The 40,784-nt window shown below is 69.9% G+C and carries 32 protein-coding genes and 2 pseudogenes; 22 read left to right on the forward strand and 12 right to left on the reverse strand.

What is annotated here, in order from left to right; genetic code table 11:
• The 3 genes from Q5762_RS34835 to eccE form a co-directional block, all read right to left on the reverse strand.
• On the reverse strand, positions 1-3,047 hold a 3,047-nt coding region (locus Q5762_RS34835), incomplete at its 3' end, for an SCO5717 family growth-regulating ATPase (protein WP_315896324.1).
• A 225-nt stretch (positions 3,048-3,272) separates the two neighbouring features.
• The gene (locus Q5762_RS34840; protein ID WP_315896325.1) at positions 3,273-4,085 is read right to left on the reverse strand and encodes a hypothetical protein; all 813 of its coding nucleotides are present in this window, start codon (positions 4,083-4,085) and stop codon (positions 3,273-3,275) included.
• Complete coding sequence (eccE, locus tag Q5762_RS34845) at positions 4,085-5,497, reverse strand: type VII secretion protein EccE (protein WP_315896326.1); 1,413 nt, start codon at positions 5,495-5,497, stop codon at positions 4,085-4,087. The genes Q5762_RS34840 and eccE overlap by 1 nt, the downstream gene beginning before the upstream one ends.
• Positions 5,498-5,686: 189 nt before the next feature.
• On the opposite strand from eccE, the gene eccB reads away from it, so the two are divergent.
• The 7 genes from eccB to Q5762_RS34880 all read left to right on the forward strand — a co-directional run bounded on the left by eccB (position 5,687) and on the right by Q5762_RS34880 (position 12,374).
• Positions 5,687-7,243: a type VII secretion protein EccB gene (eccB, locus tag Q5762_RS34850; protein ID WP_315896327.1), complete on the forward strand. Its 1,557-nt coding sequence runs from the start codon at positions 5,687-5,689 to the stop codon at positions 7,241-7,243.
• A 13-nt stretch (positions 7,244-7,256) separates the two neighbouring features.
• Positions 7,257-8,525, forward strand: coding sequence for a type VII secretion-associated serine protease mycosin (gene mycP / locus Q5762_RS34855; RefSeq protein ID WP_315896328.1), 1,269 nt, complete (start codon positions 7,257-7,259; stop codon positions 8,523-8,525).
• Positions 8,526-8,666: 141 nt separating this feature from the next.
• Positions 8,667-9,089, forward strand: a complete 423-nt coding sequence (locus tag Q5762_RS34860) for a hypothetical protein (protein WP_315896329.1) — start codon at positions 8,667-8,669, stop codon at positions 9,087-9,089.
• A 15-nt stretch (positions 9,090-9,104) separates the two neighbouring features.
• A complete protein-coding gene (locus Q5762_RS34865) occupies positions 9,105-10,427 on the forward strand; it encodes a hypothetical protein (protein WP_315896330.1) in 1,323 nt (440 codons plus the stop codon).
• Positions 10,428-10,440: 13 nt separating this feature from the next.
• Complete coding sequence (locus Q5762_RS34870) at positions 10,441-11,670, forward strand: S8 family serine peptidase (RefSeq protein ID WP_315896331.1); 1,230 nt, start codon at positions 10,441-10,443, stop codon at positions 11,668-11,670.
• Positions 11,671-11,722: 52 nt separating this feature from the next.
• The gene (locus Q5762_RS34875) at positions 11,723-12,049 is read left to right on the forward strand and encodes a WXG100 family type VII secretion target (protein WP_315896332.1); all 327 of its coding nucleotides are present in this window, start codon (positions 11,723-11,725) and stop codon (positions 12,047-12,049) included.
• 16 nt (positions 12,050-12,065) lie between these two features.
• A complete protein-coding gene (locus tag Q5762_RS34880) occupies positions 12,066-12,374 on the forward strand; it encodes a WXG100 family type VII secretion target (RefSeq protein WP_315896333.1) in 309 nt (102 codons plus the stop codon).
• 58 nt (positions 12,375-12,432) lie between these two features.
• Here the strand turns inward: Q5762_RS34880 and Q5762_RS34885 are convergent, their stop codons facing one another.
• On the reverse strand, positions 12,433-12,666 hold the full coding sequence (locus Q5762_RS34885) for a DUF397 domain-containing protein (RefSeq protein WP_315896334.1): 234 nt from the start codon (positions 12,664-12,666) through the stop codon (positions 12,433-12,435).
• 228 nt (positions 12,667-12,894) lie between these two features.
• On the opposite strand from Q5762_RS34885, the gene Q5762_RS34890 reads away from it, so the two are divergent.
• The 6 genes and pseudogenes from Q5762_RS34890 (at position 12,895) to Q5762_RS34915 (ending at position 18,113) form a co-directional block, all read left to right on the forward strand.
• The gene (locus Q5762_RS34890) at positions 12,895-13,803 is read left to right on the forward strand and encodes a serine/threonine protein kinase (protein WP_315896335.1); all 909 of its coding nucleotides are present in this window, start codon (positions 12,895-12,897) and stop codon (positions 13,801-13,803) included.
• 6 nt (positions 13,804-13,809) lie between these two features.
• Positions 13,810-15,207 (forward strand): protein kinase domain-containing protein, encoded by a 1,398-nt coding sequence (locus Q5762_RS34895; protein ID WP_315896336.1) that lies wholly within the window; start codon positions 13,810-13,812, stop codon positions 15,205-15,207.
• Between the two features lie 146 nt (positions 15,208-15,353).
• Positions 15,354-15,656: pseudogene (locus Q5762_RS34900) on the forward strand (hypothetical protein); the annotation flags it as partial.
• An 85-nt stretch (positions 15,657-15,741) separates the two neighbouring features.
• Complete coding sequence (locus Q5762_RS34905; RefSeq protein WP_315896355.1) at positions 15,742-15,990, forward strand: hypothetical protein; 249 nt, start codon at positions 15,742-15,744, stop codon at positions 15,988-15,990.
• Positions 15,991-16,067: 77 nt separating this feature from the next.
• A pseudogene (locus Q5762_RS34910) lies at positions 16,068-16,547 on the forward strand (serine/threonine-protein kinase); the annotation flags it as partial.
• Between the two features lie 123 nt (positions 16,548-16,670).
• Positions 16,671-18,113 carry a PQQ-binding-like beta-propeller repeat protein gene (locus Q5762_RS34915; protein ID WP_315896337.1) on the forward strand — a complete coding sequence of 481 codons (1,443 nt, stop codon included), beginning with the start codon at positions 16,671-16,673 and terminating at the stop codon, positions 18,111-18,113.
• A 607-nt stretch (positions 18,114-18,720) separates the two neighbouring features.
• Here Q5762_RS34915 and Q5762_RS34920 read toward each other — a convergent pair.
• The 6 genes from Q5762_RS34920 to eccCa all read right to left on the reverse strand — a co-directional run bounded on the left by Q5762_RS34920 (position 18,721) and on the right by eccCa (position 28,782).
• Positions 18,721-19,791, reverse strand: a complete 1,071-nt coding sequence (locus Q5762_RS34920) for a hypothetical protein (RefSeq protein ID WP_315896338.1) — start codon at positions 19,789-19,791, stop codon at positions 18,721-18,723.
• 250 nt (positions 19,792-20,041) lie between these two features.
• A complete protein-coding gene (locus Q5762_RS34925; protein WP_315896339.1) occupies positions 20,042-21,025 on the reverse strand; it encodes a hypothetical protein in 984 nt (327 codons plus the stop codon).
• A gap of 32 nt (positions 21,026-21,057) precedes the next feature.
• Positions 21,058-23,379 carry a DUF6571 family protein gene (locus tag Q5762_RS34930; RefSeq protein ID WP_315896340.1) on the reverse strand — a complete coding sequence of 774 codons (2,322 nt, stop codon included), beginning with the start codon at positions 23,377-23,379 and terminating at the stop codon, positions 21,058-21,060.
• Positions 23,380-23,445: 66 nt separating this feature from the next.
• Positions 23,446-23,901, reverse strand: a complete 456-nt coding sequence (locus Q5762_RS34935) for a hypothetical protein (protein WP_315896341.1) — start codon at positions 23,899-23,901, stop codon at positions 23,446-23,448.
• 124 nt (positions 23,902-24,025) lie between these two features.
• Positions 24,026-24,742: a hypothetical protein gene (locus tag Q5762_RS34940; protein WP_315896342.1), complete on the reverse strand. Its 717-nt coding sequence runs from the start codon at positions 24,740-24,742 to the stop codon at positions 24,026-24,028.
• A gap of 86 nt (positions 24,743-24,828) precedes the next feature.
• Positions 24,829-28,782, reverse strand: coding sequence for a type VII secretion protein EccCa (gene eccCa / locus Q5762_RS34945; RefSeq protein WP_315896343.1), 3,954 nt, complete (start codon positions 28,780-28,782; stop codon positions 24,829-24,831).
• A 171-nt stretch (positions 28,783-28,953) separates the two neighbouring features.
• Here eccCa and eccD point away from each other — a divergent pair, with 171 nt between their 5' ends.
• From eccD to Q5762_RS34975, 6 genes are all read left to right on the forward strand, one after another.
• A complete protein-coding gene (gene eccD / locus Q5762_RS34950) occupies positions 28,954-30,429 on the forward strand; it encodes a type VII secretion integral membrane protein EccD (RefSeq protein ID WP_315896344.1) in 1,476 nt (491 codons plus the stop codon).
• Positions 30,430-30,651: 222 nt separating this feature from the next.
• Positions 30,652-30,942 carry a 30S ribosomal protein S15 gene (rpsO, locus tag Q5762_RS34955; protein ID WP_147979976.1) on the forward strand — a complete coding sequence of 97 codons (291 nt, stop codon included), beginning with the start codon at positions 30,652-30,654 and terminating at the stop codon, positions 30,940-30,942.
• A 280-nt stretch (positions 30,943-31,222) separates the two neighbouring features.
• Positions 31,223-33,445, forward strand: coding sequence for a polyribonucleotide nucleotidyltransferase (locus Q5762_RS34960; RefSeq protein WP_315896345.1), 2,223 nt, complete (start codon positions 31,223-31,225; stop codon positions 33,443-33,445).
• Positions 33,442-34,821 carry a pitrilysin family protein gene (locus Q5762_RS34965; RefSeq protein ID WP_315896346.1) on the forward strand — a complete coding sequence of 460 codons (1,380 nt, stop codon included), beginning with the start codon at positions 33,442-33,444 and terminating at the stop codon, positions 34,819-34,821. Before Q5762_RS34960 ends, Q5762_RS34965 begins: the two co-directional genes overlap by 4 nt.
• A gap of 17 nt (positions 34,822-34,838) precedes the next feature.
• Complete coding sequence (dapB, locus tag Q5762_RS34970) at positions 34,839-35,591, forward strand: 4-hydroxy-tetrahydrodipicolinate reductase (RefSeq protein ID WP_315896347.1); 753 nt, start codon at positions 34,839-34,841, stop codon at positions 35,589-35,591.
• A 10-nt stretch (positions 35,592-35,601) separates the two neighbouring features.
• On the forward strand, positions 35,602-36,054 hold the full coding sequence (locus Q5762_RS34975; RefSeq protein WP_315896348.1) for a hypothetical protein: 453 nt from the start codon (positions 35,602-35,604) through the stop codon (positions 36,052-36,054).
• A gap of 3 nt (positions 36,055-36,057) precedes the next feature.
• Here Q5762_RS34975 and Q5762_RS34980 read toward each other — a convergent pair whose 3' ends face one another.
• Positions 36,058-36,621 carry a hypothetical protein gene (locus tag Q5762_RS34980; protein WP_315896349.1) on the reverse strand — a complete coding sequence of 188 codons (564 nt, stop codon included), beginning with the start codon at positions 36,619-36,621 and terminating at the stop codon, positions 36,058-36,060.
• Between the two features lie 95 nt (positions 36,622-36,716).
• Entirely contained in the window at positions 36,717-36,956 is a 240-nt protein-coding gene (locus tag Q5762_RS34985) for a hypothetical protein (protein WP_315896350.1), read from the reverse strand.
• Between the two features lie 188 nt (positions 36,957-37,144).
• On the opposite strand from Q5762_RS34985, the gene thyX reads away from it, so the two are divergent.
• The 3 genes from thyX (at position 37,145) to Q5762_RS35000 (ending at position 40,769) form a co-directional block, all read left to right on the forward strand.
• Positions 37,145-37,885 (forward strand): FAD-dependent thymidylate synthase, encoded by a 741-nt coding sequence (gene thyX / locus Q5762_RS34990; protein ID WP_315896351.1) that lies wholly within the window; start codon positions 37,145-37,147, stop codon positions 37,883-37,885.
• 178 nt (positions 37,886-38,063) lie between these two features.
• On the forward strand, positions 38,064-38,963 hold the full coding sequence (dapA, locus tag Q5762_RS34995; protein WP_315896352.1) for a 4-hydroxy-tetrahydrodipicolinate synthase: 900 nt from the start codon (positions 38,064-38,066) through the stop codon (positions 38,961-38,963).
• A 120-nt stretch (positions 38,964-39,083) separates the two neighbouring features.
• Complete coding sequence (locus Q5762_RS35000; protein WP_315896353.1) at positions 39,084-40,769, forward strand: ribonuclease J; 1,686 nt, start codon at positions 39,084-39,086, stop codon at positions 40,767-40,769.
• Positions 40,770-40,784: the final 15 nt, after the last annotated feature.

Below are 40,784 nucleotides of genomic sequence, written 5' to 3' on the forward strand. Positions count from 1 at the left end.
GGCATCTGCTGACCGGGCATCTGCTGACCGGGAATCGGCTGCCCGGGCATCGGCTGCCCCGGCATCTGCTGACCGGGAATCGGCGGAGCCATGTTCGGGGGCATTCCGCCGCCCCCCTGGCCGCCGTCACCGGTCCACAGCCCCTGCACCTGCTGCGCCCGGGCGAAGTCCTCGGCCACCATCGCCGACAGGTGGAAGTACGCCTCGCGCGTCTTCGGCCGCATCATGTCGAGGTCGACCTCGGCGCCGGCCGACAGGTGCTCGTCGAAGGGCACGACGACGACGCCCCGGCAACGCGTCTGGAAGTGCTGCACGATGTCGTCGACCTTGATCATCTTGCCGGTCTCGCGAACCCCGGAGATGACCGTGATCGAGCGCTGCACCAGATCGGCGTACCCGTGCGCGGAGAGCCAGTCGAGCGTGGTCGACGCGCTGGAGGCGCCGTCGACGGACGGCGTGGAGATGATGATCAGCTGGTCGGCGAGGTCGAGCACCCCGCGCATGGCGCTGTAGAGCAGACCGGTACCGGAGTCGGTGAGGATGATCGGGTACTGCTTGCCCAGGACGTCGATCGCCCGCCGGTAGTCCTCGTCGTTGAACGTCGTCGAGACGGCCGGGTCCACGTCGTTGGCGAGGATCTCCAGACCTGACGGCGCCTGCGAGGTGAAGCGGCGGATGTCCATGTACGAGTGGAGGTACGGGATCGCCTGCACGAGGTCACGGATGGTGGCCCCGGTCTCGCGGCGCACCCGGCGGCCGAGCCTACCGGCGTCGGGGTTGGCGTCGATGGCGAGGATCTTGTCCTGCCGCTCGGTGGCCAGGGTCGCGCCGAGCGCGGTGGTCGTGGTGGTCTTGCCGACACCGCCCTTGAGGGAGATGACCGCGATCCGGTAGCAGGACAGGACGGGCGTACGGATCAGGTCCAGCTTCCGCTGCCGCTCGGCCTCCTCGCGCTTGCCGCCGAGCTTGAAGCGGGCGGAGGCGCCGGGGTTCCGGCTCGACTTGGCCTTCTGCTTGTTGTTGCGCAGCAGGCGGTCGGAGGAGAGCTCGACGGCGGCGGTGTACCCGAGCGGAGCGCCCGGCACGGACCGCTCGCGCTGGTCGTGCGCGACGGGCGTGGGCCACGCGGCACCGGTCCGGGGATCGACGGGCGTCTGCGGCGGAAGCTGCTGGTCGGGTACGGGAGCGGGCATGCCCGGGTGGGGTGCCTGCGGCTGCGGCTGCGGCTGCGGCTGCGGCTGCTGCGGGGCGGCCTGCGCTCCCGGCTGCGGGAAGCCGTAGCCACCCTGCGGCGCGGGAGCGTCACCCTGCTGCGGGAAGCCGTAACCGCCCTGGCCCTGTGCCTGCGGGGGCACGGGAGCGGGCTGCGGCTGCGGCTGTGCCTGGCCGGGCTGCGGGAAGCCGTAACCGCCCTGCGGCGCGGCCGGGTTGGGCGCCTGCGGGGCGGGGGGCTGGGGCTGTCCGGGCTGGGGGAAGCCGTAACCACCCTGCGGTGCCGGGGCGCCGGCCGTCTGCGGCTGTCCGGGGTGGCCGGAGCCGTACTCGCCCTGCGCCTGCGGGGGCACGGGGACGGGCTGCGCCTGGCCGGGCTGCGGGAAGCCGTAACCGCCCTGCGGCGCGGGCGGGTTGGGCGCCTGCGGGGCGGGGGGCTGGGGCTGTCCGGGCTGGGCGGGGCTGTACTCGCCCTGCGCCTGCGGGGGCACGGGGACGGGCTGCGGCTGGCCCGGCTGCGGGAAGCCGTAGCCGCCCTGCGGCGCAGGGGCGTCGGGCGTCTGCGGTGTGGCGGGCTGCGGCTGGCCCGGCTGCGGGAAGCCGTAGCCGCCCTGCGGCGGTACGGGAGTCGGCGGGGCCGACCAGGCTGTTGCGGGCGGCTGCGCGCCCTGCGGCGCGGGCTGGTCGCCCGCCGGCGCCTGGGCGGGCCACTGCGGCATCGCGCCGGGAGCCGCGGGCTGGAACGACGGCGGCAGCGGAGGGAGCCCGGTCTCGCCCTGCGGCGGGGCGGGGATCACCGGCGCGGCGGGGACGGACGGGGCGGCGGGCGGCAGCGCGGCCGGCGGCAGAGCCGCCGGGGGAGCGTCCTGCGGCTCACCGGAGGAGGCCGCCGAAGCGTCGACGCCGGGCACGGCGGGCGGCGCGGGGGCGTCACTCGGCCGGGCGTCCTGGACCGGCGGCACCGCGGCCGCGGCGGCAGCACCGTCGACCGGCTGGGAAGCCTCATCCGCCGGGGCGGCCGGGGCGGCCGGGGCAGCCGGGGCGGCCGGGGCAGCCGGAGAAGTCGGAGCAGCCGGGGTCGTGGGGAGTGCGAGCGCGTAGCCGCTGTCCGGCTCAGGAGTCCGGTCGGCCTGTTCCTCGGACGCGGCGCTCGCGACGGGCTCGGCCGCATCGGGCATGGCGTTCGAGACGTCCGCCGCAGGTGACTCCGGGGGACCGGCGGTCGCGCCGGGCGCACCCGCTTCAGGCGTACCCGCGCCGGACGCACCCGCGGCCGCCGCCGCGGCCGCCGCGCGCTCGGAGATGTCCTCCATCTCGCGCCGCAGCGCGGCCGGGGAGAAGCGCATCGTCGCCCCGCTCTCCAGGTCGCCGTTGCCGAACGGCTCACCGGCGGCCGGAACCGCGCCCGGGGCAACAGGCGCACCAGGCACGACCGCGCCCGGCGGAACAGGCGCACCAGGCGCGACGGCGCCTGGCGCACCAGGCGGAACAGGCGCACCAGGCACGACCGGGCCAGGGGCCGGCGCCGGAACCGCCGCACCCGGCACGACCGGGCCAGGAGCCGGAAGCGGACCCGGCAGCGGAGCCGGCGGCGGCACGTTGGGCTCGAAGCCGCTGCCCTCCGGAAGCCCCGGGACGGCAACGGGCGCACCGCTCGGCGGCGGTGGCGGCGGGGTGACGTCCGCACCACCCGTTCCCCCCGCGTTCTGCGTGTACCAGGCCGGAGGGGTGTAGTCGATGGTGAACTGACCCGTCATCTCGGCGGGATCCGCGTCGGACTGATCATCGGCGGGTGGATTCCAACCCCCGTGGATCTCGTCCCGATCGCCGTTCACTTTGCCTCCTGGTGTGGTCGCGCACCCTTGTGCTGTCGTGGGCGGGCCCTCCCACCCTAATCGCCATTCGTGTCGGTGGGGCAGGCCCGGCCGCCCGTACGCGCCTGTCCCGTAGGTCACGTATCGCCCCCAAGTGACCTACGCACGCCGCAGAGTGAGCTCCAGGACGTCACGAGGCATTCCAAAACCGTACATAAACGGACCGACTTGATGACGGCTCGCCGGTCAGTCCATCCGGCGCGCGCTGCCCAACAATCCGGTCTCGGCCTCTGTGGCCTGCGTCATGACGAACTGGCGGTCACCCGGCGTACACCACAGGGTCACCCCGTCGGCCAGCGTCGACAACGCCTCCGACTCCGCGCCCGGCAGACCCATGATCCGGCCGATCTGCGCTGCCTCGTCCGGCGAGACCCGCTGGATACCCACCAGGGAGGACTTCTCCAGCAGACGCGGCGCCACCGGGCTCAGATACGGCAGCAGCGTCACGACCGACTGCCAGGGCCCGGACACGACCCGGCCGCGCGGCGGACGCATTCCGCAGTCCCGCACCACGACCACCGGGCTGCCGGCCGAAGCGCCCTGCGGCGGAACGCGGCCGACGTCGTGCAGCGTGATGCACGGCTGGCCCCCGCCCGCGGCCTGCGCGAGCGTCGCCCAGGCCTGCGCCCGGCCGGTCTCCACCGCGACCCGCGCGCCTGTCGCGGCCGCCCGCAGCGCGATCACCTGGGCCGTCCACAGACCGCCGATCAGCGTCACGTCGTACGGAGTCGGCCGGTTGATGCCCAGGACAGCGGGGCGCGCCTCGGCGTCCACGCCGATGACCATCCCGTCGTCGCCGACGGGCACGCTCAGCGCACCGAGCTGCTCCAGCGGTACGGAGTGCCGGTCGCGGCGCGGCCCGACGAGCCCGAAGCCGAACCGGGGCCGTGAGCCCCGCCGCGTACCGCGGTCCGCACGCCGTGCGGCACGCGCGCCGCCGGCACCACCGGCGGGCGCCATCCCCTGACCGGTCGGAGAGGTCGGATCGGAGTAGGACATCAGCGCGCACCCCCGAGCGGCAGCGAAGCCAGCATTCCCGGCACCTGTTCGCGGTCGAGCCGCACCAGACCCGTCTTCACCCCACGCGCCGCACGCTCCAGTTCGTGCCGCGCCGCCACCAGCTCCTCGTCGCTGCGCCCGGTGATCCGTACGTGCCCGGTCACCGCCACCTCCTGGCGGTCGCCGCCGCTCAGCGTCAGGCTGAACGTCGTCGCGAGCGCCGGAAGCGAGGTCAGCAGCGCGATCAGCTGCGGCATCGACGCGCCCGGACCACGGGAACCGCCCGGACCACCGGAACCGCCCGGACCACCGGAACCGCCCGGACCACGGGAACCGCCCGGTCCGCCGTGGCTCCCCGTACCGCCCGCCCCGCGCGCGCCCCCGAGCTGGGGCCAGCGCCCCACCCAGTACGTCGTGTGCCGGCGGTCGTCGACCCGCCAGGTGCGCGCGGTCTCCTCGCTCCGCCGGGGCTGCGCCTGGCCGCGTCCCGCCTGCGCGATGGCCATCGGGCTCGCGCAGGTCGAGGTGGCGAGCGCCGCGATCAGCTCCTGCTCCGTGAGCACGGTCGCCCGGAACCCGGCGCCGGCGAGCCGGCTCGCCAACTGGTCCGCGGCCCGCACCACACACTTCTGCGCGCCGTCCAGACCGCCACCGCGCGCGGCCACGGCCTCCGGGCAGAGCTCCGGGTCGAGCTTCAGGGCGACCCAGGTGAGCCGTACCGCCGGGGAACCCGTCTGCGCCTGCAGCGGGGCGTAGTTGCGCGCGGCCATCGACTGCGCGGGCAGGTGCGGGGCGGGCGCGGGCTGGGTGTGCTGCACGATCTGCGCGGACTCCAGCCGGATCCCGTCCACTTCGAGCACCTCACGGACCAGCCCGACCGGCAGCGGCCGCGCCGAGCGGTCCGGGCGCAGCGCGGTGGCCTCCGACTCGACCCGTACGACGACCGTGAGGAACGTACCGTCGCCGATCATCCCGACCGGACGGCGGTCCCGGTCGCTGTACGCGTACGTGCGCAGCGCCGGATCGCACTCGACGACCGGGGCGAGCCCCGGCTCCGTACTGTCCGGGACGGCGAAGGAGGCGGCGCGGCGCTTACGGGCGCGGAGGGTGAGGAACGTACCGAGCCACTCCGGCAGCGAACGGCGGTGCCGGCGCACCACCGCGAGCAGTACGAGCACCGCCGCGAGGAGACCCGCGGGGACCAGGAGCATCGGCTCGACGACCCACGCCACGAGCAGCAGCGCGGCCGCCAGCTCGATCAGTACGAGCTGTTGCAATCGGAACGATCCGAAGTGTCCCGGACGAGCCTGAAGGCGGGGCGACACGGTCGAGGGCCCACCGGCCGAAGGGCGGTCAGGGGCGGCGGAGGAGGGCGCGGCGGCCGCGGACCGCGTCCGCGTCGCGGATGCCATCATGGAGAATCCCCCGCTTCGTCCCGATCACCCTGGCCCGCCAGGGCTTTGGCGGCGCGATCACCCTACCCGGCACCCAGGTGCTGCCGGACAGCAGGCATAGTAGGGGGCCGGTCCGACAACCGGAGCCCGGGTGCCATGCCCCCCGGAGTCCTCGGTGGCGACTGTGCCTGACGAAAATGGGGACTCATGGCATCACGGCGGGATGAGCTCAACGCGTACACCTTCGCGAAGAAGCGCACGGTGGCCGCATTCCTCCAACCTTCTCCCTCCGGTACGGAGGAGGGGGCGCCGAGGCCGCTGCGCGCGGTCGTGCCCGGGCTGATCGTCGGCGCGCTGGTGCTTGCCGGCTTCGGCGCCTGGGGCATGTTCAGCCCCAAGGCGCCCAAGGACTGGGACAAGCCCGGCACCAAGGTGATCGTCGGCAAGCAGTCCACCACCCGCTACGTCGTGCTCACCACCGGCAAGGGCAAGGACAGCAAGACCCTGCTCCACCCCGTCCTGAACCTCGCGAGCGCACGTCTTCTCCTGACCCCCCAGTCCTTCTCGGTCATCCAGGTCGCCGACGAGGTCCTCGACGGCGGGAAGCCGCCCCGCGGTCCGATCCTCGGCATCCCCTACGCCCCCGACCGCCTCCCGACCCCGGCCGAGGCGGGCACCGCCAAGCGCTGGGCCGTGTGCGAACAGCCCGGCGGCGGCAAGGGGAGCAGCGTCCAGAAGGCCACCTTCGTCTTCGCCCAGCGGGACTTCACCCGCACCGAGGGCACCGGGCAGCTCAAGGACGGCCAGGTCATGTACGTCAAGGGGCAGAAGGGCGGCGCCCGCTACCTCGTCGACCACCGCGGTACGAAGTACCTGATCCCCGGAGCCCCCGACGAGTCCGCCGGACTCACCAACGCCCTCGTCGGCCTCAACAAGGAGCCGCAGCAGGTCACCGACGACTGGCTGGCCACCCTGCACACCGGCAGCCCGATCGCGTTCCCGCAGATCCCGGGCCAGGTCGGCACGGCCGCGGGCGTCGGCGGCGGGCTCAGCCAGACCGAGGACCGGGTCGGCATGGTGCTGCTCGCCCAGACCGGTTCCGGACCGCAGCACTACGTCGTCCTGCCCGGCAAGGTGCAGCCGGTCTCCGAGTTCACGGCCTGGCTGCTCATCAACTCGCCGCAGACCGACCCCCTCGACATGGACGGCCGGGTGAACACCGTCGACGCGGCCTCGTTCACCCCGGACGCCACCACCTTCGGCACCCAGTACCGCTGGCCCACCCGTAAGTCCGAGCAGGTCAACACCACGACCGGCGCCGGCGCCCGGGACACCGTCTGCTCCGTCCTGAACAGTGTCGACGACAAGGGCCGCACCACCCTCACCACCTGGGCCGGTACGAAGTACCCGGCCGAGATCACGGCCGGCGGCACCAGTACGTACGTCACGCCTGGCAGCGGCCTGCTCTACACCCAGGTCCAGGGCAAGCAGTCCAGGCCCGACGGCTCGCTCTTCCTCGTCACCGACACCGGACTGCGGTACGCGGTCCAGGCGAACGGGGACAGCGACGCCGCCCGCTCCGACATCGGCACGGGTGACGGGACCAAGCAGCAGACGGACGGCCGCCCGGAACCGAGCGAGGCACAGACACGTCTCGGCTACGAGAAGGTCACACCGGTCCTCGTACCGATGGAGTGGTCGGAGTTCCTGTCCAAGGGCCCGAGGCTCGACACCAACAGCGCGCGCCAGCCGCAGGGTTCGTAGGGCGGTGACACAGGTGACGTACACGTATCGGAAGGCGACGGCCTTGCTGGCGGCGACGACACTGACGGCCCTGCTGACGGGACTGCTGACGGCGTCGAACGCCCATGGGGCGGATGTCGGCCTGGACGGCAGCGGCGAGTGCACGTTCCCGATGAAGAAGCAGATCGAGGGCATCCCCTGGTCGCTCCAGCGGGTCCTGCTTGACGAGCTCTGGCAGGACACCAAGGGCAAGGGGGTCCGGGTCGCGGTCATCGACACGGGCGTGGACGACGTCAACCCCCAGCTGAAGACGGCGGTGGACGCCAAGGCCGGCAAGGACTACCTCAAGCCGGACAAGGACAACCCGGGCGCGGGCGACGACGAGCGCGGCAAGACGGACGGCACGGTGGACGAGGTCGGCCACGGCACGAAGGTGGCGGGCATCATCGCGGCCCGCCCGCGGGCCGGCACGGGCTTCGTCGGTCTCGCCCCGGAGGCGACGATCATCCCGATCCGCCAGAACGACGAGAAGAACAGCGGCAAGTCCGACACGATGGCCCTGGCGATCGACCACGCGGTCGCACGGGGCGCCGACGTCATCAACATCTCGCAGGACACCACACAGCCGCTGAGCCCCGACTCCGCCATGGGCAAGGCCGTGGCCCGCGCCCTGGCGCAGGACATCGTCGTGGTCGCCTCGGCGGGCAACGACGGCATGGACGGCAAGCTGAAGAACACCTACCCGGCGGCCTTCCCGGGTGTCCTCGCGGTCGCGTCGTCGGACCGCAACAACGAACGGGCTGAGTTCTCCCAATCGGGAGAATTCGTAGGCGTAGCGGCACCCGGGATAGACATGGTTTCCACCGTCCCGGGCGGCGGCCAGTGCGTCGACAACGGCACCAGCTTCTCGGCCCCGTACGTCTCGGGCGTCGCCGCGCTCCTGAAGGCCAAGCACCCCAAGTGGACCCCGGCCCAGATCGTGGCCCGTATCGAACAGACGGCGGTACGGTCCGTCAACGGCCGCGACAACCACGTGGGCTGGGGCGTGGTGGACCCGGTCCGGGCCCTCTCCGACGCCCCGGAACCGGCCCCGACGGAGCCCACCCCGGACCCGGCCCCACCCAAGCCCGCGGCCCCCGAACCGGCCCACCTGGCGCTCACGGAGACGTCCCAGGAACGCGCCGAACGCATCGGCACGTACGCACTGGGCATCGGCGTCGTCCTGGTGGCCGTGGTCGCGGGCGTGGCCACGGTGATCCGCGACAGCCGCCGCCGGGGACGGGGCCGCGGGGTGGCCGGGTGAGCCGTGTCTCGGATCGGACTTTGCAATTGGAACTGTCGTACCAAATGGCTAGAGTGGTGTACCAGTTCAAGAGCCTGACGAGGGGGCACTGAGGTGGAAGGGCCGGCCGGGGGCGGCAAGCAGGGGCTGGAAGTCGGAGAAGTGACTCTCCAGAGCTTCTACTCCCGCATGCAGAAGCTCGTCGAGGAACTGAAGGGCTCGCCTGCCGAGCACACGAAGATCGGCGAGCAGAAGGTCACGGCCGCTTCGTACGGCACAGGCTTCGCCGCCGCGACGGAACTCCACAGCGCGTACGAAAAGGTACGCACCCGCCTCGAAGAGCTGACGAGGACGTTCGGCGAGACGATCGAGGGCATGGGCCTGGCGGCGACGATCGCCGACAAGGGCTACACGGGCGTGGACGAGGAGGAGCGCGAGCGGTACGCGGCGATCCAGAAGCGCACGCAGCAGGAGTACCGCGAGCGCCAAGGCGAAGGCGGCCAGGGGGCGGACGGCGGCAAGGGCAAGCCCGAGCAGCCCACCAAGGACACGGGCGACACCGGCGATTCCGGCGGATTCAGCTAACGGGGGTAGGAAGAGATGGCAGGAGAGTTCGAGGGAAAGTCCCTGGACGCCCTGTACGCGATGATCGCGTCCGCCAAGCCGGAGGAAATCACCACCACCGGCTCGGGGCTGGCGGCGGCGGTGCCGAAGATCCTGGAGATCGCCGCCGATCTCCGGCTGTACGTCAGCCGCGTCCAGTGGGAGGGCGAGGGCGGCAACGCCTTCCGCACCTGGGGCGCGGGCATGGTCTCCGAGACCCTGGTCATGGGCGACTTCACCAAGGTCGTCGCGGACGAGATGCAACGCGCGGGCCAGGCCCTCTCCGAGGCAAAGGCCGCCGTCCCGAAGCCGGCGGGCATGTGCTTCGCGGACCCGGAGAAGGAAAAGGCCCGCATCGAGTCGGAGACGGGCCCGAAGCTCCAGGAAGCCATCCACCAGATGGAGCGGCTGTCGTCGTACTACGACTCGACGCGGGAGCGGATGGGGGCGGAGCGGGAGCCGGAGTTCAAGCCGCTGAGGGGTGACTTCTACGCGGGTGAAACTGCGTATGGGACGGGGGGATCCGGAAGCGGGACAACGTCTGCGGCTTCCTCCGGAGTTGGCCCCGTCCATACTGATCGATCGTCTACCCGTACGCCGGATGTGGCGACTCCGAGCCGACCAACCCCTGACGTGACGCTGCCTCCGGCTGCGACGAGGCCGCCGGAGAACGAGGTGAACACGAACCTCGATTCCGTGACCATCACGCCGGAGACTCCGACCCGTCCCACCGCGCAGCCGCCGACGCCGCCGGTGACGACGGCCAGCCCGCCGACTCCTCCGCTGCCGCCCCTCGCCCCGCCGGTCGGTCCTCAGCCGACGGCTGGTCCGCCTCGCGCGAACCCGGGGCTCCCGGGCCCCGCGACCGGCGGCCTGAAGGGCCCCAGCCCTCTTGGCACGCCGCCTCGCGCGGAGGGCATCACCGGCGGCCGCCAGGTACCTGGCCGGCCGGGCCTGCCTGGCCAGGGGCCCAGGCTGCCCATGGGTCAGGTGATCGGGGAGGAACGCGCGGGCCAGCTCGGCCGCGGTGCTGCCGGGATGCATGGGCCTGGCGCCGGTATGCACGGTGCGCCGGGCGGTAACACGGGCGGTGCGGCGGGCCGACGGCTGGCCATGCAGCCGGGCGGAACCGTAGGAAACCCCACGGGGTCCGCTGGACGTGCGTTCACCCCTGGCGGCACCGGCCTGGTCCGTCCGGCCTCGACCGAGCGGAACGAGGACGAGCGTCGTACGAACCGTTCCCGCCCTGACTATCTGACCGAGGACGAGGAGACCTGGGCTTCCGGCCAGCGTCAGATCGTCCCGCCCGTCATCGACTAGGAGTCCCTCGCTCATGTCCCCGCTTGCCCGTGTCCTTCGCCGCCGTGCGGTCGGCCTGCTCGGCGCCATGACCGCCGTTGTAGCGACGTGGACCGTCGCGGCTCCGGCCGCGCAGGCGGAAGACATGCGCGGGCGTCAGTGGTACCTCGACGCGATGAGAGCGGACGAGCTGTGGAAGGTGGCCACGGGCAAGGGGGTCACCGTCGCCGTGCTCGACAGCGGTGTGGACTCGACGGTGTCGGAGCTCCGGGGCAAGGTGCTGCCTGGTTACAACTTCTACGACGCGGCAGAAGGGCCCGGTCGCATCGACAACCGGGACGACGATCGACACGGCACCAACATGGCTATCGCGATTGCCGGCAGCGGGGTCAACGGTGGCGTAAAGGGGATCGCTCCCGACGCGAAGATCCTCCCGGTCAGGACTGGCGACTTTGCGTTCTTCGGAAACGGAGCGACGTTGAAAGGGATCCGCTACGCCGCAGACAATGGCGCGCGCGTGATCAACATTTCACAGGGTGGCCCAGCCGATGAGGCCGAGGACCGAGAATGGCTGGCCGCCGTGGAGTACGCGCAGAAGAAGGGTGCCTTGATCTTCGCAGCGTCAGGTAACGAAGGACTTGATCTGCGGGCGTACCCTGCGGCGATCCCCGGAGTCGTAGCCGTCGGCGCACTCGACACCAAGGGCAAGGTCGCTAAGTTCTCCAACTATGGCTCCCACTTGGCCCTCGCCGCTCCCGGTGTCGAGTTGCCGGGTCGCTGCACCAACGACAAGACGAAGTACTGCTCGTTCCAGGGAACCAGTGGCGCGAGCGCCATCGCCTCCGGCACCGCCGCCCTCATCTGGTCCGCGCACCCCGACTGGACCGCCAACCAGGTCCTCCGCGTCATGATGGAGACCGCCGGCCACGTCGGTGAAGTACCGAGCAAGTACATCGGCTACGGCTCCATCCGGCCCGCCCAGATCCTCCTGGAGGGCAAGGGCGACCCGGGCGACCCGAACGTCAACCCGCTGCTCGCCGCGCAGCGGAGCCAGTCGCCCACACCTCAGACTTCCCCCTCTCCTGACAGCACGGGGGCAAGCGGCACCAACGGGCCGACCCAGGAACCGAAGCAGCCTGAGTCCGCGGCCCGGCCCGACGAGGGCGGATTCCCGCTCTGGGGCATCGCCGTGAGTGCCGTCGCGGTCGTCGCCGTCATCGGCGTCGTCGTCGTGGCGGCAGGCAGACGCAACAGGAGAGCGTAGCCAGGGGCTACGCGTACGAGCACGAGCACTTCCCGACAACGAGGAGCGTCACATGACAGGCCCCGCAGGTGGGTTCGGACTTGCCGAGGATCCGGTAACCCAGGCCAAGAACAAGATCATGCAGACCGGTGAAGAGGTCTCCAAGCAGGCCCGCGAGATGGCCAACATCCTGGAGACGGTCCACGCGGGCTGGACGGGTGCCGGTGCGGCGGGCTTCAAGACGGCGCAGTCGCTCCTCAACGAGGACCACGACACGATCCGTCGGCTGCTCAACGTGCTGCTCACCGCGGTGAACGAGACCAAGAACCTCAGCACCGCGAACGACTACGAGGTGTTCCAGACCCTCAAGGCCAACAACTCCGCGCTGAACAACCTCTGAGTCCGAGGAGAGCACGATGTCCGGCATCGATCAGAACACCAGGGTCAAGTACGAGAGCGTCCAGGAGATGGCCACCCGCCTCCGGGTCGTCTCCTCGAACATCATCAAGGACCTCGAAGAGATGAACGCCGCCCTCCGGGTCGTCACCGACACCTGGGACGGCGAGGCCCACCAGGAGTACGTGATCCTCCAGGGCAAGTACAAGAAGCGTGCCGAGGACATGAAGAACCGCCTCGAGCTCGTCGCCAAGCAGATCGAGCAGGGCAAGGACAGCTACCGCGCCACGGACGTCAAGGCGTCGCGCCTGTTCACCGAGGGCTTCTGAACCCCCACCGCGCAGCGAAAGGGCCCGTTCCGCCAGGAACGGGCCCTTCCGGCGTATCTCACTTGAGGTCGAACTCGCCGTCCCTGGCGCCCAGTACGAAGGCTTCCCACTCGGCCTTCGTGTACCGAAGCACGGTCGCCCTGTCGAGCGAGGACCGCATGGCCACCGCCCCCTCGGGCAGACGGGCGATCTCCACCCGCTCCTCGTCAGGGCTCGTGCCGGGGGCGCCTTCCCACTCGACGTCGCTGATGTCGAGCGCGTACAGCTCGTCCTTCTCCTGCTGAGTGCCCATCTGGCTGTGCTCCTTCACAAGGCGCCGGAACGTGGAACGTTGTTGCAGGTCAATGATCCGTGCCGACGGGGTCTCCTGTCACCTGAACCCATCGGAATCACCTGTGAACCCTTCGGACTCACCTGCCGGGCTCCAGAGAGCTCTTCCCGGCGGCACCTCCCCCTGCCCGCCAACCAGCGCTCGAGTAGGCTCGTCCAGGCTCGATACAGACTGCGGGGGACTGCGCGCATGACACGGCTAGGCCATGACGAACCTCCATGGACCGGGCCCTTCATCACCCTGGCCGAGCTCGACACGGAGTCCGGGCAGCCCGTTCCCGCACGCCGTTTCATCGTCCGCAGCGTCGACGGCGACCGCACGTTCCTCGCCTGCCGCCCGCGCGCCGACGTCGACCCGCACCGCTGGGCGATCGAGGCGGAGGGTGCCCGTCGGCTCTCGATACCGGGTTTCCTCCCGGTCGAGGAGACCGGCGGCACGGCGGAGCTTCCCTGGTGCACGACGCCGTACGTCCCGGCTCTCCCGCTGCCCGCCGCCCTGCAGGCGCACGGCGGGCCACTGCCCGAGCCGGCCGTAAGGGCCCTGGGCTCAGCCCTCGCCCAGTCGCTGGCAGCCGCCCACGCCCAAGGCGTGACGCATGCCGGACTGTCCCCTGCAGCCGTCCTGATCACCACGGAGGGCCCGCGCCTGAGCTGCTTCGGGGCGGTACGGGCCGCGGCGCCGGACGGTGAGTCACGCGACGGCCTGCCGGGGCTGGACTCCGGCTGTCTCGCTCCGGAACAGGCGGCCGGCGGTCGGCCGCGCCCGCTGGGCGACGTCTACGCCCTGGGTGCGGTGCTCGCCTACGCGAGCACCGGTCACACCGTTCCCGAACGCCAGGAACTACCCGCCTTTCTCCGTACCTTGATTCCGACATGCCTCTCCCGCGATCCCGTGAGACGCCCCCAGGCACACGAGATCCTCACCCACTTGACACCAGGCGGGAGTACGGCGGCGTACGTGTCGACGGCGGCGCATCCGCACACCGTCCTGGACGCGACCGTCCAGACGCCACTGCCGGCAGCCCTGGTCGCCGCGCTCGCACGCCAGTCGGCGCAGGTCCTCGCCGCTGAACTCCCGCCCGCTGCTGATCTGGACTGACGGCTGATGTTCTCCCCGCTCACTCACGACGACCCGCCCGGTCTCGGCGCGTACCGCCTCATCGCCCGCCTGGGCAGTGGCGGCATGGGTACGGTCTACCTCGCCCGCTCGGCCACCGGCCGTACGGCGGCGCTGAAGACGATGCATGCCCGCATCGCCACCGACCCCGCCTCCCGGGCCCGCTTCCGGCTGGAAGTGGACGCGGCCCGCGTCATCGGCCCCGTCCACGGCGCCCGGGTGTTCGACGCCGACCCGCTCGCGGAAACCCCCTGGCTGGCCACCGAGTACGTACTCGGCCCGCCTCTCGACGACGCCGTAACCCTCACGGGTCCGCTCCCCGAGCCCGCGGTGCGGGCGCTGGGGGCCCTGCTCTGTACGGCGCTGGCCCAGCTCCACGCCTCGGACGTCGTTCACCGGGATCTCAAGCCCTCCAACATCATGATCACCGCGGACGGCCCCAAGGTCATCGACTTCGGCATCGCCCGGGCCATCGGCGACGACCGCCTCACCCGCACAGGTGTCGCCGCGGGCACGCCCGCCTTCATGTCCCCCGAGCAGGCGACCGGCCAGGAACACACCGCCGCGGGTGATGTCTTCGCCCTCGCCGGGGTCCTCACCTACGCGGCAATAGGCCGCGGACCCTTCGGCAGCGGACAGCACGCCGACCTCCTCTACCGCGTCCGCTACGCCGACCCCGACCTCACCGCGGTCCCGCCGAGGCTGATCCCGATCCTGGCCCGCTGCCTCAGCAAGAACCCCGCCGACCGCCCCACCACCACCGACCTCGGCGCCCAACTGCACGACGGGCAGGGCGGCTTCGCCGACCATCTCCCTGAGCCGCTGCTCATGGAGATCGCCCGTCGTGTCGGCGGCGTATGGCACGCCCGGCCTCACCGCCTCCCGGCCCCACCGGAACACGCCCTCGCCGAAACCGTCCCGCACACCAAGCCGACGGCCCCGTCCCCCCTCTCCCGTCGCAAACTCCTCACCCTCGGCGGGAGTTCCGCGCTCGGAGCGGCGGCGGTGGGATCCGGTGCGTGGGCCTGGCTCGGGCGTCAGGACAACACCGCCCCCGAGCGTCCCGCCGCGTCGCCGCAAGAGCCCAAATGGGACCTGCTCTGGCAGGTGAAGGCCAGTTACACCGACCCTCTCGTTCTCCCCGTTCCGCTCGTCCTGGACGGACTGCTTCTCGTGGGGGAGTACGGCATGCAGGGCCTGGATCCCACCACAGGAGAGGCGAAGTGGTCGGACCCGAGGTCTACTTCATGCGCCGGACGGCCACGGACGGCAAGGAGATATATGCCGCCGACTACACCCTCCAAGAGACCGATCCGCTCACCGTTTCCACGGTCGATCCGGCCACCGGAAGGCTCAACGACCCGTTCAGTGAAATCAAGGACCTAAGAGCGATCCTCTACGGGACGCAACTGCTCTGCGCGACGGGCGACGCCGTCTATCTGGCAGGAGGCCGAGGCCCCCATACGAAGACCGGCTTCCACAAGGACCAGACGTGGTTCCTGCTGGCCGTAGAGACCCGTTCGGGCAAGAAGCTGTGGGAGGCCCCGCTCCCGGCTCGACCCGACAAGTCCGAGCGCCTGCACTTTCTGTCCGCCCAGGCCGTGGGCGAGCACCTGGTCCTCGTCCAGCAGTCCGCGGCCGGAGAACCCCGCCTTGTCGTACACAACGCGCTGACGGGCGAAGCGCTGTGGAACCGTCCGCTCGACGGCGAGCAGCCGGCTCTCGACCGGGCCCATCTCGCCGTGGACGACCGGCACGTGTACCCGGCGGCGGGTGAACTGGTCGCGCTCCGCCTGGACGACGGCAGTTCGGCCTGGCGCTTCGAAGGACGGACGCCGGGAGCGCGGTTCAGCCCCGCGGCCGTCAAGGACGGTGTGGTGTACGCGGTGGAGGAGGGCCGCGGCGGTCGCGCTCGACGCCGTGAGCGGCACACGGCGGTGGGCGGAGAAGAGTCGCGCGGTCGCGGCCGGGGACCTCGGTACCCCGCCCGTGGTCGGGATCTCCCACGTGTACAGCAGGGCTTCGTCCGGTGTTGTGGCCGCGGACGTTCGAACCGGCGCCGTCTCCCGTCCCGTCAAGGCCGCCAGGGCACGGTATTTCGCCCACACCTCCGCCAAGCGGCTCATCGCCATCGGCCGCGAGTACGCCGCCGCGTACCCGCTCGCCTGAGCTCACAGAAAGCCTCACACACAATGAAGCCGCTGGAGTCCGGAGACCCGATCCGACTTGGCCCGTACCGCATCCTCGCTGTCCTGGGTGAAGGAGGCATGGGCAAGGTCTACGTCGGTCAGGACGGCGAGGGGCACGCAGCCGCCGTGAAGGTGCTGCACCCCCACCTGGCGTACGACGAGAACCTCACACGTCGATTCGTCCGCGAGGCCCAGATGGCCAGGGCGGTCGTGAGCGGGTCCGTGGCCCGCGTCCTGGACGCCCAGACGGAGGGCGGGCGTCCGTGGATCGCCACCGAGTTCCTGACCGGTCCGACACTCGCGGACGCCGTTCAGGCCCACGGGCCACTGGACGAGCCGACGGTACGGACCCTGGCGGCAGCGCTGGCCCACGCACTCCGGGACATCCACGCCGCCGGCCTGGTCCACCGCGACCTGAAGCCCGCCAACATCGTGATGACCGCAACGGGCCCCCGCGTCATCGACTTCGGTATCGCCCGCCCCGAACACGGCCTCACTCTCACGACGACCGGCCAGGTCCCGGTCACCCCCGGCTAGGGCGCGCCCGAGCAGGTCCTCGGCCGACGCGTCGGTCCACCGGCCGATGTCTTCTCCCTGGGTGCGGTCCTGGTCTATGCGGCGAGCGGACAGCACGCGTACGAAGGCTCACACGTCGCCGCCGTGCAGTACGAGGTCGTCCACGGCACGCCCCGCCTGGACCGTGTTCCGCCCGCGCTTCAGCCGCTGATCGGTCCGTGCCTCGCCCCGGACCCGGCGTCCCGGCCACTGCCGGACCAGATCATCCACTCGTTCGCCCCGCCGCCAGGCGCCGAACGCGCCTGGCGGCATGGACCGATCGCACTCGACATCACGACCCGTGAGCACGGTCTCCATCAGCTGACCACGGTGCCGGGCGGGGTCGCACCACGATCCGTCTCCCGTCGTCGCCTGCTGACCGGCCTGGCTGTCGGCGGGTCCGTGCTCGCCGTCGGTGGCGGCACCGCCGCGTGGTGGAACCGGAGGACGGGCCGTACCGGCCCCTTCGACATCCCGCCGGCCGTGCAGTCACCGAAGGCCCGCGTCCTGGATGCGAAGAAGGGCGACTACGTCCTCGGCGAGACCCCCGAGCCTCTCTGGAGCATCCCTTCGGCGCTCGGAGACGACTCGCCCGCGCCGTTCCCCGTACGCGACGTCGTCATCGTCGGGGCACCGAAGGGCGGCATCGCCGCGCGCAGCGTCGTCGACGGCAGCCTCCGGTGGTCGGCACCGGAGACCGTGGCCGCGCAGCGATACCTGTCACTCTCCGACCAACTGGTGGCGGCCACCGACCGGAACGGCACCCTCGTGACCTTCGTCGCCTCGACGGGCGAGGCGAAGTGGACCTCTCCCGCGGAAGCCTCCTCCCTCCTCGCCGCGGACGACGACGCCGTCTATCTGATCACCAAGGACAGGCGTGTGCGCAGCATCGGCCGGTCCGATGCCAAGATCCGCTGGACGGTCGACGTCAGCGCGGATCTCGGCACGAAGGCCGCGTCACGTGGATTGACGGCGCACGGCCGGCTGGTGATCGCCGCGGCGGACGGGGACGTCGTCGCCCTCGCCACGAACGACGGCCGCAAGGTATGGGGCCTACGTGACCAGGCCGAGGGCGGCCGGGCCTCCCTCGCCTGTTCGGGGCGCTCCCTCTGCGTGACCGGAAGGAACCTCTCCGCTTTCGATGTCGTCGGTGGAAAGGAACTCTGGACGGCCCAGAATCCCAAACCGCCGAACGCCGACGCGGTCTTCTGGGGCCCGCCGACGATCCATGGCAACCACGTGTACGCGTCGGCCCTCCAATATCCCCTCCGCTACGACCTCCAGAGCGGGAAGACCACCGACTGGGCATGGGGCGGCCTCGTCACGTGCGATCCGCCCAGCCCCCTCGTGCTGCAGGGAAGCGGCCTCTGGTCGGTGTCGGTCAACGACAAACAAGGAGGCATCAACGTCATCGACCTCTCGGCAGAGGCTCGTCCGCCGTGGGTGTTCCGCATCATCAGGACCCCCGACCGCTACTGGATCGCGGGCGACGCGAATCGCGTGCTCCTCATGGACGGCACATCACTCAGCGCCCTGCCGGTGTTCTGAATGATCGCGTGAGCCTTCGGGTCGGTTGTGCCCCACGTCAGTTGGAGCTGACGGTCACGCTTCTCGAATTCGATGACGAGAGTGGGGCCGGTCTGGCTGGACCGGCTCCACTCACGCGTAGCCGCTTGTCTAACAGCTCACGGACCCGACGTCAGCCGGGTTGTAGCCGAACGTGACACCCACTTTCGCGACGAAGTTCCTGAACGTGTCCGCGGAGGGAAGACGTGCCTCGGACCAAAGGATCCTGGGCGACGGAGAAGGTGACGTAGTCGGAGCCCTTCGGGATCTCCGGGGACCGCTCCAGAAGGGTGAGCGCACACGACCACACGCCGACGGGAGCCACTGCTTCGCGGGTGTTCGTGTCCTACTTCCTTGTGCGTGGTGCCGTGCACGCTTCCTCGCGCCCGGTTCGAGGGCGAGCTGTCCTCGACGTTGGTGGTGCAGAGTGCCGTTGCTTCAGCGTCTTCATCCGTACCGCTCGGCGGAGGATCTCCCGCTGCCAAGCGTTCCCTCTTCATGGCATCTGCCGGAGCCTTCATCCAATGGCCAAACTGCCCCTCCTGAGGCCGACGCCGCGCTGGTCGAACCTGTCTCGGTGGACCAGGGTTCAAGGGGCCGGAAGCGGTACTGCCGGGCATGCGTAGTTCGTGCGTGCCGAATCGATGAAGGACTGGAGCATCTCGTGGGACAGTGCGGCGCTCGGTTCGTTGACCGCGCCCCAGTATTCGTCGCTCCAACGCATCGTGAAGTACACGGTCTTGTCGCCGCAGATAAGGGCGTGGGCATTCCTCAGCGTGTCCACCTTCCCGGCGCCACCAGGGAGGTCTCGGAACCGGTCGTCGTTGAGCAGCGTCGAACTGACGATTCGTGGGTCAGAGCTCGCAGAGAACCAGATCGTGCCTTCCGCGTTCCCGGAAAGGTCCAGGCCGCATGACCAGGTGCCCGGCATACTTCCGCTGATCCGCTCTGTGTTGAGTGCTGCCTCGCCTTCGATGAGTGCCTGTCGGGGAAGCGTGAAACCGGGCAGACCGCAAACCGCCGCCGCGTCTGTGGGTGCCGTCTTCCTTGCCTGGAGTTGTGGCTCCTCGGCCTGACCGCTCGTAACGCAGCCTGCTTGCGCGGCGATGCGGTGAGCGGCCGCGACGAGCATTCTCGCCAGCGCCGACCGATCGGTTGCGCCACCCTTGATGACGGCGTCTACGGTGACGACCTCGTCTACTTCCGGCATTTGCCTGCCGCCCGGAGTGGCCATGCCCACCTTTCCTCGGCATGCTTCCGGGAGAAGTACCCAACCTCTTTGATCAGAAACGGCTCCCGTGCTTCCGTTCGAGAAGAAGGACATATCGGACGGATTCTTCCAGGTATGCGTCTGGAACTGGAAGTCCGGTTCGTGTACCTCGGTGCTGATCTCGAATTCCATGGATTCCTTACCGAGGAACCTACTCGTGCGCTCGGTCCGGCAGGAGAGTGCGGTAACGGGCTTCCCGAGCGACCGAACTTCCGAGATTCGCCCTGCGGAGTCCAGTACGGAACTCATCTCCGTCGGGCTGACGATGTCATCGCAGAAGGTCTCCTCGCCGAGCACGTTGGTGTTCCACAGGAGGAACAGGCCGGCCGCGGCCGAGAGGGCGGCGAACCCTGTGAGGGCGATCCATCGGTGCCTGGACGAGGTAGGCATCGGAGACTCCTTGTGATTCTGAGTAAGGTGCACCTGTTCATCGTCAACTTCGGCCCCGCAATTCCTCGAACGTGATCCGGCAGGCTCCGTTGTAACTCTGCCTGGCCTCACCCTGGGCACTTCCGAAGGTAAACGGCCCACCCATGCCGTCCTCGCGCCGGCCCGGCGACGGATCAACGTTCTGTGGCCCCTGATCCGTGACGGAGGGTGCCATCAACATGACCGGTCACGGCAGCGGCTTGACAACTCGTCAGGGAGCGACTTCGCGAGAGCCGCCGAGCGCGCTGTTTGCCACCTCGGCCAGCACCCCCTGCTGTGTTGCCTCGTCCGTGTTCCTGCTCTCCAGCCAGATGCGGGCGAGGTCGACGCCCTGAGTACTCAGGTGGTCGAAGCGCTCCTCCACGCGGGTGCTCTCGAAAACCCCGAGCCAGACTGTCGTGAGGCTGTCACCCGGGCCGTTCTCCCCTTCACCCGGGGCGGCCAGGCCGCGCGCGACCCCTTCCACGACTGCCGCACGCCAGGCCCGCGCCTCGTCCTTATCCAGGCGGTCCATGACCACGGAGGCAATACCGTCGAGAACGCCGAGGACGCGCGCGCTTTTCCTCGGGGGCAGCGACAAGGCGAGGTCCTTCGCGTCACTGGGGACAGCGGCCAGTTCCTGTGCCACATGACGGCTCTCGGCTGTACGCAGCAACGTGTAGGCGCGGGGGTCCTCGGAGATCGCGCGCACGATGTCCCGGAAGAACGTGTTGAACACCGAGACGTGGTACGTGCCTCCCGATTCCCACGGCGGGTCGGATCGGCCATCCCTGTCCATGTACTCGGAGTCGAGGGCGGCGAGCATCTCGTGGACGTCGGGCGCGTAGTCCGCCAGCGCGGTCGCGAGTGGGAGCCGCAGCGCGGGATCGAGGGTGAAGTCGTCGGGCTGTGTGAATCCGAGGGCGAAGAGCACGTCCTTCAGAACCTGGGCCTGCTGCTGGCTGTGGACACCGGGCTCGGCCCCCACGGTCGCCTTGACCACGGCATCGCCGAAAGCGGCACAACTCATACCCGGCTGCACGGCCGCGCCCAGCGACTTCCGCACTGTCTCGTCCTCGGGCAGGCCGTTGCAGGGTGCGGCCGTGTCCCGTCCGAGGACGAGCCACGCTGCGATGCCGCCCAGCAGGGCCACACATAGCCCGACAGCGACCAGTACCTTGAATTGCATTGCTGAGCGCTTGGTTCTCACCGTCATGTCATCTTGTTCCTGTGCGTCGGCATCTGGGCTTAGTTGGTCGTGTCCGTCAGGTATTCGCGTGCCGTCCCGGTGCCGCGATCACGGCCGTCAAGCGCGTTCTCGGTGTAGCCCTGGATGTCGGCCTCGGCGATGTTGCCCCTGTCGTTGGCCCATTCGCGAACCAAGATGGGCAACTCCTTGTTGACGCGGAGGAAGTTGTCTGCGATCTCCGGGTTTGCCTTGGCGTCGACTGCGGCCTTCATCTCGTTGCCCCATTGCCACGCCCAGGTGTCGACGCCGCGCTGAATGGAGTCGCCGAAGGCGATGGAGATGCCACCTGCAGTCGTGAAATAGAGAGGGGTCACGGCCCCGCCGATGATGTGGTAAGCCATCTTGGCTTTCCAGTCCGCTTCGCTGTAGCCGGCCATCCGGCCGTCGTTGATGACGTCTTCCCTGATGGAAGCCATCGCACCCAGGGCCGTACCGGCCTTGTTGAGCGGGTTGGTCAGCTCCGCGCCCTTGGCGCCTTCTGGGATTTGCTCCAGCGATAGACCGATGTATCGGGACTCTGCCTTGTGGAGCGTGCCATAGGCTTCTGGATCCTCCGAGAGCCCACGCATGAACTGCACGAGGTCCTTCTGGGACACGGCCAAGTGGGTATCGCCGTCTCTCTCGAAGTACCCCGTTCCCGCCTCGGTGATGTACCTGGAGTCCAAGCCTGCCAGCATCTCGTGCGTGTCCTCGGTATAGGAGGCCAGCGATCGCGCCAGCGGCTCGCGCAGGTTCTCGTGGACACTCTGGTCCGGGCCGAGCGTGCCGATGACGTCGTGCATGATCCGCGCCTGTGCCTCGGTGTGCGGCGTCGCGGGCCATGGGTCCTGGCCGGGCCCGAGCGGTGTGTGTCCCGTCGTGGCGGCTTCCAGGGCGAGGCCGAGTCCTGTGCGGACGTCCTTGTCGAAGGTGTCCTTGCCCGTGGTCTCGATGTTGCCGCGCCAGTCCGTCGTGTTGACGGTGTCCCAGTCGCGGTCCTTGAGGAGGTATTCCAGGCGGTTCTTGTCGCCGTCGGCGTTCGGGTCGAGGTATCCGGTCGCCGCCTCCGGGTCCCGGCTCATGACGTTGAGGACGCCGTCGACGGGATCGTTCTTGAACCAGCCGTCTTCCTTGCCGTCGAAGGACCCGTGCAGGTCCCAGATGTTCTCGTCCTTCTTCTCCGCGGCGATCATGTCGTCCGTCAGATCGCCCAGGAACTGAGGGGAGTAGCCGCTGCCCTGCTGCATCAGCGTGGCCAAGCCGTGGTAGCCGCGGATCTCCTGCCCGTGTCCGGTGCCCACGGAAATCTTGTCGCCGGCCACGTCCAGGTCGTACTTGGCGACGCCCGCCGTCTTCAGGTCGCCCATGAAGTCGTTGTAGAACTTCGCGTCCGAGGTCTTGGCCCACTCGGCGAAGGCATCCTGGTGCGCCTTCGTCCCGTACACGAGCTTCTTGCCGTCGGCGTCCTTGAAGTCCGGCACCTTCGTGGCTCCCGCCAGCGTGTCGGCGAGCCCCTTGTTCACGTCGCGGTACAGGCCGCGCTGGGACTGGTCACCGGAGTGCGCCCCGTCGTTGAGCCTGTTGGCGAGCTTGATGGTGCCGTCGGCGCCGATTCCGCCGACGAAGGTCTGGCTGAAGGCCTTGTTGTCGGAGTTGTCGCGGAAGGAGCGGTTGAGTTCGGCGTAGTCGGCCGCGGAGACCTTCTCGCCACTGTTGATCCGGGTAGCGATGTCCTCGGCGTTACGGGCTTCGTAGACCTCGACGTCGCCCTGGGCGCCGACGTTGAAGCCGTTGAGTTGGGCGTCGTTGCCCTTGCCGAAGGCGTCCTTGTTGCTGTCGACGACGACGGCTTCGAGGGCGATCTTGACGCCTTCGTCGGCGTCCGAGACGACCTTCACACGGTCGTCGATGTGCTTCTGCCACTTGGCGACGGACTCACGGATCACTGTCTGACCGTCGGGGTCGTTCCGGTACGCGCGCCGCTCGGAATCCGTCAGCCGGGCGTAGTCGAACGTGACATGGCCCTGCGCCGAGACGTTCATGCCGGCCTCGATGGCTTCGGCCCGTGCGGATTCGAGCTTCTTCTTGAGGTCGACGAACTGTGTGTGCGCGTCGCGGAGCAGCGAGGCTATCGCCTTGGCCTGGATCTGTGCCGCGCTGTACTCGTAGCGGGTGCCGGCGAAGTTGATACCTGCGACGCCCGCACTGACGCCGGTCCAGCTCGGGCCGATGACTATCTTCTGGACCGAGTCCTTGTATCGGTCCTCGACCTTCTTGATCTCGCCGGCCATGGAGTCCCACTTCTCCGCGGCCGTGGTGAGCTTGCCGAAGTCGGTCGTCATGACTTCGTGATACGTCAGCATGCGTCCTGCTTCCCCGTCGAGAACGGTCCAACGAAATCCCGGAACCTACACACGGCCCTGCCACGACGGCGGGAGCGGGTCATGCGGGGCGAGCGGCCCGAACTGGGAACGGATGTCGAGGTCGTTGCCCTCGATGAACCCGTTCGCGCCCCGCAGCGCGTACTTCTCCCCGTTGAGCCGGCCCATCAGGACCCTGACCTGCTGGTCCCACGTCTCCTGGACCTTCTTCAGGCCCGCGGCCGTGTCCCAGCCGTCGAAGGCCGTGATCGCGCTGTTCGACGCCACGTCGGCCCACTCGGTGGCCCGCTTGGTGGCCCCCTCCAGCTCGTTCTCGATCGTGTTCGCCGCGGCCTTCTTCTGCCCGGGCGTCGAACCGAAGGTTCCCGAATCGCCGCCTGTCGGTCCCGACGCGTCGGCGGGCAGCTGATTCAACTGCATGCTCGTCGCCTGTCGTTCCGCGGCCTGGCTGCGGAACGCACTCCACTCTTCGTCGAATCCCATGCTGAACTCCCCGTTCGTGACCCGTGAGGTCCACGTCCGCCGACTTCCCTGCGGCAAATCGCGCACCGATCCGCCGTCGGCCTACTCACTCGAAGATGTTTGCTATGTGAACATGCCGACGCTACTACACGTCATGAGACGTGTGAGGCCCCATGTCCTCTGCTTGTCCGCTGCTCGAAACCTGGCTGCGGAACTCGTCCATCGACATGGTCCTGTGCTCCGCCGGCATCGTGATCGATACCTTCTCCCCAACGGCGTCGTAGTCCGTGGTGCTGGTCCGGCCGTCCCGTTCCGCCACGAGCCGTACGAGGCGTGCCGTCTCGTTCTCCAGGTAGTACGTGTCGGAAGCGCCCCCGGCCGAGACGGTGAACGCGGTCGCGGGCCGGCCGTCGACGGTCTTGCCGCTCTCGGACGCCTCTTCCGCGTTCTCCGAGATCGTGAAGTAGACGTCGCAGCCCTGGCCGGACTCGGTGGTGACGAAGACGTCGTTCAGCCGGTCGGGGACGGTGATCGGCTGTGCCCTCTGCGCCAGCGTGTCGGCGAACAGGACGGCGCTGAAGTACGTCTTGCCGTCCCTGCAGTACATCTCGCCGGACTTGCCGTCGCCGGAGGCCTTGAGGCGGAGACCCTGCTCGGGGTTCCACCAGATCTCCTGAGTCCCACCCGAGAACGCGGTCGTCCCGCCGGAGGCGTGGAACGACGTCGACCGCAGGTCGTCGTCGCCTTCTCGACCGACGGCCCGCCCGAGGAACAGCAGGTGAGGACAGCAGCGCCGACCGCCAGGACAGCGAGGGAACGGAGGGTGGAGCGGAAGCGGGAGCCACACGTACGTCGTTGTCATCGGTATTCGTTCGTTGAGATGCGCCACGCTCGGCCTCGGCGCCGTGCGGCGGTGCCCGACGGACGGCCGACCACCGTTCCGAGCTCTCATCGCTCCGGCATCCGCCCCGTCTGCACCAGCGACGACCCGCCCCGCCGCCCCACGAAGAAGCCCCGACCCGCCGGCATCGGCCGCGGCCGGGCGTTGCCCAGGAGGTCGCCCTCCTGGGGGTCGCCGGACAGGACCACGCCCTGCGCGCCGAGTTCCTTGATGCGCTGCATGAAGGCCTCGTACATCGAACGGGAGGCACCCGCGCTGTTGCGCGCGATGATGAAGCGGACGCCCGTGTCCCGGGCGAAGGGCAGGTACTCCGCGAGCGCCGCCAGCGGGTTGCCGCCGCTCGTCGCCACCAGGTCGTAGTCGTCGACGATGATGAAGACCTGCGGCCCCGACCACCAGCTGCGGTCCCGCAGCTGCTGCGGCGTCACGTCCTGCGGCGGCTGGCGCCGCGCGAAGACGCCGGCCAGCGCCTCCATGTGCATCTGCATCGAGCTCGCCATCGGCGCGTACTCGAGCAGGTGCTCCTCGGGCAGGCTGCCGAGCAGCGCCCGCCGGTAGTCGCCCACCACGAGCTTCGCCTCGTCGGGGGAGTACCGCTCCGCGATCTGCTTGGCGATCAGCCGCAGCAGGTTCGTCTTGCCGGACTCGCTCTCGCCGAAGATCAGGAAGAACGGATCGGTGTCGAAGTTGACGAAGACCGGCTCCAGCCGCGTCTCGTCGATGCCGATCGCGATGCCGTGCTGCGGGAACTCGAAGCCCTTCGGCAGCCGGTCCGCCGGCAGCTTGTGCGGCAGCAGCCGGACGGCCGGCGCCACCGGGCCCGTCCAGGCACCCCGTACGGCCGCCACGAAGCTCTCCGTACCCGTCGACAGGTCGTCCGACGAGCCGGACCCGTCGATCCGCGGCAGCGCGCCCATGAAGTGCAGCTTCTCCGGCACCTGGCCGCGTCCGGGCACCCCGGTCGGGACGTTCGCCGCCACCTTCCGGTCGAACTCGGAGTCCATGACGTCACCGAGCCGAAGCTCGAGCCGGCTCAGCATCTGGTCCTTGACCGCCGCGCGGACCTCCATGTAGCGGGCGGCGGTGATGACGACGTGGATGCCGTAGCCCAGACCGCGCGCCGCGAGGTCGGAGACCGTCCCCTCCAGCATGTCGTACTCGTTCCGGAAGCCGCCCCAGCCGTCGATGACCAGGAACACGTCGCCCCAGGCCTCGCCCGGGAGTTCACCCGCGGCCCGCTTGCGCCGGTAGGTGGCGATCGAGTCGATCCCGTGCGCGCGGAAGAACTCCTCGCGGCGGTTCAGTACGCCGAGGACCTCCGCGACCGTCCGCCGGACCCGCTCGGGGTCGAGCCGCGACGCGACCCCGCCGACATGCGGCAGCTCGGCCAGCGACGACAGGCCGCCACCACCGAAGTCGAGGGCGTAGAACTGCACCTCGGCCGGGGTGTGGGTGAGCGCGAACGACGAGATCAGCGTCCGCATCAGCGTCGACTTGCCGGACTGCGGACCGCCCACCACCATCATGTGGCCCGCCGCACCGGAGAAGTCCCGGTACAGCACCTCGCGCCGCTGCTCGAACGGCTTGTCGATCAGGCCGAGCGGCACCGTGAGCCCGCCGGGACGCGTGTACTCGGTCGCCGTCAGACCCCGGTGCGCGGTGGGCGCGAGCCCCGGCAGGAGCTGGTCGAGCGAGGGCGCCTGGTCGAGCGGCGGCAGCCACACCTGGTGCGCGGGCACACCCTGCCCCTCCAGCCGTCGCACGATCACGTCGAGGACGGTGTCCGCGAGCGCGTCGTCCTCCTCCTCGCGCCGCGCCGCCAGATACGCCGGGTCGGGCGCCGCGTACACGACCGGCACCTGCGTCGCCGTGAAGAGCGCAGGACGCCGCTCGATCGGCAGCTGCCCCACCTCCGGCCGCGGCCCGCCCGTCCGGTACGTCCCCGAGACGTACGCGGCCTTGAACCGGGTCATCTCGTCCGTACCGAACTTCAGATAGCCCGAACCCGGCACCGACGGCAGGTGGTACGCGTCCGGCACACCGATCGCCGTCCGCGACTCCGCCGCCGAGAACGTCCGCAGACCGATCCGGTACGAGAGGTACGTGTCGAGGCCCCGGAGCTTGCCCTCCTCCAGGCGCTGCGAGGCCAGCAGCAGATGCACGCCCAGCGAACGGCCGATCCGGCCGATCTGGATGAACATGTCGATGAAGTCCGGCTTGGCCGTCAGCAGTTCGGAGAACTCGTCGATGACCAGGACCAGCGAGGCCAGCGGCTCCAGCGGGGCACCGGCCGCGCGCGCCTTCTCGTAGTCGTGGATGTTGGCGTAGTTGCCCGCCGACCGCAGCAGCTCCTGGCGGCGCTGCAGCTCACCGCGGATCGCGTCGCCCATCCGGTCGACGAGCGTCAGGTCGTCCGACAGGTTGGTGATGACCGCCGCCACGTGCGGCATCTGGGACATGCCCGCGAACGTGGCACCACCCTTGAAGTCCGCGAGGACGAAGTTCAGCGTCTCCGAGGAGTGCGTCACCGCCAGACCCAGGACGAGCGTGCGCAGCAGTTCCGACTTGCCGGACCCGGTCGCACCCACGCACAGGCCGTGCGGCCCCATGCCCTCCTGCGCCGCCTCCTTCAGGTCGAGCATGACCGGCTGGCCGTCCTCGCCGACCCCGATCGGCACCCGCAGCCGCTCGGCCACCGACCGCGGCCGCCAGGTCCGCGCCACGTCCACCGACGCCGCGTCACCCAGTTTCAGCAGATCCGTGAAGTCCAGATTGGCGAGCAGCGGTTCGTCGTCGTCCCCGCCGCCCATCCGCAGCGGCGCCAGCTGCCGCGCCAGCGCCTCGGCGGCCGGCGGCGAGATCCCGTCCGGCACGCCCTCGTACGCGAACCCACCGCCCGACTCCAGGCGCAGCCGCCCGGGCCGCACGATCACCGACAGCCCACCCCGCGGCTCGTCCAGCTCACCGTGCACCACCTCGACGATGGTCACGCCCTGCAAACCCTCGGGCGCCGCGAAGAGCGAGTCCGGCGGCACCATCCCGCCGTCGAGCACGACCACCACATGCGGCTGGTCGAGCACCGGCTGGCTGTCCCGGCCGAACCGGGGCCGCCCGTCGAGCCGCCCACGGATCAGCGACTCCAGCTCACCGAGGTCGTCGCCGAACAGCCGCCTCGTGCCCGCCCCGTCGACCTGGCCCGCGATCTGCGTGTGCGGCAGCCACTTCGTCCAGTCCCAGCGCTCCTGCGCGCCCCGCGCCGCCACCACCGCGACCATCAGGTCGTCGGGGGAGTGCAGCGTCGCCAACTGGGAGACCAGGGCCCGCGCCGCGGCCTGCGCCGACTCCGGTTCGCCCGAGACCGTCACGTGGTAGAAGGCCCGCATCGAGACCGCCATCGGCAGCCCGTCCAACGAGCCGTGCACGGCCAGGAACTGCTGCATCGCGCCCGCGCACAACGGCTCCAGCTCGTCCACCGGCGCGGTGTCCGGAGCCGCCAGCGGCGTCGCCAGCTGCTGGGAGCCGAGCCCGACCCGTACCTGCCCGAAGTCGCTGTCGCCCATCCGGCGTTCCCACACCCGCGAGCCCTCGGCCACCACCGACCACAACTGCTCGGGAGCGGGGTGCAGATACAGCTGCGCGTCCCGCTGCCTGCGCGCCGTCCTCCGGACCGTACGCCGGGTCTGCGCGAGGTATTTGAGGTAGTCGCGCCGCACATCCGCCATTTGCCCCTGCGTACCCTTGCGGAACCGCACGAGCTGGGCGATGACCATGCCGACCGTCGAGACGAGCATCAGGATGCCCATGATGCGCATGAACGGATGGGCGCCCGGCATGAAGAAGAACACCACCGACGAACCCATGCCGAGCATCGGCAGGAGCTGCATCAGCATGCCCTCCTGCTGACCCCGAGGCAGCTCCGGAGGAGCCTCCAGGACCAGTTCCTCACTGGGTACTTCCGGAGGAAGGGACCTCGGCGGGCGTTTGACGACGATCTGGCTCACCGGCGCATCAATCCCTCGTTACGGGCGGACTTCCCGCGGGAGTTCCGCACCGGCGCCCCTGAGCGACGGCCTCCCCCACGAGACCGCGATCCTACTTGCAGCCCTTCCCCACCGTCCCCGGTAGGGTGGCGCGCGCACCGTGCGCAACCGCGAATCAGGGGGTCCAGAGACGTGAGTACGACCGCAGCGACCGGCTTCTGCCGTGTCACCGTCGTGGCACCGGACAGCCGTATCGACGTGGCACTCCCGGAGGACATCGCGGTCGCCGACGTCTATCCGGAGATCCTGCGGCTCACCGGCCAGACCCAGTCCGCCGGCACCCCGACCGGCTACCACCTGGTCCGCCGCGACGGCTCCGTCCTCGACGGCGCCCGTACCCTCGCCGCCCAGCAGGTCCTCGACGGCGAGGTCCTCTCGCTGCGCCCGTTCGCCCAGTCCCTGCCGCCCGCCGTCTTCGACGACGTCTCCGACGCCGTCGCCTCCGCGGTCACCCGCGACCGGCACCTGTGGAGCGACGACCTGCTGCGCGGCGCGGGACTCGTCGGCGGGGTGCTGCTGCTCGTCCTGATGGGCTTCGTGCTCTGGTTCGCCGACCCGGTACGCCACGACATGCACAGCCTCCCCGGCGTCGTGGCCGGCGCCGCCGGCGTCCTGCTCACCGCCTTCGCCGGGGTACGGGCCCGGGTGTACGCCGACCGGGCCACCGCCGTCGCCCTCGGCCTGGGCGCCCTGCCCCTGCTGCTCATCGCCGGCTCCGGCATCGTCGCGCCCGACGCCGGCGACGGCCCCGGCCGCCTCCAGTTCCTGCTCGGCTGCGTGACCGTCCTGGTCGCCTCCGTCACCCTGGTCGCGCTCACCCCCAGCGGCGACGCCCCCTTCGTCGCGGCCACCTTCCTGGCCGGCGTCGGCACCCTCGCCACCTTCCTGGCGATCGTCGCCGAGGCCTCCGCCACCGAGACCGCCGCCGTCTGCGCCCCCGTCGCCGTCGGCCTGGTCGCCTTCCTGCCCGGCCTCTCGGCCCGCTTCGCCCGGCTGCCCATCGGCTACGCCTCCCCGCGCAGCGCCGCCGACGACGACTTCCACGCCGAACCCGGCCGGAGCACCGAGGAGGCCCAGGCCGTCGACGGCGAGCGCATCGCGCTGCAGGCCCGCCGCGGCCACGAGATGCTCCTCGGCCTCGTCGGCGGCTGCGCGGCCGTCGTCGTCGGCTCCGCCGCGGTCCTCGGCTTCGCCGGCAACGTCTGGGGCCAGCTCCTCGCCCTCGCCGCCGGCCTCGCGATGCTGCTGCGCGCCCGGCTCTTCCGCTACACCTCGCAGGTCGCCTGTGTCCTGGTGGCCGGCCTCGCCGCCATCGCGCTGCTGATCCTCGGCCTCTCCCTGAACCCGCCGGCCGACCTCGTCAAGGACCTGCTGATCTACGGCGACCGCGGCGGCCTGGACATCCGTACGATCTGGCTCACCGCGACCGTCGCCGCCGGCGCCGCCCTCGTCACCGCCATCGGGCTGATCATCCCGAAGAAGGGCCTCTCGCCGTTCTGGGGCCGTCTGCTCGACCTGGCCGAGGTGGTCGTCCTGCTCTCCCTCGTCCCGCTCTGCCTCGCGGTACTGGACGTCTTCATGGCGGCCCGCTCCCTGACCAGCAAGTAGGGGCACTCCCCGTTAGGGGCACTCCCCGTAAGGGCACTCCGCTCACCTGGTACGCTGTGTGACGGCCGTTTGTGTACGCGCTCCCGGATCCACCGGAATCCCTGGATTCACCGGATTCTCTGGAAGCTGCGCTCATCGGACCTTCGCCTCCGAGTCACGGAAGCTCCCCTGAGAACGAGACCAGGGGCACTCGTGGGCGCACGAACACACATAGGAGTACGCATGTCGCTCGACGCCGCTACGAAGAAGCAGATCTTCGCCGAGTTCGGCCAGAAGGAGGGCGACACCGGCTCCCCCGAGGTCCAGGTCGCGATGCTCTCCCGCCGCATCTCGGACCTGACCGAGCACCTCAAGCAGCACAAGCACGACCACCACTCCCGCCGTGGTCTGCTGATCCTGGTCGGCCAGCGTCGCCGCCTGCTGCAGTACCTGGCCAAGAAGGACATCCAGCGCTTCCGTGCCCTGGTCGACCGCCTCGGCATCCGCCGCGGTGCGGCCGGCGGTGCGAAGTAAGTACACCGTGAAGGGAGCGGTTCCCACTTTTAGGGGGCCGCTCCCTTTGCTGTACGTGCGCGATGTACCGACCGGCACTTAGTCTGGTCGCACAACGCCACATCACGAGCGAGGAGCCGCCGGCACGCCGCCGGTCCTCGGTAGTGGCCCCCGGACCCCACAATCCCCGGGTGCTTCGATCGAAGACCGGCCCGCATCCGAAGGCGCGCTTCTCCTCCACCACCGTCCCCGGCCACACGGGCCGACGGACGAAAAGACGAACACGTAGGAGAAACCGCTAGTGGAGAACGAGACCCACTACGCCGAGGCCGTCATCGACAACGGCACCTTCGGCACCCGCACCATCCGCTTCGAGACGGGCCGCCTGGCCAAGCAGGCCGCCGGCTCCGCCGTCGCGTACCTGGACGACGACACGATGGTCCTCTCCGCGACCACCGCGTCGAAGAAGCCCAAGGACCAGCTCGACTTCTTCCCCCTCACGGTGGACGTCGAGGAGCGGATGTACGCGGCCGGCAAGATCCCCGGCTCCTTCTTCCGCCGGGAAGGCCGCCCCTCCGAGGACGCGATCCTCACCTGCCGCCTGATCGACCGCCCGCTGCGCCCCTCCTTCAAGAAGGGCCTGCGCAACGAGATCCAGATCGTCGAGACGATCATGGCGCTCAACCCCGACCACCTCTACGACGTGGTCGCCATCAACGCCGCCTCCTGCTCCACGCAGCTGGCCGGCCTGCCCTTCTCCGGCCCGATCGGCGGCACCCGTGTCGCGCTGATCAACGGCCAGTGGGTCGCGTTCCCGACGCACACCGAGCTCGAGGACGCCGTCTTCGACATGGTCGTCGCCGGTCGCGTCCTTGAGGACGGCGACGTCGCGATCATGATGGTCGAGGCCGAGGCCACCGAGCGCACGATCGAGCTCGTCAAGGGCGGCGCCGAGGCGCCGACCGAGGAGCTCGTCGCCGCCGGTCTCGAGGCCGCGAAGCCCTTCATCAAGGTCCTCTGCAAGGCCCAGTCGGACCTCGCCGCCAAGGCTGCCAAGCCCACCGGCGAGTTCCCGGTCTTCCTCGACTACCAGGACGACGCCCTGGAGGCGCTCACCGCCGCCGTCAGGAACGACCTCGCGCAGGCGCTCACCATCGCCGGCAAGCAGGAGCGCGAGACCGAGCTCGACCGCATCAAGGAGCTCGCCGCCGAGAAGCTTCTCCCGGCCTTCGAGGGCCGCGAGAAGGAGATCTCCGGTGCCTACCGCGCGCTGACCAAGAAGCTGGTCCGCGAGCGGATCATCAAGGACAAGGTCCGCATCGACGGCCGCGGGCTCACGGACATCCGTACGCTCGCCGCCGAGGTCGAGGCCATCCCGCGCGTGCACGGCTCGGCGCTCTTCGAGCGTGGCGAGACCCAGATCCTGGGCGTCACCACCCTCAACATGCTCCGTATGGAGCAGCAGCTGGACACCCTCTCCCCGGTGACCCGCAAGCGCTACATGCACAACTACAACTTCCCGCCGTACTCCGTCGGTGAGACCGGCCGCGTGGGCTCGCCCAAGCGCCGCGAGATCGGCCACGGCGCGCTCGCCGAGCGCGCCATCGTGCCGGTGCTGCCGACGCGCGAGGAGTTCCCGTACGCGATCCGTCAGGTGTCCGAGGCCCTCGGCTCCAACGGCTCGACGTCCATGGGCTCGGTCTGCGCCTCCACCATGTCGCTGCTGAACGCCGGTGTGCCGCTCAAGGCCCCCGTCGCCGGTATCGCCATGGGTCTGATCTCCGAGGAGATCGACGGCAAGACCCACTACGTCGCCCTCACCGACATCCTCGGTGCGGAGGACGCCTTCGGCGACATGGACTTCAAGGTCGCCGGTACGAAGACCTTCGTCACCGCGCTCCAGCTCGACACCAAGCTCGACGGCATCCCCGCCTCGGTCCTGGCCGCCGCGCTGAAGCAGGCCCGTGACGCGCGTCTGCACATCCTCGACGTGATGAACGAGGCGATCGACGTTCCGGACGAGATGTCCCCGAACGCGCCGCGCATCATCACCGTCAAGATCCCGGTGGACAAGATCGGTGAGGTCATCGGCCCCAAGGGCAAGATGATCAACCAGATCCAGGAGGACACCGGCGCCGACATCACGATCGAGGACGACGGCACCATCTACATCGGTGCCCAGCAGGGCTCGCAGGCCGAGGCCGCCCGCGCCACGATCAACTCGATCGCCAACCCGACCATGCCGGAGGTCGGCGAGCGCTACCTGGGTACGGTCGTCAAGACCACCACCTTCGGTGCCTTCGTCTCCCTGATGCCCGGCAAGGACGGTCTGCTGCACATCTCGCAGATCCGCAAGCTCGCCGGTGGCAAGCGCGTGGAGAACGTCGAGGACGTGCTCGCGGTCGGCGCGAAGGTCCAGGTCGAGATCGCCGAGATCGACCAGCGCGGCAAGCTCTCCCTCGTCCCCGTCATGGCCGACGAGGACGCCGCCGCCGAGGACGCGAAGGACGACACCGACCAGTGACGTCCCGTAGTTCCGTGACGACGGCCCGCCCCTCTTCGGAGGGGCGGGCCGTCGCCCGTACCCAAACGCTTCTCCCGGGCAAGGACGGCATCGGCACGGTCCGCCGCACCACCCTCCCCGGCGGCCTGCGGATCGTCACCGAGACCCTGCCCTCCGTGCGCTCCGCCACCTTCGGCATCTGGGCGCACGTCGGCTCCCGCGACGAGACGCCCACGCTCAACGGCGCCACGCACTACCTGGAGCACCTCCTCTTCAAGGGCACCAAGCAGCGCAGCGCCCTCGACATCTCCGCCGCGCTCGACGCGGTCGGCGGTGAGATGAACGCCTTCACCGCGAAGGAGTTCACCTGCTACTACGCGCGGGTCCTCGACACCGACCTGCCGCTCGCGATCGACGTGGTCTGCGACATGCTGACCGGCTCGCTGATCCTCGAAGAGGACGTCGACGCCGAGCGTGGCGTCATCCTCGAAGAGATCGCGATGACCGAGGACGACCCGGGCGACGTCGTGCACGACCTGTTCGCGCACACCATGTTCGGCGACACCCCGCTGGGCCGCCCGGTCCTCGGCACCGTCGACACCATCAACGCCCTCGACCGGGGCCGGATCGCCCGCTTCTACAAGAAGCACTACGATCCGACCCACCTGGTCGTCGCCGCCGCGGGCAACATCGACCACGCCACCGTCGTACGCCAGGTCCGCCGCGCCTTCGAGAAGGCCGGCGCCCTGTCCCGTACGGACGCGGTCCCCGTCTCCCCCCGCGACGGTCTGCGCACGATCCGCACCGCCGGCGCCGTCGAGATCCTCGGCCGCAAGACCGAGCAGGCCCATGTGGTCCTCGGCATGCCGGGCCTCGCCCGCACCGACGACCGCCGCTGGGCGCTCGGCGTGCTGAACACGGCCCTCGGCGGCGGCATGTCCTCGCGCCTCTTCCAGGAGGTCCGCGAGAAGCGCGGCCTGGCCTACAGCGTGTACTCGTACACCTCCGGCTTCGCCGACTGCGGCCTCTTCGGGGTGTACGCGGGCTGCCGCCCCAACCAGGTCCACGACGTGCTGCGGATCTGCCGCGACGAGCTCGACAAGGCGGCGACCGACGGGCTCACCGACGACGAGATCGCCCGCGCCATCGGCCAGCTCTCCGGTTCCACGGTCCTCGGCCTGGAGGACACCGGCGCGCTGATGAACCGCATCGGCAAGAGCGAGCTGTGCTGGGGTACCCAGATGTCGGTCGACGACATGCTCGCCCGGATCGCCGCCGTCACCCCGGACGAGGTCCGCGAGGTCGCCCGTGATGTGCTCGGACAGCGTCCCTCGCTGTCCGTCATAGGGCCGCTGAAGGACAAGCAGGCGGCACGCCTGCACGAATCCGTCTCCTAGAGAGAGTTCAGAGAGTAATGAGCAAGCTGCGCGTGGCGGTCCTCGGAGCCCAGGGCCGGATCGGCTCCGAGGCGGTACGGGCCGTCGAGGCCGCCGAGGACATGGAACTGGTCGCGGCGCTCGGCCGCGGCGACAAGCTGGAGACGCTCGCCGAGACGGGCGCCCAGGTCGCGGTCGAACTGACCACCCCGGCCTCGGTGATGGACAACCTCGACTACTGCGTGCGCCACGGCATCCACGCGGTCGTCGGGACCACCGGCTGGACCGAGGAGCGCCTCGCGCAGCTGAACTCCTGGCTCGCCGCCTCCCCGGAGACCGGCGTCCTGATCGCCCCGAACTTCTCCATCGGCGCCGTGCTGACCATGAAGTTCGCCCAGATCGCGGCCCCGTACTTCGAGTCCGTCGAGGTCGTCGAGCTGCACCACCCGAACAAGGTCGACGCCCCCAGCGGCACCGCCACCCGTACCGCCCAGCTGATCGCCGCCGCCCGCCGCGAGGCCGGCCTCGGCGCCCAGCCGGATGCCACCGCGACCGCCCTGGACGGCGCGCGCGGCGCGGACGTCGACGGCGTCCCGGTGCACGCGGTACGCCTGCGGGGCCTGCTGGCCCACCAGGAGGTGCTGCTCGGCGGCGAGGGCGAGACCCTGACGGTCCGCCACGACTCGCTGCACCACTCCAGCTTCATGCCGGGCATCCTCCTGGGCGCCCGCCGTGTCGTCACCACTCCGGGCCTCACCTTCGGCCTGGAGCACTTCCTGGACCTGGGCTGAGGCCGCGGCCATGGGTGGAAAGATCACGTACGTCTTCCTCGCCACCGTCCTCGTCCTCGTCTTCGGCGTGGTGGCGATGGAGGGTGTCCTGCTCATCCTGACCGGCGAACCGATCGCCGTGGGCATGGGCGCGGTGGCGTTCCTGCTGCCCTGGGTGGGCGGCTGGTTCCTCTGGAAGAACACCGCCTTCGCGCGGAACGCGCAGCGGCTCGCCCGCGACCTCGAGGCCGAAGGCGGCCTGCCGGCGGACGAGTTGAAGCGCACGGCAGGCGGCCGGATCGACCGTGACTCGGCCGACGAGGTGTTCGCGAGGCGGCGTGCCGAGACCGAGGACTCGCCCGAGGACTGGCGCTGCTGGTTCCGGCTCGCGGTCGCCTATCACGACGCCCGCGACACCCCCCGCGCCCGCAAGGCGATGCAGCGGGCGATCGCCCTGCACGCGGGCCGTACGGTCAGCGTCTGACGGTCAGCGCGTAGCGGCCGGTACGGCGACGCCGTACTCGGCGTTCCACGCCTCGACCGTGTCGGCCGCGCGGTCGAACGCCTCGATGCGAGACAGGAAGTCGGCGTTGTGGTCGGTGAGCAGGGCGACCTGCTCACCACCCTGCCGTACGAGCACCAGCGCCTGGCCCTGCACCGTGCGGGGCAGCCCCAGCCACCGCACCGGCTGCTGCGCCGTGCGCAGCTCCGTCACCCGCGGCCATGCCACGGTCGTGGTGGAGAAGAAGCCGACCCGGCGCACGCCGTGCCGGCTCACCCACGTGCCCACCCGCAGCATCCGCAGCGCGGCGACGATGATCAGCGCGGCGAGACCGAACGTGGCGGCCGCACCGCCCATCCCACCGGCGGCGGCGATGATCACCGCGGCGAACAGCACGAACGACGCGAGCAGCAGCGCGAGCGCCGCGGCGCCGACGCGCCAGGGACCGGGCCGGTAGGGCCGACGCCACTCGTCGTGATCGTCGAACGGCAGCGCGACGTCGTCGGTCGCGTCAAAAGCGCGGTCGGCCGTCAGAAAAGGCAGGGGCACGACTGATCCTCACTCACAAGCACGCTCGAAGGGGCTGTGCCCGGTGAGGCTACCCAGGTGGTCTCGACCTGGCCACCTCAGGGGGGCCGTACTGCTCAACGGCCGTCGGAAGCCTCGGACTGCTGCCGGTGCCCGTCGGCCGCACCCGACTGCATGGACGGCATTCCGAAGAGCAGCGACCCGACGAGACCGGCCACGACGGTCAGCCCGACCAGCGTACGGCCCACGATCTCGGAGCCGCTGAGGCGCTCCCTCGGCGGCGGAGTGACGTTACTGCGGAAGCGGTCGGCCTCTGCGACGAACGTGAACGGGACAGCCTCTCGCCGGCCAGACATGGGGCCACTCTCCTCGGAGCTCTGTGGTGTGCGGTGTCACAGATACAGACGAGCAAACTCGGCACTCGGTGCCCGATTTCCCCGAATTGGCCAAAGAATGTGGTCCGGGTGGGTGTGGACGTCCGCTGTCAGTGGCTCCCCGTAGAGTGGGCGCCGCCCGAGCGACGCACTTTGGAAGGACCCCGCCGGTGACCGACACCCCCGCAGCAGACCTCAAGCCCAGCTTCCGCAGCGATGTGACCGTCGAGCTGGTGAAGCACAGCGCCGCCGACTCGGACGTGCTGTGGGCGGCCCGCGTCTCCACGGCGGGGGAGCAGTCGCTCGAAGAGCTGCAGAAGGACCCCGAGCGGTCCACGGGGCTCATCAACTACCTGATGCGGGACCGGCACGGCAGCCCCTTCGAGCACAACTCGATGACGTTCTTCATCAGCGCCCCGATCTTCGTCTTCCGCGAGTTCATGCGGCACCGCGTCGGCTGGTCGTACAACGAGGAATCGGGTCGCTACAGGGAGCTGGAGCCGGTCTTCTACGTCCCCGACGCCTCCCGCAAGCTCGTCCAGGAGGGCCGCCCCGGCAAGTACGTCTTCGTCGAGGGCACCGAGGCCCAGCAGGAGCTGACCGGCCGCGTCATGGAGGACTCGTACGTCCGGGCGTACGCGGCCTACCAGGAGATGCTCGCCGCCGGCGTCGCCCGCGAGGTCGCCCGCGCGGTCCTCCCCGTCGGCCTCTTCTCCTCGATGTACGCCACGTGCAACGCGCGCTCGCTGATGCACTTCCTCGGTCTGCGCACCCAGCACGAGCTGGCCAAGGTGCCGTCCTTCCCGCAGCGGGAGATCGAGATGGTCGGCGAGAAGATGGAGCAGCACTGGGCCCAGCTCATGCCGCTGACCTACGCCGCGTTCAACAAGAACGGCCGTGTGGCCCCATAAAGCACAGATGTCCGATCACGTCACGCGAAGTGTCCGTATTGCGACGTTTCACGAAGTTCATCTAGGCTGATCAAACGGACCCGGCACTGCTTGAACCCCCGAGCAGGCAGTGCCGGGCTCCCTTTCTCACGTCCCCCGAGGGGACACTGGGCGATGAGCAGCGAGTAGCGTGTTACCCATGGCTCCGATCTCCACTCCGCAGACCCCCTTCGGGCGGGTCCTCACCGCCATGGTCACGCCCTTCACGGCGGACGGCGCACTCGACCTCGACGGTGCCCAGCGACTGGCCACCCATCTGGTGGACGCAGGCAACGACGGCCTCGTCATCAACGGCACCACCGGCGAGTCCCCGACCACCAGCGACGCGGAGAAATCGGAGCTGGTACGGGCGGTACTGGCGGCGGTCGGCGACCGCGCCCACGTCGTCGCCGGCATCGGCACCAACGACACGCACCACTCCATCGAGCTGGCCCGCACCGCCGAGCGTGACGGCGCGCACGGCCTGCTCGCCGTCACGCCGTACTACAACAAGCCCCCGCAGGAGGGCCTGTACCGGCACTTCTCGGCCATCGCCGACGCCACCGAGCTCCCGGTGATGCTCTACGACATCCCCGGCCGCAGCGGCGTCCCGATCGACACCGAGACGATCGTCCGGCTCGCCGAGCACCCCCGGATCGTCGCCAACAAGGACGCCAAGGGCGACCTCGGCCGCGCCAGCTGGGCCATCGCCCGCTCCGGCCTCGCCTGGTACTCCGGCGACGACATGCTCAACCTGCCGCTGCTCTCCGTGGGCGCCTGCGGCTTCGTCTCCGTGGTCGGCCACGTCGTCACCCCGGAGCTCCGCGCCCTCCTCGACGCCCACCTGAACGGCGAGGTCCAGAAGGCCACCGAGATCCACCAGCGGCTCCTGCCGATCTACACCGGCATGTTCCGCACCCAGGGCGTCATGACCACCAAGGCCGCCCTCGCCCTCCAGGGCCTCCCGGCCGGCCCGCTGCGGCTGCCCCTCGTCGAGCTGTCGCCCGAGGAGACGGCCCAGCTCAAGATCGACCTGGCCGCCGGCGGGGTAGAGCTCTGACAACAAGCTTCACAACTGAATATCCGATCGACCAACGATCGACTGACAACAGCAAGTGCACGAATGTCATGCGCGCCACGTGCCCAAGCGGTACGTGGCGTGTGTGGTGAGGAGAGTCTTTTGAGTCATCCGCATCCTGAACTCGGCGCCCCGCCGAAGCTCGCCAAGGGTGGCCTCCGCGTCACCCCGCTCGGTGGGCTCGGCGAGATCGGCCGCAACATGACGGTCTTCGAGTTCGACGGCCGTCTGCTGATCGTCGACTGCGGCGTCCTCTTCCCCGAGGAGGAGCAGCCCGGTGTCGACCTGATCCTGCCCGACTTCACCACCATCAAGGACCGCCTCGACCAGGTCGAGGGCATCGTGCTCACGCACGGCCACGAGGACCACATCGGCGCCGTCCCCTACCTGCTCCGGCTCAAGCCGGACATCCCGCTCATCGGCTCCAAGCTGACCCTCGCGCTGATCGAGGCGAAGCTCCAGGAGCACCGCATCCGCCCGTACACCCTTGAGGTCGTCGAGGGTCAGCGGGAGCAGCTCGGCCCCTTCGACTGCGAGTTCATCGCGGTCAACCACTCCATCCCGGACGCGCTCGCGGTCGCCATCCGCACCCCCGCGGGCATGGCTGTCGCCACCGGCGACTTCAAGATGGACCAGCTCCCGATGGACGGCCGGCTCACCGACCTCCACGCCTTCGCGCGGCTCAGCGAGGAGGGCATCGACCTCCTGCTGTCCGATTCGACGAACGCCGAGGTCCCGGGCTTCGTCCCGCCGGAGAAGGACATCTCCAACGTCCTGCGGAACGTCTTCGCGAACGCCCAGAAGCGCATCATCGTGGCCAGCTTCGCCAGCCACGTGCACCGCATCCAGCAGATCCTCGACGCGGCGCACGAGTACGGCCGCCGCGTGGCCTTCGTCGGCCGCTCGATGGTCCGCAACATGGGCATCGCCCGCGACCTGGGTTACCTCCGCGTCCCGGTCGGCCTGGTCGTGGACGTGAAGACCCTGGACGACCTCCCGGACGACGAGGTCGTGCTGGTCTGCACGGGCTCCCAGGGCGAGCCGATGGCGGCCCTCTCCCGGATGGCCAACCGGGACCACCAGATCCGGATCGTCCAGGGCGACACCGTGATCCTGGCGTCCTCGCTCATCCCGGGCAACGAGAACGCGGTGTACCGCGTGATCAACGGCCTGACCCGCTGGGGCGCCAACGTCATCCACAAGGGCAACGCCAAGGTCCACGTCTCGGGCCACGCCTCGGCCGGCGAGCTGCTGTACTTCTACAACATCTGCAAGCCGAAGAACCTGATGCCGGTCCACGGTGAATGGCGCCACCTGCGCGCCAACGCCGAGCTCGGCGCGATGACGGGTATCCCCAAGGACCACATCGTCATCGCCGAGGACGGCGTCGTCGTCGACCTGATCGACGGCAAGGCCAGGATCGTGGGCAAGGTTCAGGCGGGCTACGTGTACGTGGACGGCCTCTCGGTCGGCGATGTCACCGAGGCTCATCTGAAGGACCGCCGCATCCTCGGCGACGAGGGCATCATCTCGGTCTTCGTGGTCGTGGACTCCTCGACCGGCAAGATCGTGGGCGGACCGAACATCCACGCCCGCGGCTCCGGCATCGAGGACTCGGCGTTCGACGCGGTGGTCCCGAAGGTCGAGCAGGCCCTGAACAAGTCGTTCCAGGACGGCGTGGTCGAGCCCCACCAGCTCCAGCAGCTGATCCGCCGCTCGATCGGCAAGTGGGTCTCCGACACCTACCGCCGGCGCCCGATGATCCTCCCGGTGGTCGTGGAGGTCTGAGCACCGTCCGGCCCA

Origin of the sequence: Streptomyces sp. P9(2023), assembly GCF_032436795.1 — a bacterium.
Lineage (GTDB): Bacteria > Actinomycetota > Actinomycetes > Streptomycetales > Streptomycetaceae > Streptomyces.

Bases quoted from the DNA above. Each gene is read 5' to 3' on its own strand.
- Q5762_RS34840 (WP_315896325.1), bottom strand. From the start codon at position 4,085: ATGTCCTACTCCGATCCGACCTCTCCGACCGGTCAGGGGATGGCGCCC.
- eccE (WP_315896326.1), bottom strand. From the start codon at position 5,497: ATGGCATCCGCGACGCGGACGCGGTCCGCGGCCGCCGCGCCCTCCTCC.
- eccB (WP_315896327.1), top strand. From the start codon at position 5,687: ATGGCATCACGGCGGGATGAGCTCAACGCGTACACCTTCGCGAAGAAG.
- Q5762_RS34865 (WP_315896330.1), top strand. From the start codon at position 9,105: ATGGCAGGAGAGTTCGAGGGAAAGTCCCTGGACGCCCTGTACGCGATG.
- Q5762_RS34870 (WP_315896331.1), top strand. From the start codon at position 10,441: ATGTCCCCGCTTGCCCGTGTCCTTCGCCGCCGTGCGGTCGGCCTGCTC.
- Q5762_RS34875 (WP_315896332.1), top strand. From the start codon at position 11,723: ATGACAGGCCCCGCAGGTGGGTTCGGACTTGCCGAGGATCCGGTAACC.
- Q5762_RS34880 (WP_315896333.1), top strand. From the start codon at position 12,066: ATGTCCGGCATCGATCAGAACACCAGGGTCAAGTACGAGAGCGTCCAG.
- Q5762_RS34885 (WP_315896334.1), bottom strand. From the start codon at position 12,666: ATGGGCACTCAGCAGGAGAAGGACGAGCTGTACGCGCTCGACATCAGC.
- Q5762_RS34890 (WP_315896335.1), top strand. From the start codon at position 12,895: ATGACACGGCTAGGCCATGACGAACCTCCATGGACCGGGCCCTTCATC.
- Q5762_RS34895 (WP_315896336.1), top strand. From the start codon at position 13,810: ATGTTCTCCCCGCTCACTCACGACGACCCGCCCGGTCTCGGCGCGTAC.
- Q5762_RS34920 (WP_315896338.1), bottom strand. From the start codon at position 19,791: ATGCCTACCTCGTCCAGGCACCGATGGATCGCCCTCACAGGGTTCGCC.
- Q5762_RS34925 (WP_315896339.1), bottom strand. From the start codon at position 21,025: ATGACGGTGAGAACCAAGCGCTCAGCAATGCAATTCAAGGTACTGGTC.
- Q5762_RS34930 (WP_315896340.1), bottom strand. From the start codon at position 23,379: ATGACGACCGACTTCGGCAAGCTCACCACGGCCGCGGAGAAGTGGGAC.
- Q5762_RS34935 (WP_315896341.1), bottom strand. From the start codon at position 23,901: ATGGGATTCGACGAAGAGTGGAGTGCGTTCCGCAGCCAGGCCGCGGAA.
- Q5762_RS34940 (WP_315896342.1), bottom strand. From the start codon at position 24,742: ATGACAACGACGTACGTGTGGCTCCCGCTTCCGCTCCACCCTCCGTTC.
- rpsO (WP_147979976.1), top strand. From the start codon at position 30,652: ATGTCGCTCGACGCCGCTACGAAGAAGCAGATCTTCGCCGAGTTCGGC.
- dapB (WP_315896347.1), top strand. From the start codon at position 34,839: ATGAGCAAGCTGCGCGTGGCGGTCCTCGGAGCCCAGGGCCGGATCGGC.
- Q5762_RS34975 (WP_315896348.1), top strand. From the start codon at position 35,602: ATGGGTGGAAAGATCACGTACGTCTTCCTCGCCACCGTCCTCGTCCTC.
- Q5762_RS34985 (WP_315896350.1), bottom strand. From the start codon at position 36,956: ATGTCTGGCCGGCGAGAGGCTGTCCCGTTCACGTTCGTCGCAGAGGCC.
- dapA (WP_315896352.1), top strand. From the start codon at position 38,064: ATGGCTCCGATCTCCACTCCGCAGACCCCCTTCGGGCGGGTCCTCACC.